The sequence below is a fragment of the Roseobacter sp. genome (genome assembly GCF_024639605.1).
Lineage (GTDB): Bacteria > Pseudomonadota > Alphaproteobacteria > Rhodobacterales > Rhodobacteraceae > Roseobacter.
This window is the reverse complement of the sequence record NZ_JAHEHZ010000006.1, coordinates 1-48,206: the sequence shown is the minus strand read 5'-3', so window position 1 is coordinate 48,206 and position 48,206 is coordinate 1. Positions and strand designations below refer to the sequence as shown.

At 59.7% G+C, this 48,206-nt stretch carries 55 protein-coding genes; 32 read left to right on the top strand and 23 right to left on the bottom strand.

Annotation, left to right across the window (positions count from 1 at the left end; all coding sequences use genetic code 11):
- The first annotated feature begins 248 nt into the window (after positions 1-248).
- The 5 genes from Q0M35_RS01855 (at position 249) to Q0M35_RS01835 (ending at position 5,087) form a co-directional block, all read left to right on the top strand.
- On the top strand, positions 249-1,877 hold the full coding sequence (locus Q0M35_RS01855; protein WP_295311622.1) for a substrate-binding domain-containing protein: 1,629 nt from the start codon (positions 249-251) through the stop codon (positions 1,875-1,877).
- Between the two features lie 413 nt (positions 1,878-2,290).
- The gene (locus tag Q0M35_RS01850; RefSeq protein ID WP_295311620.1) at positions 2,291-2,515 is read left to right on the top strand and encodes a hypothetical protein; all 225 of its coding nucleotides are present in this window, start codon (positions 2,291-2,293) and stop codon (positions 2,513-2,515) included.
- Between the two features lie 56 nt (positions 2,516-2,571).
- A complete protein-coding gene (locus Q0M35_RS01845; RefSeq protein ID WP_295311618.1) occupies positions 2,572-3,678 on the top strand; it encodes a sugar ABC transporter permease in 1,107 nt (368 codons plus the stop codon).
- Positions 3,675-4,589, top strand: a complete 915-nt coding sequence (locus tag Q0M35_RS01840) for a carbohydrate ABC transporter permease (protein ID WP_295311617.1) — start codon at positions 3,675-3,677, stop codon at positions 4,587-4,589. The genes Q0M35_RS01845 and Q0M35_RS01840 overlap by 4 nt, the downstream gene beginning before the upstream one ends.
- Before the next feature lie 90 nt (positions 4,590-4,679).
- Positions 4,680-5,087 carry a DUF2177 family protein gene (locus Q0M35_RS01835; RefSeq protein WP_295311615.1) on the top strand — a complete coding sequence of 136 codons (408 nt, stop codon included), beginning with the start codon at positions 4,680-4,682 and terminating at the stop codon, positions 5,085-5,087.
- Between the two features lie 6 nt (positions 5,088-5,093).
- Here the strand turns inward: Q0M35_RS01835 and Q0M35_RS01830 are convergent, their stop codons facing one another.
- The 3 genes from Q0M35_RS01830 to Q0M35_RS01820 are packed head-to-tail and all read right to left on the bottom strand — an operon-like array spanning position 5,094 to position 8,484.
- On the bottom strand, positions 5,094-6,593 hold the full coding sequence (locus Q0M35_RS01830; protein ID WP_295311614.1) for an FGGY family carbohydrate kinase: 1,500 nt from the start codon (positions 6,591-6,593) through the stop codon (positions 5,094-5,096).
- Positions 6,593-7,687: a M42 family metallopeptidase gene (locus tag Q0M35_RS01825; protein ID WP_295311612.1), complete on the bottom strand. Its 1,095-nt coding sequence runs from the start codon at positions 7,685-7,687 to the stop codon at positions 6,593-6,595. Before Q0M35_RS01825 ends, Q0M35_RS01830 begins: the two co-directional genes overlap by 1 nt.
- Positions 7,684-8,484: a BtpA/SgcQ family protein gene (locus Q0M35_RS01820; RefSeq protein ID WP_295311610.1), complete on the bottom strand. Its 801-nt coding sequence runs from the start codon at positions 8,482-8,484 to the stop codon at positions 7,684-7,686. The genes Q0M35_RS01825 and Q0M35_RS01820 overlap by 4 nt, the downstream gene beginning before the upstream one ends.
- Positions 8,485-8,578: 94 nt before the next feature.
- Between Q0M35_RS01820 and Q0M35_RS01815 the strand changes: the two genes are divergently transcribed.
- Positions 8,579-9,607, top strand: a complete 1,029-nt coding sequence (locus Q0M35_RS01815) for an aldo/keto reductase (RefSeq protein ID WP_295311609.1) — start codon at positions 8,579-8,581, stop codon at positions 9,605-9,607.
- Positions 9,604-10,455 (top strand): amidohydrolase family protein, encoded by an 852-nt coding sequence (locus Q0M35_RS01810; protein WP_366519630.1) that lies wholly within the window; start codon positions 9,604-9,606, stop codon positions 10,453-10,455. The genes Q0M35_RS01815 and Q0M35_RS01810 overlap by 4 nt, the downstream gene beginning before the upstream one ends.
- On the opposite strand, the gene Q0M35_RS01805 is transcribed toward Q0M35_RS01810, so the two are convergent.
- From Q0M35_RS01805 to Q0M35_RS01775, 7 genes are all read right to left on the bottom strand, one after another.
- Positions 10,440-11,285 (bottom strand): PfkB family carbohydrate kinase, encoded by an 846-nt coding sequence (locus Q0M35_RS01805; protein ID WP_295311607.1) that lies wholly within the window; start codon positions 11,283-11,285, stop codon positions 10,440-10,442. The genes Q0M35_RS01810 and Q0M35_RS01805 overlap by 16 nt on opposite strands.
- Complete coding sequence (locus Q0M35_RS01800; RefSeq protein ID WP_295311605.1) at positions 11,282-12,268, bottom strand: TIM barrel protein; 987 nt, start codon at positions 12,266-12,268, stop codon at positions 11,282-11,284. The genes Q0M35_RS01805 and Q0M35_RS01800 overlap by 4 nt, the downstream gene beginning before the upstream one ends.
- 199 nt (positions 12,269-12,467) lie before the next feature.
- Positions 12,468-12,767 carry a DUF4387 family protein gene (locus tag Q0M35_RS01795; RefSeq protein ID WP_295311603.1) on the bottom strand — a complete coding sequence of 100 codons (300 nt, stop codon included), beginning with the start codon at positions 12,765-12,767 and terminating at the stop codon, positions 12,468-12,470.
- Positions 12,760-14,115, bottom strand: coding sequence for an acyclic terpene utilization AtuA family protein (locus Q0M35_RS01790; protein ID WP_295311601.1), 1,356 nt, complete (start codon positions 14,113-14,115; stop codon positions 12,760-12,762). Before Q0M35_RS01790 ends, Q0M35_RS01795 begins: the two co-directional genes overlap by 8 nt.
- The gene (locus Q0M35_RS01785) at positions 14,115-15,620 is read right to left on the bottom strand and encodes a tripartite tricarboxylate transporter permease (protein WP_295311599.1); all 1,506 of its coding nucleotides are present in this window, start codon (positions 15,618-15,620) and stop codon (positions 14,115-14,117) included. The genes Q0M35_RS01790 and Q0M35_RS01785 overlap by 1 nt, the downstream gene beginning before the upstream one ends.
- A 1-nt stretch (position 15,621) precedes the next feature.
- Positions 15,622-16,059 (bottom strand): tripartite tricarboxylate transporter TctB family protein, encoded by a 438-nt coding sequence (locus Q0M35_RS01780; RefSeq protein ID WP_295311597.1) that lies wholly within the window; start codon positions 16,057-16,059, stop codon positions 15,622-15,624.
- Positions 16,059-17,027 carry a tripartite tricarboxylate transporter substrate-binding protein gene (locus Q0M35_RS01775; RefSeq protein ID WP_295311595.1) on the bottom strand — a complete coding sequence of 323 codons (969 nt, stop codon included), beginning with the start codon at positions 17,025-17,027 and terminating at the stop codon, positions 16,059-16,061. Before Q0M35_RS01775 ends, Q0M35_RS01780 begins: the two co-directional genes overlap by 1 nt.
- A 100-nt stretch (positions 17,028-17,127) precedes the next feature.
- Between Q0M35_RS01775 and Q0M35_RS01770 the strand changes: the two genes are divergently transcribed.
- Genes Q0M35_RS01770 through Q0M35_RS01760 form a run of 3 tightly spaced genes read left to right on the top strand, consistent with a single transcriptional unit; the run spans position 17,128 to position 20,164 of the window.
- Positions 17,128-17,796, top strand: a complete 669-nt coding sequence (locus tag Q0M35_RS01770; RefSeq protein ID WP_295311593.1) for a response regulator transcription factor — start codon at positions 17,128-17,130, stop codon at positions 17,794-17,796.
- Positions 17,793-19,169, top strand: coding sequence for a sensor histidine kinase (locus Q0M35_RS01765; protein WP_295311591.1), 1,377 nt, complete (start codon positions 17,793-17,795; stop codon positions 19,167-19,169). The genes Q0M35_RS01770 and Q0M35_RS01765 overlap by 4 nt, the downstream gene beginning before the upstream one ends.
- Positions 19,139-20,164, top strand: coding sequence for a substrate-binding domain-containing protein (locus Q0M35_RS01760; RefSeq protein ID WP_295311590.1), 1,026 nt, complete (start codon positions 19,139-19,141; stop codon positions 20,162-20,164). Before Q0M35_RS01765 ends, Q0M35_RS01760 begins: the two co-directional genes overlap by 31 nt.
- A gap of 89 nt (positions 20,165-20,253) precedes the next feature.
- Here Q0M35_RS01760 and rnhA read toward each other — a convergent pair whose 3' ends face one another.
- From rnhA to Q0M35_RS01730, 6 genes are all read right to left on the bottom strand, one after another.
- Entirely contained in the window at positions 20,254-20,706 is a 453-nt protein-coding gene (gene rnhA, locus Q0M35_RS01755) for a ribonuclease HI (RefSeq protein WP_295311588.1), read from the bottom strand.
- Positions 20,699-21,292: a class I SAM-dependent methyltransferase gene (locus Q0M35_RS01750; protein WP_295311586.1), complete on the bottom strand. Its 594-nt coding sequence runs from the start codon at positions 21,290-21,292 to the stop codon at positions 20,699-20,701. The genes rnhA and Q0M35_RS01750 overlap by 8 nt, the downstream gene beginning before the upstream one ends.
- A complete protein-coding gene (locus Q0M35_RS01745; protein ID WP_295311584.1) occupies positions 21,289-21,741 on the bottom strand; it encodes a DUF3429 domain-containing protein in 453 nt (150 codons plus the stop codon). The genes Q0M35_RS01750 and Q0M35_RS01745 overlap by 4 nt, the downstream gene beginning before the upstream one ends.
- Entirely contained in the window at positions 21,738-21,989 is a 252-nt protein-coding gene (locus Q0M35_RS01740; RefSeq protein WP_295311582.1) for a hypothetical protein, read from the bottom strand. The genes Q0M35_RS01745 and Q0M35_RS01740 overlap by 4 nt, the downstream gene beginning before the upstream one ends.
- On the bottom strand, positions 21,986-22,936 hold the full coding sequence (gene ispH / locus Q0M35_RS01735) for a 4-hydroxy-3-methylbut-2-enyl diphosphate reductase (RefSeq protein WP_295311580.1): 951 nt from the start codon (positions 22,934-22,936) through the stop codon (positions 21,986-21,988). Before ispH ends, Q0M35_RS01740 begins: the two co-directional genes overlap by 4 nt.
- Positions 22,937-23,013: 77 nt before the next feature.
- Positions 23,014-23,568 carry an NYN domain-containing protein gene (locus Q0M35_RS01730; protein ID WP_295311578.1) on the bottom strand — a complete coding sequence of 185 codons (555 nt, stop codon included), beginning with the start codon at positions 23,566-23,568 and terminating at the stop codon, positions 23,014-23,016.
- A 96-nt stretch (positions 23,569-23,664) separates the two neighbouring features.
- On the opposite strand from Q0M35_RS01730, the gene folK reads away from it, so the two are divergent.
- The 12 genes from folK to recO all read left to right on the top strand — a co-directional run bounded on the left by folK (position 23,665) and on the right by recO (position 33,259).
- Positions 23,665-24,306 (top strand): 2-amino-4-hydroxy-6-hydroxymethyldihydropteridine diphosphokinase, encoded by a 642-nt coding sequence (folK, locus tag Q0M35_RS01725; RefSeq protein ID WP_295311576.1) that lies wholly within the window; start codon positions 23,665-23,667, stop codon positions 24,304-24,306.
- 42 nt (positions 24,307-24,348) lie between these two features.
- A complete protein-coding gene (gene rpoZ, locus Q0M35_RS01720; RefSeq protein WP_169639358.1) occupies positions 24,349-24,702 on the top strand; it encodes a DNA-directed RNA polymerase subunit omega in 354 nt (117 codons plus the stop codon).
- Positions 24,703-24,736: 34 nt separating this feature from the next.
- Complete coding sequence (locus Q0M35_RS01715) at positions 24,737-26,899, top strand: bifunctional (p)ppGpp synthetase/guanosine-3',5'-bis(diphosphate) 3'-pyrophosphohydrolase (protein ID WP_295311574.1); 2,163 nt, start codon at positions 24,737-24,739, stop codon at positions 26,897-26,899.
- An 81-nt stretch (positions 26,900-26,980) separates the two neighbouring features.
- Entirely contained in the window at positions 26,981-27,655 is a 675-nt protein-coding gene (locus Q0M35_RS01710) for a DUF2062 domain-containing protein (RefSeq protein WP_295311572.1), read from the top strand.
- Positions 27,656-27,667: 12 nt separating this feature from the next.
- Entirely contained in the window at positions 27,668-28,417 is a 750-nt protein-coding gene (locus Q0M35_RS01705) for a pyridoxine 5'-phosphate synthase (RefSeq protein WP_295311570.1), read from the top strand.
- A gap of 128 nt (positions 28,418-28,545) precedes the next feature.
- Positions 28,546-28,968, top strand: a complete 423-nt coding sequence (locus Q0M35_RS01700) for an ABZJ_00895 family protein (RefSeq protein ID WP_295311568.1) — start codon at positions 28,546-28,548, stop codon at positions 28,966-28,968.
- 167 nt (positions 28,969-29,135) lie between these two features.
- Complete coding sequence (acpS, locus tag Q0M35_RS01695) at positions 29,136-29,540, top strand: holo-ACP synthase (protein ID WP_295311566.1); 405 nt, start codon at positions 29,136-29,138, stop codon at positions 29,538-29,540.
- Between the two features lie 170 nt (positions 29,541-29,710).
- Positions 29,711-30,550: a signal peptidase I gene (gene lepB, locus Q0M35_RS01690; RefSeq protein WP_295311564.1), complete on the top strand. Its 840-nt coding sequence runs from the start codon at positions 29,711-29,713 to the stop codon at positions 30,548-30,550.
- Positions 30,547-31,233 carry a ribonuclease III gene (gene rnc, locus Q0M35_RS01685; RefSeq protein ID WP_295311563.1) on the top strand — a complete coding sequence of 229 codons (687 nt, stop codon included), beginning with the start codon at positions 30,547-30,549 and terminating at the stop codon, positions 31,231-31,233. The genes lepB and rnc overlap by 4 nt, the downstream gene beginning before the upstream one ends.
- Positions 31,230-32,138 (top strand): GTPase Era, encoded by a 909-nt coding sequence (gene era, locus Q0M35_RS01680; RefSeq protein ID WP_295311561.1) that lies wholly within the window; start codon positions 31,230-31,232, stop codon positions 32,136-32,138. The genes rnc and era overlap by 4 nt, the downstream gene beginning before the upstream one ends.
- Before the next feature lie 66 nt (positions 32,139-32,204).
- Complete coding sequence (locus tag Q0M35_RS01675) at positions 32,205-32,534, top strand: DUF1491 family protein (protein WP_295311559.1); 330 nt, start codon at positions 32,205-32,207, stop codon at positions 32,532-32,534.
- Positions 32,534-33,259 (top strand): DNA repair protein RecO, encoded by a 726-nt coding sequence (recO, locus tag Q0M35_RS01670; protein ID WP_295311624.1) that lies wholly within the window; start codon positions 32,534-32,536, stop codon positions 33,257-33,259. The genes Q0M35_RS01675 and recO overlap by 1 nt, the downstream gene beginning before the upstream one ends.
- Here recO and Q0M35_RS01665 read toward each other — a convergent pair.
- The 4 genes from Q0M35_RS01665 to Q0M35_RS01650 form a co-directional block, all read right to left on the bottom strand.
- The gene (locus Q0M35_RS01665) at positions 33,243-33,650 is read right to left on the bottom strand and encodes an META domain-containing protein (RefSeq protein ID WP_295311557.1); all 408 of its coding nucleotides are present in this window, start codon (positions 33,648-33,650) and stop codon (positions 33,243-33,245) included. The genes recO and Q0M35_RS01665 overlap by 17 nt on opposite strands.
- Positions 33,647-34,168, bottom strand: a complete 522-nt coding sequence (locus tag Q0M35_RS01660) for a TetR/AcrR family transcriptional regulator (protein WP_295311556.1) — start codon at positions 34,166-34,168, stop codon at positions 33,647-33,649. Before Q0M35_RS01660 ends, Q0M35_RS01665 begins: the two co-directional genes overlap by 4 nt.
- A gap of 165 nt (positions 34,169-34,333) precedes the next feature.
- Positions 34,334-36,019: an acyl-CoA dehydrogenase family protein gene (locus Q0M35_RS01655; protein ID WP_295311554.1), complete on the bottom strand. Its 1,686-nt coding sequence runs from the start codon at positions 36,017-36,019 to the stop codon at positions 34,334-34,336.
- 266 nt (positions 36,020-36,285) lie between these two features.
- On the bottom strand, positions 36,286-36,645 hold the full coding sequence (locus tag Q0M35_RS01650; RefSeq protein ID WP_295311552.1) for a helix-turn-helix transcriptional regulator: 360 nt from the start codon (positions 36,643-36,645) through the stop codon (positions 36,286-36,288).
- A gap of 153 nt (positions 36,646-36,798) precedes the next feature.
- On the opposite strand from Q0M35_RS01650, the gene Q0M35_RS01645 reads away from it, so the two are divergent.
- Together Q0M35_RS01645 and Q0M35_RS01640 are read left to right on the top strand one after the other, a co-directional pair.
- On the top strand, positions 36,799-37,743 hold the full coding sequence (locus Q0M35_RS01645) for a LysR family transcriptional regulator (protein WP_295311550.1): 945 nt from the start codon (positions 36,799-36,801) through the stop codon (positions 37,741-37,743).
- 38 nt (positions 37,744-37,781) lie between these two features.
- Complete coding sequence (locus Q0M35_RS01640) at positions 37,782-38,498, top strand: hypothetical protein (RefSeq protein ID WP_295311548.1); 717 nt, start codon at positions 37,782-37,784, stop codon at positions 38,496-38,498.
- A 57-nt stretch (positions 38,499-38,555) separates the two neighbouring features.
- On the opposite strand, the gene Q0M35_RS01635 is transcribed toward Q0M35_RS01640, so the two are convergent.
- A complete protein-coding gene (locus tag Q0M35_RS01635; RefSeq protein ID WP_295311546.1) occupies positions 38,556-40,154 on the bottom strand; it encodes a phosphoenolpyruvate carboxykinase in 1,599 nt (532 codons plus the stop codon).
- 354 nt (positions 40,155-40,508) lie between these two features.
- On the opposite strand from Q0M35_RS01635, the gene Q0M35_RS01630 reads away from it, so the two are divergent.
- The 7 genes from Q0M35_RS01630 to Q0M35_RS01600 are packed head-to-tail and all read left to right on the top strand — an operon-like array spanning position 40,509 to position 45,885.
- Positions 40,509-41,210: a response regulator transcription factor gene (locus Q0M35_RS01630; RefSeq protein WP_169639374.1), complete on the top strand. Its 702-nt coding sequence runs from the start codon at positions 40,509-40,511 to the stop codon at positions 41,208-41,210.
- A 9-nt stretch (positions 41,211-41,219) separates the two neighbouring features.
- Positions 41,220-42,941, top strand: a complete 1,722-nt coding sequence (locus Q0M35_RS01625) for a sensor histidine kinase (RefSeq protein WP_295311544.1) — start codon at positions 41,220-41,222, stop codon at positions 42,939-42,941.
- 3 nt (positions 42,942-42,944) lie between these two features.
- Positions 42,945-43,400, top strand: coding sequence for an HPr kinase/phosphatase C-terminal domain-containing protein (locus Q0M35_RS01620; protein WP_295311542.1), 456 nt, complete (start codon positions 42,945-42,947; stop codon positions 43,398-43,400).
- Positions 43,397-44,287: an RNase adapter RapZ gene (gene rapZ / locus Q0M35_RS01615; RefSeq protein WP_295311540.1), complete on the top strand. Its 891-nt coding sequence runs from the start codon at positions 43,397-43,399 to the stop codon at positions 44,285-44,287. The genes Q0M35_RS01620 and rapZ overlap by 4 nt, the downstream gene beginning before the upstream one ends.
- Before the next feature lie 4 nt (positions 44,288-44,291).
- Positions 44,292-44,684 carry a PTS fructose transporter subunit IIA gene (locus Q0M35_RS01610; RefSeq protein WP_169639377.1) on the top strand — a complete coding sequence of 131 codons (393 nt, stop codon included), beginning with the start codon at positions 44,292-44,294 and terminating at the stop codon, positions 44,682-44,684.
- Positions 44,685-44,699: 15 nt separating this feature from the next.
- Positions 44,700-44,969, top strand: a complete 270-nt coding sequence (locus Q0M35_RS01605; RefSeq protein WP_295311537.1) for an HPr family phosphocarrier protein — start codon at positions 44,700-44,702, stop codon at positions 44,967-44,969.
- Positions 44,970-45,006: 37 nt separating this feature from the next.
- On the top strand, positions 45,007-45,885 hold the full coding sequence (locus tag Q0M35_RS01600) for a lysophospholipid acyltransferase family protein (protein WP_295311535.1): 879 nt from the start codon (positions 45,007-45,009) through the stop codon (positions 45,883-45,885).
- A gap of 5 nt (positions 45,886-45,890) precedes the next feature.
- Here Q0M35_RS01600 and Q0M35_RS01595 read toward each other — a convergent pair whose 3' ends face one another.
- Positions 45,891-46,766 carry a 3-hydroxybutyryl-CoA dehydrogenase gene (locus Q0M35_RS01595; RefSeq protein ID WP_295311533.1) on the bottom strand — a complete coding sequence of 292 codons (876 nt, stop codon included), beginning with the start codon at positions 46,764-46,766 and terminating at the stop codon, positions 45,891-45,893.
- Positions 46,767-46,922: 156 nt separating this feature from the next.
- Here Q0M35_RS01595 and Q0M35_RS01590 point away from each other — a divergent pair, with 156 nt between their 5' ends.
- Positions 46,923-47,768: a DUF6473 family protein gene (locus Q0M35_RS01590; RefSeq protein WP_295311529.1), complete on the top strand. Its 846-nt coding sequence runs from the start codon at positions 46,923-46,925 to the stop codon at positions 47,766-47,768.
- Positions 47,769-47,823: 55 nt separating this feature from the next.
- On the opposite strand, the gene Q0M35_RS01585 is transcribed toward Q0M35_RS01590, so the two are convergent.
- A partial coding sequence (locus tag Q0M35_RS01585; RefSeq protein ID WP_295311523.1) for an FAD-binding protein occupies positions 47,824-48,206 on the bottom strand: 383 nt, incomplete at its 5' end.

Here is a 48,206-nt window from a genome sequence, read left to right as displayed (position 1 = left end):
GATTTCCGGATATCTGTAATTCTGACGTCTGACATGAGCCCCCCGCTCCCGATCTCATCGCGATGCTAGAGAAGGGAAATCTGGCTGTCCACGGCTCATGCGGCTTTTGTTGACACAATTCGAATCTCGACCATACTCGGGGCTCTGCGGGAGGAATAACCGGCTCTGGCTGTCGCCAAAGATAACAATCTGCGATGTCTGCTGTCCGCCTGCTTTTTAAAGATCTGATTTTTCCCGGGAGGACACACATGAAGGTCGAACTCTACAACTACATTCGTGCCGCGCAGAAAATGAACCGCCGCCAGATGCTCAAAGGATCTGCTGCAGTGGGCGCCATGGCGATGATGCCAAAAGGCGCGGCGATGGCCGATGCGCATGGCAATGTCCGTGCCGAGATTCTGAAGATCCCCGGCGTGGGTGCAGGGTCTCCGACCGACAGCGACTGGCAGAAGGTCGGTGAGCTGTGCCTCGGAGCGACCAAAGAGAACGTGGCCGAAGGCGAGTTTGAAGGGGTCGAGCTGACCTTCATGGGTCTGAACAACCAGAACCTGCATAACTTTCTCTTCCGCGGGTTCCTGAAGCCCTGGGAGGCCTATACCGGTGCCACGATCAACTGGATCGATCTGGCGCAGGCCGATTACAACGCGCGTTTGCAGCAGTCTATCGCGACAGGCACGGTTGATTTCGACATCGTCGAGATGGGTGCACCCTTTGAAGGCGACGTGCTGGGCAAGGGTCTGGCCTCAGAGATGCCCGACTGGGTAAAAGAGCAGATCGACATGGACGACTATGTCGATTACCTCAAAGAGCCGGTTGGTACATGGGACGGAAAAACCTACCGTGTCTCCATCGACGGCGACTGCCATTCGTTTGCTTATCGTACCGATTATTTCGGCGAGGGTTCTCTGACCGGCCGCGAGGTGCCCACTACCTGGCAGGAGATTAACGAGGTCTCCAAAGAGCTGATCGGCAAGGAAGATCCGCTGACCGGTCTGCCGGCGCATGGCTATCTTGATCCGCTCAAGGGCTGGGGCGGTTTCGGGTTTTATTTCCTTGAAAACCGCGCATCGGCCTATGCAAAGCACCCCAACAGCCCGGCCTGGCTCTTTGAGCCTGACACGATGAAGCCAATGGTGAATAACCCCGCCTGGGTTCAGGCTATTCAGGATGTGATGGACCTCATTGAGGCCGGCGCTTATCCGGCAGACCAGATCAACGCCGATCCGGGCACGACCGCGTTCCAGCAGTTCCTTGCGGGCACAGGCTCGATGCTGATGTGGTGGGGCGATGTCGGCTCATCCGCGCGCACGTCCGACACCTCTGTCGTTGGCGATGTCGTGGGATTTGGCATCAACCCGGCATCTGATCGCGTTTACAACGCGCAGGCCGGCGAATGGGAGGAGACCCGCAACGAAGCGCCCAATATGGCCTATATCGGCTGGGGCGTTTACGTGATGGCCACGGTTGAGGGCGACGAAAAGAAGAAGAAAGCTGCGTGGTCAGCCGCGGCGCATCTGGGCGGCAAAGATCTGTCGCTCTGGGCTTCGGCCTATCCGTCGGGTTTCCAGCCTTACCGCCAGTCGCACTTTCAGTATGAGGAGTGGGAAGAAGCCGGCTACGACCGCGCATTTGTAGAGGATTATCTCGGCTCGAACGCGGACAGCTACAACCACCCGAATGCCGCGATCGAACCGCGTATTCCGGGCATCTTCCAGTATTATTCCGTAGCTGAGGATGAACTGGCCAAGGGCTATGCCGGCCAGTACGGATCGGCGCAGGAAACTGCGGATGCCATCGCGGCGGCCTGGGAAAAGATCACCGACCAGATCGGACGCGAGAGCCAGATCGCACTTTATAAGGCGTCGCTCGGTCTCTGAGACTGCGGCACAGCTGGCTTAATCAGGATAAATGGCGCACGGGGTTTCGTGCGCCATTTTTCATCGTCCGGCCTTTGCCTTCGGATACATGCCGGGTCCCGGCTCCGGGCAGTGGAGCCACGATGTGTGGGTTGCGCAGGGATTATGCCATTGTTTTTTCACATCAATATGCACGCGTCCGGGTCCTGGTCTGCAGGCGCGGAATCCGTATCTGCGCCACATTCGCGCCACTTTACGATGTTAGCGCTGTGCCGCACTGACTGAAACAAACAAACCTCGGAGTACTCTGATGCCTGACGCCAGCATTTTTCTTATCATCGGGATGGTCCTTATCCTCGCCCTCGTCGTTCGTATGGCCCGCCGCAACCGTGAAGGTAGTGCAGGCCAGGACGTAAACGACTGACGCGATTGACATGCAGACCGACGCTATGAACGAAGGTCTTTTCAGCCCCGGTTTGCGTGCCTTTCCGGACAACCCGATGAACGGCGTTTTTATTGCGCTGTTCATCCTCGCTGTTGTCTGGCTCATCCGTCAGCTTACCGATCATCCGCGACGCAACGAGGATGATGGCAGCGGATCGATTGCCGGCGGCTGCAGTAGTTTCAGCGATGGCTGCAGCGGCGGTGACGGTGATTAACGCACTGTTTCATTTACAGGGTTAACAGTCGCCAAAGACGCGGCTAACCTCGGGACATGAGTACCGAGGGCGACCTGCTGCATACCGTCACGGCGGACAATATTTCTGAAGCGCGGCAGCGGACAGGGCGCTGGATGGTGCGTGCCTCGGCGGCGCTTGTCGTTCTTCTGGCGGTGTTTCAGTTCGCCCATGAAACCGGTCGTACCGACATCGGTTTCGCAACCTGGCGACCGGTGCTTTATGCCTATATGCTCTGGGCCACGGCGCTTTGTGCCGCTCAGGTGATCATCAACGGCGAAAAGGGCAAGCGTACGCTCTTTGTCCTGCCGGCTGCACTCTTTGTGATCAGCCTCGTTATCTTCCCGCTGCTCTTTGCCGGCTATATATCCTTTACCGACTGGAACCTTGCCTCACCTGATGGCCCGCAGCCCAATGGCTGGGACAATATGCGTGAGATGTGGAACGACGGGTTTTACTGGAACGCGCTGAAAAATATGGTGTATTATGTGCTGGCTGTCAGCGTGGAATATGTCATCGCGTTCGGTCTGGCGCTTTTGCTCAACGCGCAGATCAGGGCGCGGAAGTTCTTTCGCGTGGTGTTTCTGCTGCCGCTGATGCTCAGCCCGGTAGCCGTTTCATGGATGATCGGCAAATCGATGATGGAGATCCGCTTCGGGCCGATCTCGAGGCTTGCACGCGAGCTTGGCTGGGACAATCCGAGCTTTTTCGGCTCTCCCGAGATCGCGCGCTTCATGATCATGGCGATGGATGCCTGGACGTTTATCCCCTTCATGATGATCATGTTGCTGGCTGGTTTGCAGGCGCTGCCGCGCGAAGTCATCGAAGCCTCAAAAGTCGATGGCGCAAGCGGATGGCAAAGCTTCAAAGAGGTGATTTTCCCGCTGATGCTGCCGGTTTCCGTGACCGCCGTGGTGATCCGGATTATTTTCAAACTCAAGCTGGCGGATGTGATCATCAACGTCACATCCGGCGGGCCGGGCGGGGCCACTGACAGCGTCACAAGTTTCATTTTCCGCGAATACCGCGACCGGTCCAACGTCGGCTACGGGACGCTGCTGGCGATGGTATATCTGGTGCTGATCATCATATTCGTGACCCTGCTCCTGAAGCTGGTCAGCCGCTGGATGGAGCGACCTGCATGAGCGCTGTTTTTAAAAATCACCCGTCCGACCGGCGCATGAAAACCCGCTGGTGGGCCAGCCGCGTGGCGATCTATGCCGCGCTGATGACCTGGGCCGTAATTTGTCTGTTCCCGATCTTCTGGACGATCACCACCTCCTTCAAGCTTGCGCCTGACGTGATGAAGGGCAACCTCATTCCCTGGTGGGATTTCACGCCGCGCTGGAAAGGGTGGGAATCCTTAGGTCTCTCGCCGCGCCTTATCGGTGAGGTGTCCACCGTGCGCGAAGAATTCCTGAAGCGTTTCTGGAACAGCACAGTGGTCGCACTTTCGGCCTCGGCCCTTGCGGTCGTGCTGGGTTCGCTGGCGGCCTACGGTTTGTCGCGGTTCAGCTTTAAGTTCGGCTTCATGCGCAATTCCGATATCTCGTTTTTCTTCCTCAGCCAGATGATCCTGCCACCGGTGGTCCTGGCACTGCCATTCCTCGTGCTTTACCGTTCGCTTGATTTGCTCGACAGCCGCGTGGGGCTCATCCTGCTCTACACGCTGATGGTGCTGCCCATCGTCATCTGGATCATGCGCGATCAGTTTGAGGGCATCCCTGTTGAGCTTGAAGAAGCGGCCCTTGTCGATGGTCTCGGCATCTGGGGCGCATTTATCCAGATCGTTCTGCCCATCGCGCTGCCTGGCATGGTCGCGGCCTTCATCCTGAGCCTTGTTCTTTGCTGGAACGAGTATTTCTTCGCCGCACTGCTCACCTCGACGGATGCCAAAACCCTGCCTGTAATGGTGGCGTCCCAGACGGGGTCTCAGGGGATCAACTGGTGGTCGATGGCGGCGCTTTCTTCAGCCGCGATCCTGCCGCTGGTGGTGGTCGCTATCTTTCTGGAAAAATATATCATCAAGGGCATGGCCGCGGGGGCCGTGAAGTAGGCCACAGGCCCGTTTGCACCAGGCGATGGCCCGTTCGGAACCTTTTGACACTGTCGCGTGTTCGCTCAGAGTGCAACGACAGGAGCCGGTATGACGCTTGCCATTCTCTACATCGTGACCTTCGCGGTGTTTCTGGGCCTGGATTTTATGGGCCTTCGCTACATCGTGAAACCTGTGTTTGAGCGCGATATTGCCTCTCTTCTGCTCGACAGTCCGCGCCTGGGCCCGGCTGTGATCTTCTATGCCTTTTATATCGGAGTTCTGCTCTGGTTTGTCAGCTGGCCTGCGATGCAGGACGGGCGCGCGCTGCTTGCGGTGTTTGGTTCCGCGGCACTGATCGGTGCGATGGGTTACGGAACATACGAGTTCACCAATCTCGCCACGCTGAAGGACTGGACATGGCGCATGGTGGCCACTGATCTGATCTGGGGCACGTTGTTGACGGGGGTCTCGGCCACCGTGGGTGTGGCCGTTGCGCGCTGGTCCAGCGCCGTCTGAAGCTGGCTATGCCTGGGGCTGTCCAAGCGCCTCTGCGATGTCCTTTGTCTGCGAATAGAGCCGGCGAAAAAGCCCGTGCGCTTTTTCGTAAACCGGGTCGTGGCGGGCTGTGACTGTCCGGGAAACCGGGTTCCATTTCGTGATGTCACTGCGGTCGACCAAACCCACGGCGAGAGCCGCCATGAAAGCATCGCCAAAGCTCGCGCCGATGGTTTTTTCACAGACGATCTGGTCGATGCCGGTGATATCGGAGGTGGCCTGCAGCCAGAGTGCGTTCTGCGTGCCGCCCCCTACGGCGAGCAGTCTGGCAGGGGACTGGCCGAGGTCTGCGAAGGTGTCGGTAACGTGGCGGGTACCATGTGCGATCCCCTCAATCAGCGCGCGGTACATATCGCCGCGCGTGTGGGTAAGGTTGAGACCAAAGAGCACCCCTTTTGCGTTTGTATCGTGGACCGGTGTCCGCTCACCGGAGAAATAGGGCAGCATTAACAGCCCGTTTGCACCGGGCGGGCTTGCGGCAGCCTCGGCCGCCAGTGCGGGAAAGGCATCGTCCGCGTCGAGATCGCGCGCAACCTGATCCCGGAACCAGTGGGTCAGTGTGCCGGAGGTCGCCAGCCCCGCCATCGAGGCGTGTTCGCCCCTGAACAGCCAGGGCGCGTACCAGATGCGTGGATCGGCCGTGAGAGACCGGGTTCGCAGGATGATAAAGATCGTGGACCCGTACATCATCATCATGTCGCCGGGCCGGTCGACACCCACCGAGAGCGCCTCGGCGGCGGCATCAATGGTGCCTGCGGTCACGGGCGTTCCCTGCGCAAGCCCTGTTGCCCCGGCCGCAGCTGCTGTAATCTCCCCGGCGATCTCGTCCGACCACAACAGGCGGGGAAGTTTTTCCAACGGGATGATGTCATCGGCCAGGTCATCGACCCAGTCCTGCCTTTGGACATCATAGAGTGGCGAGAAATTCGCCGCGGTATAGTGGTCGATCACGACCTCACCGGTCAGACGCTGCACCAGAAAGCTGGTCGAGGTCAGGATATGCGCCGTCTTTTTGTACAGATCCGGATGGTTGCGTTTCAGCCAGAGGATTTTTGGCCCGACGGATTGTGATGTCAGCGCGTTGCCGCACCGTGCGATGGTCTGCTCTTCGCCGATGCGGTCCGTGAGCTCCTGCACTTCGGCAGCAGCACGGCCATCGACACCATAGAGCACGCCATTCATGAGCGGATCTCCCGCTGCATTCACCGGCAACATGCAGGGGCCGATGGCGCTGCAGGAAACGGCGCGGATGGCACCGGGGGCAATACCGCTTTCTTTCAGCAGCTTTCGGCAGACAAAAACGAAATCGCCCCACCAGTCTTCTTCCGGGCGGTGCTCTGCCCAGCCCGGACGCGGCACAAGCATTTTGTGGCCACGGGCCGCTTGTGCGACCACTGATCCGGTCATATCGACCAGAACGCCCTTGGTCTCATAGGTGCCGATGTCGATGCCGAGCGTATAATCCATCAGGTGTAGTCATCCCTGTCGAGCGAGAAGTCCGGGCCGATCCGGGCGAGCGCGGCCGCGAGCAGTCGCGTCAGCGCGCAGAGGTCTTCCAGATCGCAGACCTCACGGGCGGAATGTGAATAGCGCATCGGAAAGCCCAGATCGACGGATGCCACGCCTTCGCCGACCAGCTGAACATAGGACAGATCGGTCAGCACCCCGGTCTGCGCACTGCGCTGCAGCGGGATGTTCTGCGCCTGCGCCGTTGTCTCAAAAAGCTGCACCATGGCGGGGTGCGGGATCACACCATTGAGCGTGCCGCGTCCGTGAAATGAATAAAGGCTCATACCCGGCCCGCCGCCCAGCACCATATCGCCCCTGTCCGCCATATCGGGCGTATCCGTGGCCAGCATCAGATCAATCTGGATGGCGATGTCGGGTTGCAGTTTCTGCGCCAGGGGCAGGGCGCCGCGCAGGTTGAATTCCTCCAGCACGGTAAATGCGAGGTGCACCGGGGGGCCGCCCTCGCGGTCCTTCAGCAGCCGCGCGACTTCCAGCAACACGGCACATCCGGCGCGGTCATCCACGCTTGTCCCCGTGATCCGGTCACCGGCCAGATCGGTGGCCTGCGGCGCATAAACAACCGGCGCACCGATGCGGATGCCCGCTTCTTCAACGGCTTTTGCCGAGCCGAACCCGGTATCCACATAAAGTCCGGCGCAGGGCGTCACCGTATATTTTTCATCCGGCCGGGTCGCATGGTGGCTTTTGTTTGTGATAACGCCTGGCACATCGCGGCCTTCGCCGACACAGACCAGTACCTCCTGAGCAGCCAGCGCGCGCTCAGGCACGCCGCCAAGCCGTTCAAGACGCAACAGACCGTTTGTCTCAACCCGGCGCACGATAAAGCCGAGCTGATCCATATGGGTAAAAAGCATCACCGCCGGTCCTTCGCCGGGGAAATGCGCCACGAGATTGCCCAGCCTGTCGGAGCGGCTTTCCACGCCTGTTGCACTCAGCCGCTCACGCAGGGCCCGGCGCACACGGTCCTCATGGCCCGACAGGCCGGGGATGCGCATCAGGTCTTTCAGGTCGCGGCCTATGCGGTCTTTCATGCGCGGGCCTTCCGGACACGGTCCATGAAATCCTGCGCGCGGTCGGGATCGACGGCTTTCCAGGTATCACCGTCGGTTTTCAGAGAGGAGCCGACGATGCAGCCGTCGGCGATGGCCAGCACGTCGGCCACGGTGTCGTGTTTCACGCCGGTATTGGCCATCACGGGCGTGTCGGGCAAAACGGCCTTTACCGCTTCGAGATCAGACAGGGCAGCCGCCTCGCCGGTGATCTGACCAGAAACCAGCACGGCGTCGGGGATCGATGAAAAGACGGCACTGCGCGCCCGGTCGGGCAGCGGGCGCTGATCCAGCGAATGGGCAAATTCAGCCGAGACATTATAGAGCATCGCCATATCCGACCGCCCAAGCCGGTCGCGATACCGCATGGCGCGTCCCGCATCCGGGGTCCAGGGGCCCATGTCGGAGGCATAGCTGCCGGTGAATATCTCGCGCACAAACCCCGCGCCGGTGGCAGCCCCCAGCGCAATCGTGGACATCGGATCCCAGAGCACGTTCACGCCGAAAGGCACGGTAATCTCGGACCGCAACTGTCCGATCAGCATCGCCATCGCAGCAGTCGATGCCCGGTCCACCTCGAACTCATAGGGGCGGTCATTTTCATTGCCGAACATCACCGCGTCAAAGCCAGCGGCCTGCAGGGCCAGAAGATCGGCGCGGGCGGCAGCCAGCAGATCAGCCTCCGGATCATAGAGCGGGCTGCCAGGCAGCGCACCGATATGCACCATGCCTATGACGGGCTTTGGCTCGCCGAAAACCGCTTTGAACCTTGATGTCATTTCTGGCCCTCCCCAGGGCCTCAGCTTACTGCTCTGATCTGGCCTTGCAACGGTATTCCGGTGTAAGCTCGCAGGAGCAAAAATGGAGAGCAGTATGGTTTTGAAAACGCGGCACCTGGACCGCCTCGGCAACGGCGGTGTCACCTTCACGGAGCTTGGTTTCGGGGGGGCACCGATTGCCAATCTTTACAGCGCGATCAGCGACGAAGACGCGCGGGCGACGCTGGATGCCGGCTGGGAAGGCGGTGTGCGCTATTTCGATACGGCGCCGCTTTACGGGATGGGCCTGTCCGAGACCCGGCTCAATGCGTTTCTGCGTGACAAACCGCGCGATGACTACGTGCTTTCAACGAAAGTGGGCCGGCTCATTCAGGCCTGCGCGCCAGAGCACCGGTCAGGGGTGGGCAAATGGTTCGACGTACCGGTGCGCCGCGAGCATTTCGATTACACCTATGACGGCGTGATGCGATCGTTTGAGCATTCGTTCTCGCGGCTCGGTGTGGAGCGTATCGATATCCTTTACGTGCATGATCTGTGCATTTTCACGCATGGCTCCAAAGAAGTCTCAGATATGCGGATCGAGGAATTCTTTGCCGGACGGGGCTATGACGCGATGGTATCTCTGCGGGATCAGGGGCTGATCCGGGCCATCGGTGGCGGCGTAAATGAGTGGGAGGTTTGCCAGACCCTTGCCGAACGGGGCGATTTCGATCTTTTCCTTCTGGCCGGGCGCTACACGCTGCTCGAACAGAAGGCGCTCGACAGCTTCCTGCCGCTTTGTGAAAGCCGCGGTATCGGGATCGTCACAGGCGGGCCCTATAACTCAGGAATTCTCGCCACAGGCGCGCGGCAGGGTGCTATGTATAATTATGACCCCGCGCCACAGGATGTGATGGACCGGGTGAGTGCCATCGAAGCGGTCTGCAAAGAACATAACGTGCGTCTCGTCGATGCTGCCTTCCGGTTCCCGCTGCTGCATCCGGCGCATGTGTCGGTCATTCCGGGTGGCAAGAGTGTTGCTGAAATGCAGGGCAATCTGAAGGCGGCACAGGCCGACATCCCGGACGCTCTCTGGACGGAGCTCAAATCAAGGGGTCTGCTGCGCGAGGACGCGCCCACGTGACGCTGCCCCGGATCGACGCGCACCAGCACTTCTGGCAGCCGGCGCGCGGCGATTACGACTGGATGCCCCGGGACGTGCCGGAGCTGAACCGTGCTTATGCGCCGGATGATCTCGCGCCGGCGCTTGCCGCGCACCAGATCGGCGGGACGGTTCTGGTTCAGGCGGCGGCAACAGTGCATGAAACTGAATATATGCTGGGTCTTGCCGATGCCTCACCGATGATCCGCGGCGTGGTAGGGTGGATCGATTTTGAGGATCCCGCGCACCTCAGCCATCTTGAGCGTTTCGCGAGGCACCCGAAATTTCTTGGCGTGCGCCCGATGATCCAGGATATTTCCGATGACAACTGGATGCTGCGCGAGGATGTTCAATGGGCCTATGGCGCATTAACTGATCTGGATCTGACTTTTGATGCGCTCGGATTTCCGCAACATATCCCGAATTTTCGCCGCCTGATAAGCAAGTGGCCGGACCTGCGGGTGGTTTTTGATCACTGCCTCAAGCCACAGATTTCGGAGGCGCAACAGGGTCGGAACAGCTTTTCTGACTGGGCTGAGGGTATCACGGCGCTGGCTCAGGAGACCGGTGGGTACTGCAAACTTTCCGGGCTGGTGACTGAGGCCTCAGAAGACGTCAGCATCGAAGATCTGCGTCCATTTGCCCGCCATGTCCTCGACAGTTTCGGACCAGGGCGTGTGATGTGGGGGTCTGACTGGCCGGTGTGCCGGTTGCGCTGCGAATACGGTGACTGGTTAGATATGGCGCGGGAGCTGACTGCGCATCTCCCGGCGGGCGAGCAGGCGCAGATATTCGGCGGAACAGCGGCGCGGTTTTACCGGCTCGGCTGAGCATTGAGAAATGCCGTGACCTGATCGCGGGTCATTGCGGCGCGGGCTGCGAGGTCCGAGGCCACATGCAGTGCTGCGGCGGCCTGGGCGAATCCGATGGCCTCTTGCGGTGTCTGGCCGCTGGCAACGCTCGCGGCCAGCGCACCGGCAAACATATCTCCCGCGCCGTGGCTGGAAACGGGGCGGACCTCAGGTGCGGGATATGTGCGCCCCCTGAAGCGCACCCCGCCAGCGCCAAGTGTTTTCAGCACCTCCGGTCCACCACTCAAATCTTTGTAGAAGGCAGCCTCCACACGGTTGACGAGCAGAAGGTCGCAACTCGCCACAAGCGATGACGACAGCGTCCGCGCCGGAGCGGCGTTGAGCCAGACGGGAACGCCCGAAGCGCGGGCCTTGCGGGCCACCGCGGCATTTACCGCATCCGGTATTTCGTTCTGCAGCAGAACCAGCTTTGTGCCATTCGGAATTCGGATTGCGTCAGCATCGATGTTCAGGTTGGCAGCCGATACGATCACTGCACCATAATCACCATCAGCGTTCACGATCGCCACGCTCATGCCGCTGGGTCCCGGATCCGGTTGCAGCTGTTGCGTGTTTACGCCCGCGGCCGCCAGTGTGTGCCGCAACGAGTGACCGAATGTGTCGCTGCCGGCGCGGCCTGCGAAATGTACCTGCCCGCCCATGCGCGCGGCGGCGATGGCCTGGTTGCCGCCCTTGCCGCCAAAGACATAATCGACGCCGCTCCCGGTAACAGTTTCATCGATGCCGGGAAGATGCGGCGCCCGGGTCACCACGTCCAGATGAAGCGATCCGACAACCAGCAGCGTCACTTTAACATCGCCGCCTGAACCAGCCGCATCGCCAGAGGCGCGTCCTGGGCCGCAATGGCAGCACGCAGATCAGCATCGCCGACAAGCCCTGATGCAATTGCGCGCAGTCGGTTAACGACCTCAATATTGGTGCGTGCCTCCTCGACCGGATCGAGGCCCGAGTGATCGGGAAACGTGTCAAAATAGATCGCGCCGTCATAGCCCGCGCGTTCCAGTTCGACCAGCAGTTCAACCGTCTGCACAGGATGCACCGCCCCGACCATCAACCCGTTGTCCCACTTGCCGTAGCCGTCGTTCAGATGCACCCCGAGAATTTTGGAGTGACGTGCGACGAGGGCTGCGGCAAAGGCCGGCATTTCATCTGCATAAAGCACATGGGCAAAATCGAGCGTCACGCCGGTGTTCGCTCGTCCGATGTCGCGCAGGGCCAGCAAGGTTGTCGCCGCATCCGGCATCAGCGCAAAGGCGCGGGGCTCGTTGGGTTTGTACTCCAGCGCGATATCGATCTGCGGGTTGTGATCGGCCACTTCGGCCATCGCCGCGATCGTGTCGTCCCAGGCGCGGGCATAGTCCATCTGAAACGAATAATCGAACCCGTCCTGACCCATCCAGAGCGTCATCAGCCGCCCCCCCATCTCCGCCAGAGCATCCAGCCCGCGTTTTGTTTCGTCGATGGCTGCGCGGCGCACTGTGGCATCGGGATGCGTGAATGCGCCCAGTTTATAGCCGGGATCGGTGTAGTACCGCATGGCGAGACCGTTGAGCACCATGCCGTTGTCGTTCAGCGTACGGGTCAGATCCGCCGGGGTGTCAGAGACAAAATGATCCGGATAATTCAGATCCGCCGCCGTCAGACCGGCCGTGGCTGCCCGCGCGAGCAGATCACTGGTGGTCACGATATTCCTGCCCGGCCAGTAGTCGGCAGCACCGATTTTAAAGGCGTTGAGACGGGCAGCGAAACGGGGGGTGGCATTGTCCTGCATGTCGCGACCTTATCCGGGCCCGCCAGTGGTGGCAATTTGCATATCCGGCTGGTCATGAATGCGGGTCTGAATCTCCGCGCGGTTCGCACTGGCCTTTCGTTCCGACGGTATGCAGGCGGTTATTTCAGGAAAGCTCAGAACTCACATGGCGTCGGACAATCGTTCGCCGGCGGGCTTCAGGCTCTCACCGGGTCGCTGCTCAGATAACAGTTTCGCCCAGCAGAGCAGCCCAGGAGGCACCGTGCATGTCCCGGTCGTGCAGCGATCCCTGCACTGCAGGCCGGGGCAGGCTGAACTTCACGACCTGCAGATCCGGTATATCGAACCTTTTTATTGTCTGGCGCCGGGTGCCGAACACCTCCGCTACCCGGGATGTAGCCAGACCGTCCCGCACACGCTCATAGGCCGCCTGCGATCCACAGAAGATATCGATGGTCAGCCAGAAGGGCCCGGCGTTTTTGCTGCGGACCTTGGTCACGAGAGAGCGAAGTTCAGGCAAGATCGATTACCTCCAGGCGAAAGGCGTCCATCGGGTTCTTCAGGTGCAGAACGTGGTTGAGCACAAACTCGAACACCTCACCGTGATGCATCTCGGGCGGGGAGAACATAAAGGCAAATGTCGGCTGTTCCTCTTCCCGGGTCAGCGGGTGGTGCAGCAGATAGGGGTTCAGCATTTTGCCGATCTCCGAGGCTCGGGCGGCATCGGGGGCGGTAATGATCGCAATGACACCGATCTCAAATGGATCGCCGGTGCGGGTCTCGAGCGTGCCGAAGCTGGCGGAATGCCCCACAAGGCGCAGATCGAGCGTATAATCTTCCGCTGCGAGACCCATGCGCGCTTCGATCTTTGCGCTGCACTTTGCGATAATGTCATCAGCCCAGGCAGCGGCATTGGCGACGTAAAGCGGATCGCGCAGCAGCGCGATGGTCACGGTCCGGAAACCCACGGCACGCGTGCCTTCGAGTTTCACGGTATAGTCATCTGCCGGCACCCATTCGGAGCCTTCGACCCTCACCGAAGTGTCATCTGCTGCTTTATAAACGGCGCCGGTCACATCAAGGTGTCCGCCGGGTTCAAACAGGATGAAGGGGTCCGCATTCTCATAGAGCATATGAGCGGACACAGTGTGCGGGCTGGCATGCGCGCCATCTGCCAGCGGTGTCACAGTAAAGCCCGTGGCGTCGAAATCGATCATGATGACACCCGATTGCGGATTGGTGGCACAGAGCGCGCCGCATTCGCCGATCTTGGCTCCGTGCCAGGCGCCGCCGGCGTGGCAGTCGCGCATCAGCGGCAGTGCTGCGATTATCGCGGTGTCGGTTGTGCGCCCGGCGATGATGATGTCCGCACCGGTTTCCAGTGCCGCGGTGATCTGCTCTGCCCCGGCAAGGGCTACGATGTTTGTACAGTCCGCGATGGCATCCGCGTCGATATCCGGGGCATTGCCCAGGGGGGTGATGCGCCCGTCCTTCCATGCCTGTGCGGTCGCGGCGGGATCCTGACCGCTGCGCAGTACGGCGATTTTCAGCGGGGTGCCCTGTTCTGCGGCGATCTCGCGCGTGATATCGAGCATCCAGTCAACCGCGCTGTCCGCGCCGCAGGTGCCGGCGGTGCCGATCACCAGCGGCACACCGGCCTGTGCCCGGGCCGCCATCAGCCCGGCCCATTCCGATTTCACCGACGCGCGCGCGTATTTCGACACACCCCGCCCGAGATAAGCCGGGCCGCTGTCGGTTGAGCCGCCGTCAATGGCGATGATATCCGGCCCTGCCGCGATGCCGCGCTGCAGGGCCGTTTCGTCATAGTTCAGCCCGAGCGCGCCGGAGGGAACCAGCACACGGACCATCAGTCTGTGATCGCCGGCGGCTTTTTCAGGACACCGCGCAGGAACATTGGTGCCACGAAGCCCGCGATGGCAGCGATCCAGAGCCCGACGGCGATGGGTGTCGAGAAGAGGAACATGGCGTCTCCGTCTGAGAGCACCATGGCGCGGCGCAGCGCGTCTTCCATATTGCCGCCGAGCAGGATGCCGAGGATGACCGGCACCGTCGGGATATCGAGCTTGCGCAGGATGTATCCCAGAACACCAAATCCGACCATCAGCAGCAGGTCAAAGTAGCTGCCCGAGAGCGAGTAGATGCCCACAAATGAGATCATCGTGACCCCGGGCAGCAGCACCCACGCCGGCACCATCAGAACCTTCACAAAGATTTTGACCATCGGCACGTTCATCAGAAGCAGCACTACATTCGCGATCAGCAGCGAGGCAATGAGGCCCCAGACCACTTCGGGCCGCTCGGTAAAGAGCGTGGGCCCGGGTGTGATGTTGAGCGTCATCAGCAGGGCGAGCAGCACCGCGGTGGTGCCGGAGCCCGGCACCCCGAGCGTCAGCATCGGCACCAGGGCGCCGCCGGCTGCTGAGTTGTTTCCGGCTTCAGGCGCGGCGACCCCTTTGGCCACACCTGTGCCAAAGCCACCCTTTTCCCCGGCGATGGATTTTTCCGACATATAAGCCAGAAAAGAGCCCAGCGACGCCCCCGCGCCAGGCAGGATGCCGGCAATAAAGCCCACACCGGAAGCGCGCAGCATGGTCCATTTGGTGTCCATGATGTCTTTCCAGGGAATGCGGACCTTGTCGAGTTTGACGCCGATGGAGGAGCCTTTTCCGTGGCTTTCGATGAAGAAGAAGACTTCGGCAATGGCAAACAGGCCAACGATAGCCACAAGAAAATCGATGCCGTCATAGAGGTGCAGGTTGCCCCCCGTGAGGCGGGGCAGGCCGGAGGAGCTGTCCACGCCGATCATGGCAATGCCCAGACCGATACAGGAGGCAAGCGCTGCCTTGGCCTGGTTGTTGGAGGCCATGCCGCCAAGCGTGCAGAAGGCCAGCAGGTAGAGCGCGAAATACTCAGCAGGACCAAAGAGGTAGGCCACGCGCGCCAGCATCGGCGCCAGCAGCATCAGACCGACCGTTGCAAGGAACGCCCCGACAAAGGACGCCACACCGGAGAGCACCAGCGCATCACCCGCGCGGCCCTGTCTGGCCATCGGATAACCGTCGAGCGTTGTCATCAGGGCAGGCTCATCGCCGGGGATGTTAAGCAGGATCGAGGAGATCCGCCCGCCATACATCGCGCCGTAGTAGACCGATGTCATCAGCACCAGCGCGGAGGTGGCATCAAGCCCCATGGTAAAGGTAAGTGGGATCAGAATGGCGACCCCGTTGGAAGGCCCGAGCCCCGGCAATGCGCCGATGATTGTGCCCAGAAAACAGCCCGCAACAGCCAGGGCCAGCGTGAAAGGGGAGAGCGCGATGCCAAATCCCAGAGCGAGGTTTGCAAAGATTTCCATCTCAGAACCAGCCTTTCGGGAACCCTGCAAGGCTCAGCCCCAGCGCATATTTAAAGAGAACATAGAGGCCGATCGAGAGCCCGAGACCCGAGAGAGCGGCAGCCACAGGGCGGGGCGAGATCTGGTAGCTCAGAATGCCAGCAGCGGCGATTGTCGGGATCACGAAACCGAATGGTTTCAGCGTAAAAGCATAGATGATCAGAACCACGACCGCGACAGCAAGCGCACCCCAGGTGCGCGCGGCCGGCCAGTCGGGATCAGGATCAGGTTTTATGATCATGACCAGCGAGCACAGAGCCGCCACAGCACCGATCAGCATCGGAAAGGCTTTGGGGCCAACGGGGTCGGTGAGAAAGCTGGTCTGGATCTGCGTGGCGCTCGCGATGTATGCGAGCGCCACAAAGAGCGTGACCAGACCGAAAATCCGGTCACTTGCCATTACTGGATAACTCCCAGCTCTTTGGACATGGCGTTGATCTCAAGCACCAGATTGTCCACGTAGGACTGGAAATCGCCACCGACTTTGGTGAAGGGCGCCAGACCGTTCGCTTCCATCGCCGCTGCCCACTCATCGCTGTCGGCGACCTGCTGCAGTTTGCCGGCCCACTCTTCGAACTTCTCGTCAGAGATGCCTTTGGGCACGTAGAGGCCGCGCCAGTTTACCGCGACCACGTCATAGCCCTGTTCTTTGGCTGTAGGGATATCCTCAAATCCCGGTACCCGCTCGTCGGTCAGAACCGCAATGACACGAACCTCACCGGCTTTCAGAAAGCCCACGATCTCGGACATATCGCCGGTCATCGCCTGGGTGAAACCTCCGACCGTCTGGGTGATCGCATCCGCGCCACCGTCAACACCGATGTATTTTACCTTTTTGATGTCGTCAAAACCTGCGCGCTGCAGGATCATCAGCGGTTTGATGTGGTCAAAGCCACCCACTGCGGAGCCACCGGCGAAGGCCACGGAACCGGGATCGGCTTTGATCGCTTCAACCAGATCATTCAGCGACTGATAGGGGCTGTCGGCTGCAACAACGATCACACCCGGGTCGGCGCCGATAGCACCGACAAAACGTACCTGATCCGCGGTCATTCCGGCATAGGCGTTCTGTGCCAGACGCGTGGAGGTGGCGGTAGAGGCCGCGATGATCAGATCCTCGTCGGTGTTGCGTTCTGCAACAACGTGGTTATAGGCAAGGCCGCCACCGGCACCGGCCATGTTGGTGACCTGCACGGGCTGGTCGACAGCGCCGATGTCATACATGATTTTGCCGATCTGGCGGCAGGTGAAATCCCAGCCACCGCCGGGGTTCGCAGGGGCGATGCACTCTGCGGCTGTCGCAGCCGTGCCGGCACCCAAAGTAAGTACGGCACTCGCTACGAGCGCCTTGAAAAGACGTTTTGTCATTGGTTCCTCCCATTTGACACGCGGGTCTCCACCCGCTTGTGTGGTCATCAGACTGTAAGAACCTGACACCAACCTGTCACGTCGGAAGAACATCGCGCCAATGAGATACCTGCTGGTAGAAGACAACGCCGATCTGGCCGCAGCGCTTACGGGCCGGTTTGCGCTGGCCGGTCATGTGGTTGATCACGCGGATTGTCTGAATGACGCGGAGCTGGCCACCAGAACTACAGATTACGATCTGATTTTGCTTGATATTATGCTGCCTGACGGTGACGGACGCAGCTTTCTTAAACGTCACCGGGCGGCTGATAACCCCACGCCTGTCATCGTGCTCACGGCGCGGTCCGAGGTGTCGGACAGGGTGGGGCTGCTGGATCTGGGCGCGGATGACTACATCACCAAACCCTTTGATTACACCGAACTTGAGGCCCGCGTGAGGGCTGTTTTGCGCCGTCTGGGCGGGGCTGCGGCCAATACACGTGAGTTCGCCGGGTTGTCATTTGATTCGACGACCGGGATGATTTCTGCCGCCGGAAGCTCGGAACAGCTGCGCAACCGCGAAACCCGTTTGCTGGAGGTGTTCTTTGCAGCCCCGGGCCAGGTCTTTTCAAAATCGCATCTGATGGACAGGTTGTTTTCTTTCTCTGACGAGGTCTCGGAAAATGCTATTGAGGTCTATGTCGGCAGGCTGCGCCGCAAGCTTGCGTCCTCAGAGGCGACCATCGAGACCGTGCGGGGGCTGGGGTACCGGATGGTGCGCCGCGAATGAACGCACAGCTTCCGTCGATCCGGCGGCGCCTTGTGGTGCAGCTGGCGCTGGTTGCGGCTCTGCTGTCGGTCGCGTTCTTTTTGACCGTGCGGGGGGTAGCCGGCAATGCAACCGAACAGACCCAGGACAGTATCCTTGCGGCATCGGCGGCATCGATCGCCGATGCGGTCTATTCCGATGACGGGGCGGTGCGGGTTGAGTTACCCTATTCCGCTCTGTCGATGCTGGGCACGGTTTCAGAGGACCGGGTGTTTTACCGGGTCATTGTCGATGGCGAAACGCTCACCGGATATGATGATCTGCCGGTACCTTCCGGGCGTGCCGGCCCGCGTGCACCGCTCTTTGATACCTATACCTATCGGGGTGACAGCCTGCGTTCGGTGGTGATCAGCCGGGCATTGTCGGGCGCGAGCCGGCCGCGCCGGGTCGAGGTTGTCGTGGCGCAGACCCGGCTTGGACTGGAAGTGATCTCAGCGCGGATTACCGGCACGGCCACCGCCATCGCCGTGGCGTTTTTCCTCGTGGCGACAGCCCTCAGTGCCCTTGCCGCGCGGAACGCTTTGCAACCGCTTAACCGGCTGGCGGAAACGATGGCGCGGCGCGGCCCGAAAGACCTGCGCCCGGTGACCGACGAGACTCCCGAAGAACTGGCGCCTCTGGTCGCCGGGCTGAACAGTTTCATGCAGCGGCTCGGAGCCGCCCTGACCCGGTCAGAGGATCTGATCGTTGAGGCCGCGCACCGGGTGCGCACGCCGCTGGCCACTGTGCGCACGCAGGCAGAGGTCATGCACCTGCAGGTGGAGAAGCCTGCAAACCGTTCCGCACTGCGCCAGATGATCCGGGCGGTGGATGAAAGTTCGCGCTCGGCCGGGCAGCTTCTGGATCATGCAATGGTGACGCTGCGATCTGATCAGCTGGAGACAGAAGAGACCGATCCCGGCGAGCTTTTGCACGACGTCGTCGGGCGGCTGGGTCCGACCGCGGAGCTGAAAGACATCACCATCCGTCTGGAACTGCCACCGGAGCAGACCCGGGTCATGGGCGATCCGATCCTGTTGCAGAATGCGGTTCGCAATATCCTCGACAATGCGATCAAGTACTCTGCGGCAGAAACTGATATCACCGTTCGGCTGGAACCCGGAAACCCCTGTCGTCTGGTCTTTTGCGATCAGGGTCGCGGGTTTGCTGCTGCAGACATCACACGGCTGCCGGACCGTTTTTCACGCGGATCCAACGTGAGTGATGTGGTCGGCTCCGGCCTGGGACTGACCATTGTGGCCGATGTGGCGCGCGCCCACGGCGGCTCACTTGAGATTGCTGATAACCCGGAAGGAGCCGGCGCATGCGTCACGCTTGTCTTGCCTTCCTGCTGATTGTCCGGATAACGGCTGCCGGCGCTTTTGAGATTGAGGAGAGCCACCTTTATCCCGGTGGCGACACTGAGCTGCGCATTCTCTCGACAGCCGACAGCGAGGTGTTTGACCCGATCATCCGCGCCTTTCAGAGCGAAAATCCGGGTCTCAGCATCACGTATGATGTGGCTTCTTCGGCCCAGGTGATGACCGCGCTTTACCGCGAGGGCGCCGCCTATGATCTGGCGATCTCCTCGGCAATGGATCTGCAGACCAAACTGGCGAATGACGGGCTGGCGCTCGCGTACCGGTCCGAGGCCACCGCGCGGCTGCCGGGGTGGGCGCGCTGGCGTGACCGCGTATTTGCATTCACCCAGGAGCCGGCAGTGCTGGTGATCAACGAAGCCGCTCTCGCCGGGCTGGAACTGCCGCATAACCGCGAGGGTCTGATTGCCCTGCTGCGCGGTAATCCCGGTATCTTTGACGGGCGCATCGGCACCTATGACGTGCGCATCTCCGGACTGGGCTATCTTTTTGCCACGCAGGACTCGCGCAATACCGAAAGTTACTGGCAGCTCACCGAGATTATGGGGCGCCTGAACACGCGGCTTTATTGCTGTTCGGGCGATATGATTGCCGCTGTCGCGCGGGGTGAGCTTGCGCTGGCCTATAACGTTCTGGGCTCTTATGCGCGTGCGCGCCTTGCTGAGACACCGGGTATCCGGATCATCGAAATGGAGGATTTTGTTTCCGTGATGCTGCGCACCGCACTGATCCCGCAAACCGCAGTCGCCACTGAAGAGGCCGGCCGCATGATTGATTTCCTCGCGGGGATGCGGTCCCGGCCTGAGCTCGCAGCACAGTCCGGCCTGCCGCCTGTCGATCTTGACGAAAGCGATGCGAATGCAGCGGTTGTGCGACCGATCCGGCTCGGTCCGGGACTGCTTGTGTTTCTGGACCGGATGCGGCGCGATACGTTCCTGCGCAGCTGGGTCAGCTCTGTCGAACAGGACTGACCCGCGTTCCCGGCGTATCCACGGCCCATTGTCCTACGGGTCAACTGCCATGCTGCCCGGAGACGCGATGTCACGCCAAAGCGCGAACGTCACTTTTTGAACGGTGCCATCCCGGCACGAGCCAGTTCGTCGGCGCGTTCGTTTTCAGGGTGGCCAGCATGCCCCTTTACCCATTCCCAGGTCACGCGGTGCCGGCTGTTGGCTTCATCGAGCCGCTGCCAGAGCTCAGCATTTGCGACCGGCTTTTTCGCCGCATTTTTCCAGCCGTTCTTTTTCCAGCCGTGGATCCAGGACGTGATGCCGTTTTTCACGTAATTGCTGTCCGTGATGATAGTGATCTCGCTGTCGCGGCTGAGCGATTCAAGTGCGTTAATGGCCGCGAGCAATTCCATACGGTTATTGGTGGTCTGCGCTTCGCCCCCCTTAAGCTCGCGTTCTTTGACAACCGTGTCACCCTCCATCGCGCGCAGCAGCGCACCCCAGCCGCCCGGTCCCGGATTACCTGAACAGGCACCGTCAGTATAAGCGTAAAGCTCAGGCACGGGCGATGATCCTGACCCAGGGCGCGATCACACCATCAAGGCCGGCATCTTCTCCGGTCGTGACCTCTGAAACAGTGAAGCCCGCCGTTTCAAGAAGCCCGCTCAGCTCGTTCGTGGTGTAATAGGTGTAGAGCCTTCCGATTTTGTCGCGTTTGCTGCCGGTGCCGGTTTTCATGCCGATGTGAAACACCCCGCCCGGTCTGAGCGCGCGGGCGATAGCAGCCAGATACCGCGGAAAATCCTCGCGCGGGGCGTGCAACAACGAGAAACTTGCCCAGATGCCGTCATAGCAGGCGGTGCATGTCAGATCGTCAAAGCTTTTCTGCTCAGCATTAACGCCCTCGTTGCGGGCGGCGAGCGTGACCATTTCGGGTACCGGATCCCAGGCCGTCGCCCGCAGACCCGCGCGCGCCATGGCCGCCGCGGCGGCCCCGGGGCCGCTGCCCAGGTCGAGCACCTCTGCCTCTTCTGGCAGGGCGCGGGTAAATGCGGCAAGTGCCGGATTGCTTTGCCTATCGGCAGCTGCAAGTGCTGCATACTCATCAGCCCGGGCCGCATAGACCGACAGTGTTTCTTTGTCGCTCACAGGAAGACCCCCGTGCAGAGCGACGCCACGACAACCACTGTCAGAAGAACCCGCAGCGACATCCACCAGGGCGGCGTCAGACCCCACCTCCAGAAGGCGAAATCAAGGATGAGCAGCCCGGTAAATCCGAAAATCAGGTTCGTGCCCGCGGCGACAGGCCCGCCACCGGTCATGAAAAAAGCCCAGAGCGCCGGGATGACAGAGAGCGTGTATCCGGTCGCGGCCTGCGCACCTTCGGCGCGGGTCGCAAAACCCCAGAGCACGCCGGACATGAAAGAGAGTATCACCGAGCCGTAAAAGAGCTGCACGTAAGGCCCGATAAAGCGCGGGCCGAGATAGGTGGCACCCCATTGCGCCAGCGGGTCATTCAGATAAGTGGCAGCCCCCCAGACAAAGGGAATAAGCCCCGCAAGGCCCAGGATCAGCGGTGCCGGTGGAATACGGCTCACAGGGCGGCCGCCAGGTTTCTGGCGCGGATCCGGCAGATTTCAGGGCGTCCGGCTCTGTGCGCGCAGTCGGGCGATGTGTGCCCGCGCTCCGGTGCCATGGCGTCGACGCGCGACGTGCGGCCCGCTGTTCGTAGTGCCAGGGCCACATCGGCGGGTAGTCCTGACCTGATCTGCGCTGCATGATGTCGCTGCATCGCTTTGACAGTGCCGGTTATGTCGCCGGCCCGGGCAATTACCTTGTCGCTCATGCCGGCTCCCGCAGCACGCGGGGGACTTTGAACTCGACGTTTTCCACGGCCGTTTCGACCAGTTCGCGCGTGACGTCATAGCGGTTCTCAAACGCTGCAATGACCTCGTTGATCAGCACTTCGGGGGCAGAGGCCCCGGCAGTGATGCCGATACTTCTGATCCCGTCCAGAGCGCGCCAGTCGATATCATCCGCGCGCTGTACGAGTTGCGCATAGCCGCAGCCTGCGCGCGCGCCGACCTCGACGAGGCGTTTCGAGTTGGAAGAATTCGGGGCACCGACCACAAGCATGGCATCGCATTTGGGTGCCATCGCCTTCACCGCTTCCTGGCGGTTGGTCGTGGCATAGCAGATGTCTTCTTTATGCGGACCGACGATTGCCGGGAACCGCGCCTGCAGCGCCGCGACCACATCGGCCGTGTCATCCACACTCAGCGTCGTTTGTGTGACATAAGCCAGGCGGTCAGGATCGCGCACATTGACCGTTGCAACATCCGCCGGGGTTTCGACAAGCAGCACATCGCCCTCGGGCAGCTGGCCCATGGTCCCGACGGTTTCGGGGTGGCCCGCATGGCCGATCATGATCATCTGCAAACCGTTATCGGCATGACGCTGTGCTTCGATATGCACCTTGCTGACCAGAGGACAGGTGGCATCGACATAGACCATCTCGCGCTTCTCAGCGGCCTGCGGCACAGATTTCGGCACCCCGTGGGCGGAAAAGATCACCGGCCGGTCGTCGGGACAGTCGGCAAGCTCTTCGACGAAAACGGCGCCTTTGTCCCGCAGCCCGTCCACCACGTATTTGTTGTGCACGATTTCATGGCGCACAAAGACCGGTGCGCCCCATTTCTCCAGCGCCATCTCAACAATACGGATTGCACGATCCACGCCCGCGCAAAATCCGCGGGGCGCTGCCAGATAAAGGGTGAGGGGCGGTCTGATCATAGCGTTCTCCGGTTCGTTGAGCCAGAGGTAAGGCTTTGACCGCTCAGCGTCCAGTCATCAGCGCCCGGTCAGGCGCCTCAGGCCTCGTTTGCGTCGGCAAATTCGCGTGGCGGGCGGCCGATTACGTCTTTGAGCTCATCGAGCTCAATGAAGTTGTCGGCCTGGCGGCGCAGATCGTCCGAAATCATCGGCGGCTGGCTGCGGATGGTGGAGACCACCGAAACCCGGACACCCGAGCGTTGCAGGCTTTCCACAAGGGGGCGGAAATCGCCGTCGCCGGAGAACAGAACGATGTGATCGACGCGCGGGGCAAGTTCCATGGCATCGACGGTGAGTTCGATGTCCATGTTTCCCTTCACTTTGCGGCGGCCCATGCTGTCGGTGTATTCTTTGGCCGGTTTGGTGACCATCGAAAAGCCGTTATAGTTGAGCCAGTCCACCAGCGGGCGGATCGGAGAATATTCGTCATTCTCAAGCAGAGCGGTGTAATAAAAAGCCCGGAGAAGTTTGCCGCGGCGCATAAATTCCTGCCGCAGAAGCTTGTAATCGATGTCAAAGCCAAGCGCTTTTGCGGCCGCGTAGAGATTCGAGCCGTCTATGAACAGAGCGAGCCGCTCGTCCTTATAAAACATTGTCAGTCCTTCCGTGGGGAGGATGCTGGTACTTTGATTTTCGTTATGCGTAATAGTTGAGCATCCGTCGGACGCGCAAAATAAGGTTTTTTCCAGGTGTCGCAAGAGAGCAAGCCCTCAAACATAAGCGAAAACCTGCCTCAAATCCGGTCAGTTGTCCTGATTGCCCTTGGGGCGAACCTGCCCTCGGCCTGGGGTGACCCTACGGAAACGTTACAAAAGGCCGTGTCGCGGGTCAACAACCGGATCGGAGTGATTCGCGCGCTGAGCGGTCTTTACCGCACTCCGGCCTTTCCGTCGGGCAGTGGTCCCGATTTTGTGAATGCGGCACTTGCGGCTGAAACGTCTCTCAGCCCGGTAGAGGTTCTTTCCGCGTTGCATACGATTGAGGCCGGTGCCGGACGCGAGCGCACTGTAAGGTGGAGTGCGCGCGGACTTGATCTTGATCTGATCGCGGCCGGCGATCTGGTACACCCGGACAGCTCGACCCACAAAGAATGGTATAACCTGACGCTCGACGACCAGATGAAACGGGCGCCTGAGACGCTGATCCTGCCGCACCCGAGGATGCAGGAGCGTGCCTTTGTGCTGGTCCCGCTTTGCGATGTGGCGCCGGACTGGGTGCATCCGGTCTGCGGCCGCAGCATATCTGAGATGTGCGCGGCCCTGCCGCAAGGCGCTGTTGACCAGGTTCAAAAGCTGCATTCTGCGCTTGTAAAACCGCATAAAGGCGCCTAGATAACGCACTTCTGATACACCTTACATCCGCTGGAGAGCTCCATGGCCCGCGTCACCGTTGAAGATTGCGTCGATAAAGTCCCGAACCGTTTCGAACTGGTTATGCTGGCTGCGCATCGTGCACGTGAGATTTCCTCCGGCGCTGCGATCACCGTGAACCGTGACAACGACAAGAACCCTGTCGTGTCCCTGCGTGAAATCGCCGATGAGACGCAGAGCGCCGAAGAGCTGCGCGAGCGCCTGATCGAGAGCAATCAGAACCAGATCGAGGTTGATGAGCCGGAAGAAGACGCAATGGCGCTTCTGATGGGGGCCGAACAGGACAAGCCGGAAGAAGACAGCATGTCCGAAGAGATGCTGCTGCGCCAGCTTATGGCCGCACAGGGGCAGGGCTGATATCAGCTCCTCCCCGGCCTGAAGGGCGGACGGGATGACGATCACAGCAGATGAAGATCTCGGCATTTCAGCGGATGGTCTCATCGCTCTGGTCAGAAACTACAACCCGAAGACAAATGCAAAGCAGATCCGTGCCGCCTATGACTACGGGCGCGATATGCATGAAGGGCAGCTGCGGCATTCGGGCGAGCCTTATTTCAGTCATCCCGTCGCGGTTGCTGCGATTCTGACAGAACAGCAGCTGGATGATGCGACAATCATTACTGCCCTGCTGCATGACACGATCGAGGACACCAAAGCCTCTTATTCCGAGGTCGAAAAGCTCTTCGGCCCGGAAGTGGCAGGGCTCGTGGACGGTGTCACCAAGCTGACGAACCTGCAGCTCAATTCCACCGAGACAAAACAGGCCGAAAATTTCCGCAAACTCTTCATGGCGATGTCCAAGGATCTGCGGGTCATTCTGGTCAAGCTCGCCGACCGTCTGCACAATATGCGCACCATCAAGGCCATGCGTCAGGACAAACAGGCGCAAAAAGCACGGGAGACCATGGATATTTTTGCCCCGCTCGCCGGGCGCATGGGTATGCAATGGATGCGCGAAGAACTCGAGGATCTTGCGTTTCGTGTGCTCAACCCGGACGGACGTGCCTCGATTATCCGGCGATTTATCAACCTGCAGCGTGAATCGGGCGATGTGATCCAGCGGATCACCGGCGATATGCGGCTGGAACTGGACAAGGCGGGCGTGGAAGCAGAAGTTCTGGGCCGTGCGAAAAAACCCTATTCGATCTGGCGCAAAATGCAGGAGAAAGACCAGAGCTTCAGCCGCCTGTCGGATATTTACGGCTTCCGGATCATAACGAGCAGCGAGGAAGACTGCTACCGCGCCCTCGGGGCCATTCACCAGCGCTGGCGCGCGGTGCCGGGCCGCTTCAAGGATTACATCAGCCAGCCAAAAACAAACGGATACCGGTCGATCCATACCACCGTTTCCGGACGGGACGGCAAACGCGTTGAAGTCCAGATCCGCACCATCCAGATGCACGACGTGGCCGAAACCGGTGTGGCCGCCCACTGGTCTTATCGCGACGGTGTGCGCTCACAGAACCCCTTTGCGGTGGATCCGGCGCGCTGGATTACCACGCTGACCGAACAGTTTGACGCCGAAGAGGATCACGAAGACTTTCTCGAAGCGGTCAAGCTTGAGATGTATTCCGATCAGGTCTTTTGCTTCACACCAAAGGGCGAGGTGGTGAAACTGCCGCGCGGGGCAACGCCGATCGATTTTGCTTTTGCCATTCACACCCGGATCGGCATGGCCTGTGTCGGGGCCAAGGTCGACCACATGCGCGTGCCGCTCTGGACGCGGCTGAAAAACGGACAGTCTGTTGAGATCATCACCGCCGAGGGGCAGAGCCCGCAGGCCACGTGGCTCGACATTGCAACGACCGGCAAAGCGCGTTCAGCCATCCGTAAATCGCTGCGTGAAGAAGACCGTGCGCGGTTTGTGAAACTCGGGCGCGAACTGGCTCGTTCGGCGTTTGAGCATGTGGGCCGCAAAGCCACCGACAAGGCGCTGTCGACGGCGGCGCGCAATATGCGCCTGAAAGACCGCGATGATCTGATGGCGCGTCTCGGCAGTGCCGAGATCACCGGGCGTGAAGTGGTGCAGTCGGTCTACCCGGATCTTGTCCCGAAACCGGGAGAGAAGGTCGACGTGCGCCGCGCGGTGATCGGCCTGTCGCCGGGGCAGTCGTTTGAGCGCGCATTCTGTTGCCAGCCGCTGCCCGGAGAGCGGATCGTGGGTATTACTTTCCGCGGGCGCGGTGTGGTTGTTCATGCCATCGATTGTGACCGTCTCGGCGCTTACGAAGATCAGCCAGAGCGCTGGCTCGATCTGCACTGGCACGACGGCAGCCACCCGGCGGTTTATGGTGCGACGCTTGAGGTCACGCTGAATAATGACGCAGGCACCCTGGGGCGCATCTGTACGCTGATCGGCGAAACCCGTGCAAATATTTCTGACCTGCAATTTATCGACAGGAAACCTGACTTTTACCGTCTTCTGATCTATGTGGAACTCAGGGATGTCGCGCATCTGCACTCTTTGATGCTGACGCTTGAGGCTGAGAGCGATGTTGCGGCGGTGTCCCGCGCGCGCAACATGTCGCGGCCTTCAGTCGAATCTCCTGCCTGATGTCCCATCCGGGCCATCGGGTTGTCATAATCTAACGGTGAAATGATCCGGACCCCGGACCGCTCAAACAAGGACAACTTCTTGGTCTTCAAACGCAGAGTTCCCAAAAGCTGGCCCCGTGCTGTGCTTGAATTTCTGTGGCCGCGCGGCGGTTGGGCACGGGCCTTTCACTATGTCAAACACCGTATGCGGCGTCTGCCGGACAGCCCGGAGCGGATCGCCCGGGGCATCTGGGCGGGGGTATTTGCGTCTTTCACGCCTTTTTACGGATTTCACTTCTTTATCGCGGCCGGACTGGCGACCGTTATGCGCGGCAATGTGATCGCCTCTCTGATGGCCACGTTTTTTGGTAATCCGCTGACCTATGTGCCAATCGGTGTCGCAGCCCTCTCCACCGGGCACTGGCTTCTCGGCGGCAAGATGGACGAAAGCGTTCAGCGGTCTTTTGGCGGGAAGTTCGTGGATGCCGGCGCGGATCTGAAAGACAACTTTATGGCGATTTTCACCGATGCCACCGCTGACTGGTCGCGGCTCGGTGTTTTTTACGACGAGATCTTTTTTCCATATATGGTGGGCGGTGTTCTGCCGGGTATTTTCTTTGCGACGCTTTGTTACTATCTCTCGGTGCCTGTCATCCGCGTGTATCAGAAACGCCGCAAAGGGATGATCAAACAAAAGCTGATCGAGATAAAGGCAAAAGCCGCAGCTAAAGCGGAAGCCAAACGCAAGGCCGAACAACATTCTGCCGGGGAATAGACGGAGGACACCATGTCTGACACGAAAAAACTGCGCCTTGGCGTAAACATAGATCATGTGGCCACAGTGCGGAATGCGCGTGGCGGTGATTATCCCGACCCTCTGCGTGCCGCGCGGATTGCACAGGAGGCCGGTGCGGACGGCATTACCGCGCACCTGCGCGAAGACCGGCGGCATATATCTGACGCCGACATCGAGGGGCTTATGGACGTTCTGACGGTTCCGCTGAATTTTGAGATGGCCGCAACCTCCGAGATGCAGCAGATTGCCCTGCGGCACCAGCCTCATGCGGTCTGTATTGTGCCGGAGAAACGTGAGGAGCGTACAACCGAGGGTGGTCTTGAAGTGGCCCGTGAGGAGAACCGTCTGGCGCATTTCATCGCGCCGTTGCGCGATGCCGGATGCCGCGTTTCCATTTTTATCGCAGCCGATAAACGACAGATCGAAGCCGCGCACCGGATCGGCGCGCAGGTCATAGAACTGCACACCGGTGCCTATTGCGACGCCCATGCAGAGGGTGATGCTGAGACCGTGAAAAAGGAACTCGCCGATCTTGGCGAAATGGCGAAATTTGCATACGGGCTTGGGCTCGAAGTACATGCAGGACACGGTCTGAACTATGAAACCGTGTCGCCTGTGGCGGCTTTTCCGGAGGTGATGGAGCTCAATATCGGGCACTTTCTGATCGGGGAATCTATCTTTCGCGGGCTGCAACCTGCCATCGCGGAAATGCGACGCCTGATGGATGAAGCACGGGCCTGAAGGGTGCCTGCTCCTTCCAAAATATCAAGGCAGGGCAACCGGATCTGACTCAAACTGTGTCAGGACACAGTGTTGCCACATTTCAGCTTTAAGTTGCGTTTATTATGTTTCTCCAGGGTATTGGTTTTATGTTCCGACCATTTTGGTTCATCAGCACAGCCATGGCGATGCTTCTCTCGGCATCCGTCGTGGTTCAGGGCATTGCAAGCCTGACGGGCAGCCACATCAGTATGCTGCCGGTCGCGGGTGCTGCTGTTGTTATGGCCGCTTTGCTGGAGGGACAGAATTATGCCCGCACCAGAAAGGCCTGGCCGGAACGCCAGCTGATCTGGCTTGCAGCACTCAGCATGACGGCGATCACGGCGCTGGTTGTTGACGCGTTTTACGCGATTTCACTTCTGCTGGACACCGGGCATGCCGATGGCCTGCGCGAGATTGAACCGCTGACGTTCGGCCTTTCGATTGTTATTCTTGCCGGGGCGAGTTGTATTGTGGTGAGGTTCAGCTACGAGGCCGGGTTAAAACTGGTGCTTGACCGGCCCGCCGGCTGATTGAGAATCCCGCGCCGCCTGTATCAGCGTGGCAGACACGACGCCGCGAGGGCCGGATCAACCCGCCGCGCGCCGATTGTCGCCGCGCTTTCAATAGGCTACCACAGTCGCAGCCAGGGCAGATGTCGCATAAACGCGGAACCCGGCAGCGGCAGAGGAGCGGCGCAATGATCCTCGGGATCGGTACAGACCTTGCAAATATCGACCGGATTCAGGGCACGCTGGACCGGTTCGGAGACCGGTTCCGCAACCGGGTGTTCACAGAAACGGAGCAGCGCAAAGCTGAACGGCGCAAAGACGTGGCAGGCACTTATGCCAAGCGGTGGGCCGCGAAAGAGGCATGTTCCAAGGCGCTGGGGACCGGCCTTGCGATGGGCATTTCCTGGAAAGACATGGCGGTTACCAATCTGCGCACGGGCCAGCCTGTGATGCACGTGACCGGCTGGGCGCGTGACCGGCTCGACGCAATGACACCGCCGGGATTTGAGGCCGTGATCCACGTAACACTCACCGATGATCACCCCTGGGCGCAGGCCTTTGTCGTTATCGAAGCGCTGCCCGCCAAAGAGTGACGCGCAGTTTACGGGTGCTGAAAATCCCTGTGGGCAATGCCTGCAGTGCCTGACAGCAAAGGCAATTGTCCCCGCAGGGACACCCCGCGCACGCAAGCTTGCGCCGGCGCACCTTGACTTCCCCTCCGCGCCTTCGCATTACCGCCCAAACCAAACGGGATATCCGCCACATGGCCGAAAAAGACGCAAAATCGCCGAATGCTTTCGTCGAGACGGTGAAGACAGTAGTTTATGCGCTGCTGATCGCAGGTGTCTTCCGGACGCTGTTCTTTCAGCCGTTCTGGATTCCGTCAGGCTCGATGAAAGAGACGCTGCTGGTCGGTGATTTCCTTTTTGTAAACAAGATGGCCTATGGCTACTCATATGCGTCCTGTCCCAGCCTTTATATGCCGCGCTTTGGTATCGACGTGGATGCCCAGGATATCTGCGGCTTTCTCGATGGTGAAAACACCCGCATCTGGGGGGGCGAGCCGGAACGCGGAGACGTCGTGGTATTTCGCCATCCGGTTTCGGGCAGGGATTATATTAAACGCCTGATTGGTAAGCCCGGCGACACGATTCAGATGCGTGCCGGGGTTCTGTGGCTGAACGGTGCAGAGGTGCCGCAGGAGCCCGATGGCACTTTTGTCGAAGAAATGGCGCCTCAGGGGCCCGAGGGCCGGCGCCCGCGCTGCATGAACGGGCCGGTGGGTGATGGCGGAGAATGCCGCAAAGCGCGTGCGATCGAGACGCTGCCCGGCGGCAGGCAATATGCAGTGCTTGATATCGCCTCGCAGGGGTCTGACCGCACCAGCATTTATACGGTGCCTGAAGGGCATTATTTCTTTATCGGTGACAACCGCGATAACTCCGCAGACAGCCGTTTGTCACAGCGCGTACAGGGGGTCGGTTTCGTGCCCTATGAAAACCTGATCGGGCGGGCGGATCGTATCATGTTCTCCTCGGCAGGGCGGTCGATGCTTTTTATCTGGACCTGGCGTGGCGACCGGTTCTTTAAGGCTGTTGAGTGAAACTCGCGGGCGAGCTGAAGTCCTTTCAGGACCGGCTGGGTTATGAGTTCGTGCGCCCGGAACTGCTTGTTGAAGCGGTTACCCATTCGTCTGTTTCAACGGCAAACCGGGACGATAACCAGCGGCTGGAATTTCTGGGTGACCGGGTGCTGGGTCTGGTGATGGCCGAGGCGCTGCTTGTATCCGACGACAAGGCCAGCGAAGGACAGCTTGCGCCCCGGTTCAACGCGCTGGTGCGCAAGGAGACCTGTGCGGATGTTGCGCGCGAGATCAATCTGGGGGCTGTGCTGCGGCTGGGACGGTCGGAAATGCTCTCCGGCGGGCGGCGCAAGCAGGCGCTTCTGGGGGATGCGATTGAGGCCGTGATAGCGGCCGTGTACCTTGATGCGGGGTTTGAACCGGCCCGGGAGATGATCCTGCGGCTCTGGGGCAAACGGGTGCATGAGGTTGAAGAGGACGCCCGCGATGCAAAGACCGCTTTGCAGGAATGGGCGCAGGCGCGTAAACAACAACCACCCGAATACGTTGAGACCGCCCGGAGCGGACCGGATCATGCGCCTGTCTTCACGATTACCGTCCGGCTCGACACCGGAGAGAGCGAAGCGGCGAGCGCCGGATCAAAACGGCAGGCTGAACAGGCTGCTGCGGCTGCATTACTGGCAAAACTGGAGAGCAGATCATGACGACGCGCGCGGGATTTGTTGCCCTGATCGGGGAGCCCAATGCAGGTAAATCAACGCTGCTGAACCGGATGGTCGGCGCCAAGGTGTCGATCGTCACCCATAAGGTACAGACAACACGGGCGCGGATCCGTGGAGTTGCGATGGAAGGCGACGCCCAGATCGTGTTCGTTGATACGCCGGGTCTTTTTCAGCCGCGGCGCCGGCTGGACCGGGCGATGGTGGCCGCGGCCTGGAGCGGTGCCGCGGATGCAGACGTCGTGGTGCTCATGGTGGAGGCGCACCGCGGGCTGACCGAGGGTGTGGGCCGCATTCTGGAACGTCTGTCAGAGATCGGAGAGGGGCGCTCCGTGGCGCTTGCCATCAACAAGATCGACCGGGTTCAGGCGGAAGTTCTGCTGGGGCTCTCAAAGGAACTCAACGCGCGGTATGAATTTGCACAGACATTCATGATCTCGGCGGAGCGCGGTCATGGTGTGGAGGCTTTGCGCCAGTGGCTTGCAGAGCAGGTGCCGGAAGGGCCGTGGCTTTACCCCGAAGACCAGATTGCCGACCTGCCGATGCGTATGATCGCGGCTGAAATGACGCGTGAGAAGCTGACGCTGCGCCTGCATCAGGAGCTGCCCTATCAGCTCACCGTGGAGACCGAGAACTGGGAAGAGCGCAAGGACGGCTCCGCAAAGATCGACCAGCTGATCTATGTGGTGCGCGATGGTCATAAGGGGATCGTGCTTGGCCATAAGGGCGAAACGATCAAAGCGGTGTCAAAAGCCTCCCGCGAGGAACTAGAAGCGTTTCTGGGCCGCCGCGTGCATCTCTTTCTTCAGGTTAAAGTGCGGCCGGACTGGCTTGATGAGGCGGAACGCTATTCCGAAATGGGGCTGGATTTCCGGGATGGCAACACCTGAACAGCCTGCAGCCGCCGGATGGGCAGGACAGGTGCCTTTTGTTTCGCGCCGGAGCGGGGTGCTGAGATGGCCCGGCTGACCGCGCGTTTCTGGGTGGATGCCTATCTGATGCGCCTGCGCGGTGCCGATGTGCCGGCCTTTGTGGTTGCTCACGGTGATGACACAGGCGGTGCTGTGCTGGTGAAGCTGAATACGCTCGACGGGCAGGCGCGGCTCTTCCAGCGGAGTTTCGATCTGATGAGCGGTGACCGGGTCTGGGCGGTTCTGTCCGAGGGACCTGAGGCAGATGTCGATGAGGCGGTCACGCGGCAGCGCGGCTTTGATCCTGATCTGTGGGTGATCGAAGTTGAGGACCGTCAGGGGCGGCATATGCTGGATGAGCCTGGACTGGCATGATTGAATGGCGCGATCAGGGTATTCTTCTGAGCGTCCGCCGGCATGGTGAAACCTCTGCGATTATCGAAGTCTTTACACCCGCGCATGGCCGGCATGCCGGGGTCGTGCGAGGCGGCGCCAGCCGCAAGGTGGCGCCGGTGCTGCAACCCGGTGCGCAGCTTGATCTGACATGGCAGGCGCGTCTGGAAGACCACATCGGCAGTTTCCACGCAGAGCCTGTGCGCAGCCGGGCGGCTGCGGCGATGGGAGACCGGATGGCGCTGGCCGGTCTGAATGCAGTGACGTCTCTGTTGTCTTTCAGCCTGCCGGAGCGTGAACCGCACCCCGCACTTTATCAGCAGACTGAACAATTGCTGGACCTGCTGGGGCAGGGAGATATCTGGCCGCTTGCCTATCTGCGCTGGGAGGTCCGGTTGCTGCTTGAAACCGGCTATGCGCTGCAGCTTGATCGTTGTGCGGTCACCGGCCAGCAAGAAGATCTGTGCTATGTGTCTCCGAAATCCGGGCGGGCTGTGTCGCGCGAGGCCGCCGGAGAGTGGGCGGACCGGATGCTGCCCCTGCCGGATGTGCTGAGGGGCGAAGGTGACGCGCCGGACGCGGAGATCGCCGAAGCATTCCGGACTACGGGGTATTTTCTTGAGCAGCATCTGGCACGGGATCTGGGGGGCAAACCGCTGCCCGAGGCACGTGCGCGTTTCGTCGAGGCGTTCAGTCGCCGGCTTTGAAAATCATCGCCGCGTCGTCATCGTTAGTCAGGATCAGAGTGTCGCCCAGGACCTCAATCAGACTCATGGTCTGCAGGGTTGCCAGATAAGCGCGTTCTGATGCCGTGGCATCCTCTGGACATGCCTTGCGGGTCGTGGCAACCGGGCCTGCTTCGAACCACGGATAGGGCACGGTCATCGACGCGCTGTACCTGTTGCAGGCAGTTTCGCCTGCAATTGTGCCTGGCTCGGGAAAAAGCAGTGTCGTGCGGCCGGTTGCGGCTGTGCCGCCGATCTCCTCAAGAACCCAGGTTTTGTCCGCAGCACCGTAAGCTGTGGCCGTTTCATCGCCATAACAGCCTGCAAGAAGCAGCACAGCCGTCACGAAGCCTGTTGTCCGCCCGCGTATCATTGCAGCGCGATCACGAGGTCAACCAGCGTATCAAACGCCGCGGCGGGTTTGGACTTGCCGACGAGTTGCGGCAGGCCAATCATTGCGGAAAGGGTACTTTGCGCAAACTCCGGGTTTTTGATCCCCAGTTGTTTCAGCAGGTTAGCAAGATATGTCAGTCGCTCCGCGTCAACCTGGGCCAGTGCTCTGGCGACTGATTTATCCGTTCTGGCCCAGGCCCGGAGTGCGGGATCCTGCTTGTCGGCCAGCATCAGCCGGCCAAAGCGGCGCAGGCGCATCTCGGTGCTGCCGTCTTCTGCCAGCGCCGTTACCACGGTTGCAAAGGCGCGCGTCTGCCAGTCTTTTACAACCGCCGCCTGGAAATCAGGTACGTCGCGGAAATGCCAGTAAAACGATCCCTTAGTGGTATTCAGCCTGCGTGCCAGCGGTTCTGCTGCCAGAGCTGTCGGGCCATCGGCCACCAGCGCTTTGAGGCCGGCTTCTATCCATGCGTTTCGGTTTAATCGCGTGCGTTTCATGCCATTTCCATACGCAGAGGTATGTGATGCATCAAGCTGTGTTTTGCGTCAGGTGCCCGACAGGGGGGTAACTGGCATCCCGAAGAGGCAATTCTTTGCTCAATTGCCCTGGAAACGGGCAGCGGTCGTCTCGTAACGCCGGGGTTTATGCGCGCCTCTCAGGCTTCAGCCGAGCAGGCGTCGCGCGATAACCTGTGCCTGTATTTCTGCCGCCCCCTCAAAGATATTCAGGATCCGGGCGTCGCAGAGCACACGGCTGATCTTGTATTCCAGCGCAAAACCGTTGCCGCCGTGGATCTGCAACCCGTTGTCGGCTGCCGCCCAAGCCACACGTGCGCCCAGAAGCTTCGCCATACCAGCTTCGACATCACAGCGGCGCCCGTCGTCCTTTTCAAATGCGGAGAAATAGGTCAGCTGGCGCGCGATCATGGTCTCAACGGCCATCATGGCAAGCTTGCCGGACACGCGCGGAAATTCGATCAGCGATTTGCCGAACTGTTTGCGGTCCTGCGCATACTGCATCGCGATATCCAGCGCTGACTGGGCCACGCCGACGGCGCGGGCAGCTGTCTGGATCCGCGCGGATTCGAAGGTTTCCATAAGTTGCTTGAACCCTTTGCCTTCCTCACCTCCGAGCAGGTTCTCACCTTTGACATGGAAATCATCGAAGGCGAGCTCGTATTCTTTCATGCCGCGATAGCCAAGCACCTCGATCTCACCGCCTGTCATCCCGTCCGTGGGGAAGGGATCAGCCTCGTCACCCGGTGTTTTCTCAGCAAGGAACATGGACAGGCCACGGTAATCCGTGGTGTCAGGGTCGGTCCGTGCCAGCAGTGTCATCATCTGGGTCCGGGTGGCATGAGTGATCCACGTTTTATTGCCGGTGATGCGGTAATCCTCACCGTCCTTAACTGCTCTCGTGCGCAGGCTGCCAAGGTCGGAGCCGGTGTTTGGCTCGGTAAATACGGCAGTGGGCAGCGTTTCTGCCGAGGCCAGTCTGGGCAGCCATTTCGCCTTTTGTTCGTCGGTGCCGCCCGCAAGAATAAGCTCTGCTGCGATCTCGGAGCGTGTGCCCAGCGAGCCCACACCGATGTAGCCGCGCGAGAGCTCTTCGGATACGACGCACATGGAAGCCTTTGACAGGCCAAAGCCGCCGTACTGTTCCGGGATTGTCAGGCCGAACACGCCCATTTCGGCGAGCTCATTGATGACTTCGACGGGGATTAGTTCGTCTTTGAGATGCCAGTCATGGGCAAATGGTTCTACTTTCTCCACCGCATACCGGCGGAACTGGTCGCGGATCATTTCAAGCTCTTCATCCAGCCCTGATGCGCCGACAGTTACATCGGCGGAATGTTCCTGCATGAGCTCAACAAGCCGGGTGCGGGCGGCCTGGCTGTTACCGCTTTGCATCAGCGTGGTAATGGCCGGGGCGCGAAGCGCGTGGCTGTCCTCATCGCTGAGGCCCAGGTCGCGCAGACGGAGGATTTCGCCCTGGTTCATCTGAATGCCGCCGGTGATCTGCGACAGATACTCTCCGAAGGCGATGGAAAGAATAAGTTGTTCGGTTTCCCGGAAACGGCCGGACGACTGCAAACCCAGCGCCCAGGCGTGCATCTGCTGCAGCGCGCGGGCGTATGTGGCAAGCCAGGCAAGACCATGCGCCGCTGTCTGATGCTTCTCGACAAGCCCGCCCGATACGCGCCCGTCTTCGGTCACCAGATCGCGCACCCGCGACACAGCTGCATCAAGAAGAGACTGGACGGGACCGAGAGCCGCCCCGGTCTGTGTCAGCAGGTTTTCAGGTAAAACGGCGGCGTGCAGCGTCGGGTCCTGTCCGTCATGGGGCATCAATGTCATCCTTTTCGCGTCAGCCCGGTATCTAATCCTTTCGCAGGTGCAGCGCAACAAAAATACAAGGCGGTTCAAAATTTTGCATGAAAATTACGCAGTGTTCCGGGCGGACTTTCGGCAAGACGCCGAATCCTTTGCCGGGGGACCATGATGGCGCGCATAAAAAAAGCCGACATGCCGGCCGTTCTGGCCTGACATACCGGTTTATCACAACGGTACTGGTTGAAAGACCGCGACCTTTCAGGTCAGCGGTTGGGTCCGCGTCAGTTCTGGCGCGCGACCGTGACGCCGGAGACGTCTTCGATAAAGGTAACGATCCGTGATTTGATCGTGTCGTCGCGGATCGATGCGAGTGCGCTGACGATTTCAAGGCTGGGATCGCGTGTTTTTACTGCATCCGCAGATGCTTCGATGCCTTCAAAGAAATACGAGGTCGGGACGTCGAGGATGCGCGACAATTCGTAAAGACGGCTTGCAGCGATCCGGTTGGACCCGATTTCATACTTCTGGATCTGCTGGAAAGACAGATTAAGCTCTCGCGCAACATCTGTCTGAGACAGGCGGCGGATGGTCCGGATTTGTTTAAGCTTGCGACCTACGTGAACGTCTACTGGATGGCTCATACTATTTAACACCTCTGGTTGTGATCCTCTTAGTTGTCCTCAGAACCGCCCTTCCGTTCAACTGGATACCTATTTCATTTTTCGGTTGAAATTTATACGGGTAATGGGTGATAAATGTTGCATTACTGAGTGATTTATTTACCATCAGGTGCGATGAACAAAGTTATTCCCACGGATCCTCCCGGTAAAACGCCGGTGAAAGGTACCGAATCACATGCGCTTCTGCATGAGATGATCCGGTCGTTTACCACGCTTGCAAGAACCCTGAATCTGAGCCACGCGGTCCGCGAACTGGGCAGCACACGGCAGACATTGCGCCGGCACATTTCTTTGCTGGAGGAGCTGAAGGGCGTTGAGCTCTTTGTCGTGAAGGACCGCCAGTATCACCTGACCGAAGAGGGAAGCCGGGCGTTGCCCGAGGCGCTTGAAATCCTCGCCCGCGGCAGTTCCTGGCTGATGGGGCACATCAGTCATTATAACGGCATGCAACGTGTGCACGCAGTGCTGCCGGGTGATGTGCATTTCTGGCTGCAGCAGCAACCTATGGGGGAACTGTGGGGGAGCAAACGCTCCCTGTTGCGGGAATGCTTCCGTGCATGGGCGCTGGCCGGGGGTGACCTGGAAAGCGAAAAAATGAAGCACGTCCGGCCATATTTCATGGTGTACCGGAACTCACCAAATGGTTGGATTTGCGTGGAAATCGGAGATCTTGCCTCCTATGTTTCATGGTACGGATGGGCAACAGCCAGATCCAGTATCGGACGGGCGCTTTACGGGATGCCGGGTGGCGACGAGTTTGCACACCTTATGGTTGAGCCATTTGAAGACGCCGCGAACCATCATAATGCGCGTCTCGACCACATCCACACCCAGCTGCAGCGCGAACAGGACGGGCCGAAAGTTCCGTTGAATTACAGGCGTCTTCTGCTGGCGGGCCGGTTTCCCGACGGTAGTTTTGCGCTCATTTCAGTGCTCGACCGGTGTTATGACATCAACATAGACGGTCTCGGGCCCGATGAAATTCACGCCATGCCAGAAGATCTGGCGATGCCTGCGCATCCGGTAGAAGCATTATTCGAGCAACCAACGCGGGAATAGACTAGTATAGGCGTTATCCTGAACTGTGGAGACGCACTATGACTATTCAATTTAAATCGCGGGACGACTACCTGTTTGCGACCAGTCTTGATCAGATTCGCAGCAATGGCGTCACGATTGTGACCGGTTCCGACTTTGAGGAATACCGCGAACTTCTTTCTGCAGCCCGGCCGGACCACAAACTGGGCGTTCCATTTGACCCGAAACGACAGCCACTCAATTCCGGGAATTCTTACTGGATGGCAGGGTACGATGCCTCGGGCAACGTGGTGCACACGCAGGCTCTGAAGCGGCTCAACCTGTCAAAATCCAGCCTTGGCGACTATATGCGCGACAACCTGTGCGAGTTCGAGCCGCCCATGGGGGGCATTGATTACGAGAGATCGGTTTACCGGCCAGGTCCGGGCGCGAAACGCATGCAGGGTGTCGTCACGTACCACGGAGAATTCTGGCTTGGCGGAGAGCCGGGACAGTTCCGGGGTACAGGCATGTCTTCACTGCTTGCGCGCCATGCCTTTCTGACTGCTATGTTGCGTTGGGATCCGGATTATTTCTTTGGACTGATGTCAAAGCCTCTCGTTTTCAAAGGCTTCTCCGCGCGGTTCGGATACATGCACACGGATCCGGATGCGATCCGCTTTGCGCTCAGGGATGAGGAGGATCTGTTCGAGGTTGTGATGGGCTACAACTCCAACGAAGATCTTCGGTTTTTGCTCGATATGCAGCGTCCGGAAGCGATTGAAAAAGCGGCGTAAAAGCACAAACGCCACGGGCTGATTACCCGTGGCGTGGCTCTTACGGGTACCCGGCGATCAGCTGATCGCGGCAGCGCGTACGTCGTCGTCGATGAACGGGAGATACTGTTCAAAGTTATCCGAGAACATTTTTACCAGCTTTGCCGCCTGCCGGTCGTAGGCTTCAGGATTGTCCCACGTACGGCGCGGATCGAGCAGAATGTTCGGCACGCCTTTCACGTCAACCGGCACGGAAAATCCGAAGTTCGGATCCTTGCGGAATTCCGCATCCGCAAGCGAGCCGTCGAGGGCCGCTGCCAGCAGCCCGCGCGTCGCCTTGATCGGCATCCGGCTGCCGGTGCCATAGGCGCCGCCGGTCCAGCCAGTGTTCACCAGCCAGCAGGTCGCACCATGGGTGGCGATCTTCTCACGCAGCAGGTTGCCATATACTTCCGGGCGGCGCGGCATGAAGGGCGCGCCAAAGCAGGTAGAAAACGTCGGTTCCGGCTCGGTCACGCCGCGTTCGGTGCCGGCAACTTTGGAGGTGAAGCCGGACAGAAAGTGGTACATTGCCTGTGCCGGTGACAGCTTCGAGATCGGCGGCAGCACCCCGAAGGCATCGCAGGTCAGCATGATGATATTTTTCGGGTGCCCGCCGCGCGCCGCCTCGGAGGCGTTCGAGATGTAATGCAAAGGGTAGGCGCAGCGCATATTGGCGGTCAGGCTGTCGTCGTCAAAATCCAGCTCTTTGGTCAGCGGATCGTAAATCATGTTTTCGATTACCGTGCCGAACTTTTCGGTCGTGGCATAAATTTCCGGCTCGGCATCAGGGTTCAGATTAATGGTCTTTGCATAGCAGCCACCTTCGAAGTTGAAGGTGCCGGTGTCGGACCAGCCGTGCTCGTCGTCACCGATCAGTGTGCGGCTCGGATCAGCCGAGAGTGTGGTTTTTCCGGTGCCGGAAAGACCAAAAAACACGGCCGCGTCAACAGGATTCCCATTGGCGTGGTTGGCCGAGCAGTGCATCGGCATGACGCCTTTTTCGGGCAGCAGATAGTTCAGCAGCGTAAAGACAGATTTTTTGTTTTCGCCAGCGTACTCGGTCCCGCCGATCAGGATCAGCTTTTTGTCAAAGTTCATCGCGATCACCGTCTCAGAGCGGCAGTTGTGCCGCTTCGGGTCGGCTTTGAAGCTCGGGCAGTTAATCACCGTGAAATCTGCTGTGAAATCGTTGATGTCTTCTGCGTCCGGCCTGCGCAGCATGTGACGGATAAACAGACCGTGCCAGGCGAGTTCTGTCACCATCCGCACATTGATGGCGTGTTTGGGATCGGCGCCGCCCACAAGGTCCTGCACGAAGTAATCGCCGCCTTGCATGTGGGTGAGCATGTCTTCGTAGAGGGCATCAAAGCCCTCGGGGGACATGGCCGCGTTGTTTTCCCACCAGATCGTGTCTGCGACACTGTCGGTTTTGACCACATGTTTGTCGTTGGGCGAGCGTCCGGTGAACTTACCGGTGGTCACCAGAAAGGTGCCGCCCTTACCAAGTTCGCCTTCGCCGCGCGACAGGGCAGCACTGATCAGGTCCGGTTCGATCAGGTTATACCAGACAGTGCCAAGGCCTTTGATCCCCTGATCTTCCAGTGTGAAGTCGGGGTTTACGCGCCCATGTGTCATCTTGTTGATCTCCTGATTGACCGCACCTGCGGTTAAACACACACCATACCACCGGCCGTGACAGCCGGGTCTCAGTCCTAACATGATGATTTAGCACGTGAACAGATTGCTTCGACACAGTTAGCGCCACCATCAGGATGTTTATGCACATGGCCCGCCCGCGCCGGCGGATGCTGGCGCTATCACTGCCGGGCCGGGTCAACAATGTGCGGCAATTTAGCCATTCGTAATCAAATTATGGCCCAAATGGGCGGAAGTGCTGTGCTGATTCGCACTTAAAGATTGATTCGCGGGGGTAAACAGTGGTCAATACCCCAAAAAATCAAAGAAACGAGCAGTACAAGGATACAGGTAATGTCTAAAATCGCACTGGTGGACGACGACAGGAATATCCTGACGTCCGTTTCCATGACTCTCGAAGCTGAAGGGTTCGAAGTGGAAACGTATAATGACGGGCAGGCTGCCCTCGACGCATTCAATAAGAAGCTGCCTGATATGGCGGTCCTGGATATTAAGATGCCCCGGATGGATGGCATGGATCTGCTGCAGCGTCTGCGGCAGAAAACGGCTATGCCGGTGATCTTTCTGACTTCGAAGGATGATGAGATCGACGAGGTGCTGGGGCTGCGCATGGGCGCTGACGATTACGTTAAAAAACCCTTCTCCCAGAGGCTGTTGGTCGAGCGGATCCGCGCGCTGTTGCGCCGTCAGGATGCGGTCGCGGGTGATGTTGTTGCTGACAGCGAAGAGACCAAAGTGATGGAGCGCGGCGATCTGCGCATGGATCCCCTGCGGCATGCCGTGGCGTGGAAGGGCCGTGATGTGTCGCTGACCGTGACAGAATTTCTGCTTCTGCAGGCGCTGGCGCAGCGTCCTGGTTTCGTAAAGTCGCGTGACCAGCTGATGGATGTCGCCTATGACGATCAGGTTTACGTGGATGACCGGACAATCGACAGCCACATTAAACGCCTGCGGAAAAAGATGCGGACGGCGGACGATGAGTTCTCGGCGATTGAGACGCTCTACGGTATCGGATACAGATACAACGAAGAATAACGATCACCGATGGCGCTGGCCGAGAGGAATTTTGTGCGGGACTTGACCCCACCCCAGCCCCGGGACGGCGATCTCGTCCTGGGTGATGACTGGGTTGCACCCGACAGTGCGGCCGGCAATGAGATGCGTGCGAGCCGTGAAGGCCGCGGGCTCATGTCGCTGCGCAGTTCCCACATCGCGCGCAAGATCATCATCTTCAATCTCATTGCGATGTGCATTCTGGTAGCCGGCATTCTGCTGCTGAATTCTTCGCGTGACAGTCTTGCCGTGCAGCGGGCAGCGTCTCTCGTCTCCGAAGCTGAGCTGATCGCCGATGTTATCGAAGCGCAGGTTCCGCGCGATGCGCCGGTGAACCTTGCGACCCGGGACGGTATCGACATCGAGGCCACGCTGGGCGGTCTTGATCTGCGCAGCGGGATTGAGGTTTTCGTCTATGATCCGTCTGAGACGCTGGTGGCTAACACCGAAGGACGGCTTGCGGCGGGCGAGATCGCCGGCGCGCTCGGGGGTAAGACGCCTCTGATCGACGGGCTGAGCTGGGTCTGGTCCGCGACATCCGGCGCATTCAGTGAGCCGGAGGACGCCGATCAGACGCCGCTGCGCGATAAAATCCGCCCGCTGATCAGCAGTACACTGACTGACGGCACACAGATCCGCCGCGAGCTCGACACCGCGGGCGGTGCACTTTTCACGGTGGTGACGCCGATCACACAGAACGAGACGCCGATCGGTGTGGTCGCGGTGGCCACGGCCGCCGGTGAGATTGATAACTTCGTGCGCAGCGAGCGTGAGCGCGTGCTGCAGATGTTTGTCATCGGTATTCTGGTCTCCATTGGCCTGAGCCTGGTTCTCGCCTCGACAATAGCAAATCCGCTGGCAGATCTTGCGGCGGCGGCCGAGCTTGGGCGCGTTAAAAATGCCCGCAAAATGAACCCGGGGCGCATTCGTATCCCGGATCTGACGGCACGGCCTGATGAGATCGGACGGCTGAGTGGCGCTCTGCGCGGTATGATTTCGGCCCTTTATAACCGCATTGACGGCAACGAGCAGTTTGCAGCGGATGTTGCGCATGAGATCAAAAATCCGCTTGCATCACTGCGGTCTGCCGTTGGCACATTGCGGATGGTGAAAAGGGAGGATCAGCGCGAGAAACTGCTGGATGTAATTGATCACGATGTCCGCCGGCTCGACCGGCTTGTCAGTGATATATCCAACGCGTCGCGTCTGGACAGCGAACTGGTGAAAGAAGAGGAAGAGCCCTTCGACGTTCTGACCACCCTGTCAAACCTTGGCCAGTATCTCGGAGAAGACGCGCGCGCAAAGGGCATCGATTTCATCACCGATCTGCCGGATAATCCGATTATCGTCTATGGGCTTGAAGCCCGCCTTGCACAGGTCTTCGTGAATCTTATCACAAACGCTATATCGTTTTGCGAAGACGGTGATGCAATCCGGATCTGGGCGCGCAAAAAAGAAAACCGCGTGCTGATCGTGGTCGAAGACACAGGTCCCGGCATCCCGGACCAGGCGCTGTCGAAAATTTTCAAACGGTTCTACTCACAGCGCCCTGATGAGCATTTCGGAAACAACTCCGGTCTCGGCCTTGCGATTTCCAAACAGATCATCGAAGCGCATGGTGGTGTCATCTGGGCCGAAAACATCCGCCCCACTGAAGCAGATATCACCTCCGATCCGCTCGGCGCGCGCTTTGTCGTCGGCCTTCCGACCTGAGCGATGACGCCGGCGGGCCCTCTGCCTGAGGCACCCGATACTCTTATTCTGCATGCCAGCGCGGTGGCGGTTGACGGCGCGGGTATTCTGATCACCGGGGTGTCGGGGGCGGGCAAATCTGAGCTGGCGCTGCAGCTTTTGTCGCTGGGCGCGCGTCTGATCGCCGATGACCGGACTGTCGTGCACGTCAGGGCGTCTGGCCTGCGCGCCGCTTGCCCTGAGGCAATCAGAGGTATGATCGAAGCCCGCGGGGTCGGTATTCTGAACGCAGAACCGGCAGGCGAGGTGCCGGTCCGGCTTGTGGTGGATCTCGATCAGACGGAAACGCGGCGCCTGCCGGAGCGTCACGACGCAGAAATCGCCGGTCATAAAGTGCGGTGTTTTCACAAATCTGCCAGCCGGGCTTTTCCAGCGGCGATTATGCAATATCTCAGATCAGGACTGAGAGAGCCGGAATGACGCAGACATTATCTTCAGACGCGCGGCGGATCATTTTCGTCACCGGACCTTCGGGCGCCGGTCGCTCCAGTGCGCTCAATGTGTTGGAAGACGCGGGCTATGAGACCATAGATAACCTGCCGTTGCGGCTGCTGAACGATCTTCTGGATGGGCCGGGGCAAGACAGACCACTTGCGCTCGGGATCGACCCGCGCAACCGTGATTTTTCCACCAACGCAATCATCGATACGCTCGGTGGTCTGACGGCGGTGCCGGGACTTGCACCGGAGCTTTTGTTTCTGGACTGCCAGTCAGAGGTGCTGTTGCGCCGGTTTTCCGAAACACGCCGCAGGCATCCGCTTGCGCCCGACGACCGACCGTCCGATGGCATCATGCGTGAACTTGAAATGCTTCAGCCGCTGCGCGCGAGGGCTGACGTACTGATCGACACCAGCGAACTGAACGTACATCAGCTGCGCGAAGAGGTTGAGCACTGGTTTGCGCCCGGTGGCCAGCGTCATCTCAGTGTTTCCGTGCAGTCATTCTCCTATAAACGCGGGCTGCCGCGCAGTGTGGATATGGTTTTCGACTGCCGTTTTCTGCGTAACCCCTACTGGGATCCGGCGCTGCGCGGATCGGACGGCCGCGACGCCGCCGTTGCCGAATACATCAGAAGCGACCCGCGTTCGGGGCCCTTTGCTGAAAAGGTCACGGACCTGTGCCTGTGGCTGTTGCCGGCAAATCGCGATGAGGGAAAATCTTATCTGTCGATCGCCTTTGGGTGCACCGGAGGACAGCACCGTTCGGTGGCCATGGCCGAAAGCCTCGCTTTGCGGCTTGCGGAGGAGGGCTGGCAGGTGTCAATTAGACACCGCGAACTCGACCTGCGTAAGAAAGAAGAGGCCTGATCCCTTGATCGGTATTGTGATTGTCGCGCACGGCGGACTGGCACAGGAGTATCTGGCGGCAATCGAGCACGTTGTGGGCCGGCAGAGCGGAATGCGGGCCATCGGTATTCTGGCAGATCACGACCGCGCCCTGAAAGAACGTGAAATCTGTGTCGCAGCGGATGAGGTGGATCAGGGGGACGGTGTCGTTGTCGTCACGGATCTTTACGGTGGATCACCGTCAAATCTCAGTCTTCTGGCCTGCAAGCCCGGCAACCGTCGCATTCTTTACGGCGCCAACCTGCCGATGCTGATCAAGCTTGCCAAGAGCCGCCGTAAATCTGTGCCGGATGCTGTGCGCGCCGCACTCGAAGCCGGCAAAAAATACATCGACAGCCAGAACATAAGCCCCGAATAATAAGGCAGCCGATCCATGACCGCAAAGACACTGGAAATCGTAAACGAGAAGGGCCTTCACGCCCGGGCATCAGCCAAACTGGTGGAACTGGTGGAAGGGTTCGACGCATCGGCCGAAATCTCCAGGGACGGTATATCGGCCTCCGGAGACAGCATCATGGGGCTTTTAATGTTGGCAGCCTCACTTGGAACCTTTATTGAGGTTGAAACATCCGGGCCGGATGCTGAGGCTCTCGCTGACGCGCTGACAGCGCTTGTGGCGGATAAATTTGGCGAAGGGGCCTGACCAGGGAACCATGTCAACGCACGGGGGGAGCGCTGAATTGACTGACAGTTCGCAGGATATCAGCGAAAGCAAGCCGGGCGACAAGGTGGACTTTTCCAAATACGACCGCCGCAGCCTGTCCTATGCCTCGACCTTTGACGACCCGTGGAAATCTTCGATGATCCGGGTAATGGAAGCGCTGACCGGCAAGCTGACCATTCTGCGCCGCGTAAAAGAGTTCGAACGTCGCGGCGCACCGCAGGGCCAGGCATTCTGGCGCGCGGCACTCGATGTCATGGGGATTGAGCTTCAGACGCCGCAGCACCAGCTTGACCGGATCCCGCGCGAAGGTCCGGTGATTGTCGTGTCCAATCATCCGCACGGATTGATTGACGGGATGATGTTTGCGGATCTGATCGGGCGGGTTCGGCCCGATTACCGCATTCTGACGCGGTCTCTTCTGACGATTATCGACGAGGCCGCGAGCTCTTTTATGATCCCGGTGCCGTTCCCCCATGAAGAAGGGGCGCAGCGCAAAGGCGTCGAGATGCGCACACGCGCGATGGAGCACCTGCAGGGCGGCGGGGTCGTGGCGCTTTTCCCGTCAGGTGGCGTGGCTGCGTCAAAGACGTTTTTCGGTCCGGCTGTCGAGGGTGAGTGGAATGTCTTTACGGCAAAGATGATCCGCCGCTCAGGTGCCACAGTTCTGCCGATCAAATTTCCGGGCCAGAACTCGCGCGCTTATCAGATTGCCAACAAATTGTCTCCGATGCTGCGTCAGGGTCTGTTGCTGCACGAGGTGGTGCACGCCTTTGACAAGCCCCAGGCGCCGATCGTGGGGGAGCCGCTTGCGCCAGAGACAATTGAGAAATGGGCGGATGATCCGCGCGGGTTCATGGCCTGGTTGCGCGACCACACACTGGCGCTGAAAGACTGACGCGCTCAGCGGGTCGGCACCGGCGTTTCGCCGCGATAATCGTAAAATCCGCGATCGGTTTTCCGGCCCAGCCAGCCGGCTTCAACGTATTTGGTCAGAAGCGGGCAGGGGCGGTATTTGGTATCAGCCAGCCCGTCGTGCAGGACGTTCATGATCGCAAGACAGGTATCGAGACCGATGAAATCGGCGAGTTCAAGCGGCCCCATCGGGTGGTTCGCGCCGAGCTTCAGGGAACTGTCGATCGATTGCACGCTGCCGACGCCTTCATAGAGTGTGTAGACCGCCTCATTGATCATCGGCATCAGGATGCGGTTCACGATAAAGGCAGGGAAATCTTCGGCTGAAGCTGCTGTTTTATCGAGCTTTTCGACGACCTCTTTGCAGGCGCTGAACGTCGGTTCATCTGTTGCAATCCCGCGGATCAGCTCAACCAGCTGCATCACCGGCACCGGATTCATGAAGTGAAATCCCATGAATTTTTCCGGACGGTCTGTCCTGCTGGCCAGCCGGGTGATGGAGATAGAGGAGGTATTGGAGGTCAGGATCGTGTGCGGCTGCAGATGCGGCACGAGGTCCTCAAAAATTGCCTGTTTAACGGTTTCCCGCTCGGTGGCGGCTTCGATGATCAGATCGGTCTGGCCGAGTTCGCTGAGTGTGGTGGTGCAGGTTATCCGCGAGAGCGCGTCCGAGAGCTGATCTGCGGTGATCTTACCGCGGCTGACCTGGCGCTCCATGTTGTTTTTCATCAGTTCCATTGCGTTGCTCAGGGCGTCATCGCTGATATCGTTGAGCATCACGTCATAGCCTGCCAGCGACATCACATGGGCGATGCCGTTGCCCATCTGTCCGGCGCCTACAATGCCGATTTTCCTGATTTCCATGCCGCTGATCCCTTATCGTGTAACGCCAGTTTACGGTGCCACGCCACGGGGCCGCAAGTACGCGCAGGCGCAATAATCTGCCTGATGACCGGAGTTTAAGGGAATCTAAGGATTGCCAGGCGATAAAGGATCCGGGTGAACGAAAAAGGTGGGCTTATGACCTATGATGCTATGAGCGCGGGTGCGCTCGATTATGCGCCGTGCCGGTACGGAAATTCCCGGCTTCTGTTTCGCGGACCGCGACGGCGTCTTGACGCGCCCTATGTGGCGTTCCTTGGTGGCACTGAGACCTATGGCAAGTTTATCAAGGCACCGTTTCCGGCGCTGGTGGAGAGCGACCTGGGTCTGAACTGCGTCAACTTCGGTATTCCGAACGCTGGTATTGACGTGTTCGTCAATGACCCGACAGTCATGGAGGCAGCACAGCGCGCGCGCGTCGCGGTGCTGCAGGTGGTTGGTGCACAGAACCTGTCGAACCGGTTTTATACGGTGCATCCGAGGCGCAACGACCGGTTTCTCACCGCGTCTCCGCTGTTACGGGTGATTTATCCGGAAGTCGATTTTGCGGAGTTTCACTTCAACCGCCATATGCTCAGCCATCTGCATAAGGTTTCATCAGAGCGGTTTTCCATTGTTCGTGCCGAGCTTCAGAAAGCGTGGTCGGCCCGGATGGATCTGCTGACGCGTCAGATCGGGAGCCGGGTTCTGCTTGTCTGGTTTGCCGATCACGCGCCATTGCGGGATGAACCGGTCGGTCCCGATCCGGCGCGGTCGGGTGATCCGCTTTTTGTCACACGCGAAATGCTCGACAGTCTCGCGGGCGATCAGGTTACTCTGGCGCAGGTCGTGGCGACGCCTGAGGCGATCAATGCCGGCACTTCAGGCATGGTTTTCAGTGAAATGGAGGCAATGGCCGCAAAGAAAATGCTCGGTCCCAGAGCCCATGGAGAACTCGCCCGCCACATCGGGCCGCTGCTGCACGACATGGTCCGCCCGCAATGAAAAGGCCGCCCCTTTATATGGGGCGACCTTTGGTCTTGCATGACGTTGTTCGGGATCAGATTTTTTCGATCAGCTCGGGAACGGCTGTGAAGAGGTCGGCAACAAGGCCATAATCGGCAACCTGAAAAATCGGCGCTTCCTCGTCTTTGTTGATTGCGACGATGATTTTACTGTCCTTCATGCCGGCCAGGTGCTGAATTGCACCCGAAATGCCCACTGCGACGTAGAGGTCGGGGGCTACGACCTTACCGGTCTGCCCCACCTGCCAGTCGTTGGGGGCGTAGCCGGAATCGACCGCGGCGCGCGAGGCGCCGACTGCGGCCCCCAGTTTGTCCGCCAGTTTTTCGATCAGCGCAAAGTCTTCTTCAGAGCCGACGCCGCGTCCACCGGAGACCACCACACCGGCTGATGTGAGCTCGGGACGGTCGGATTCCGCGA

Bases quoted from the DNA above. Each gene is read 5' to 3' on its own strand.
- Q0M35_RS01855 (WP_295311622.1), top strand. From the start codon at position 249: ATGAAGGTCGAACTCTACAACTACATTCGTGCCGCGCAGAAAATGAAC.
- Q0M35_RS01850 (WP_295311620.1), top strand. From the start codon at position 2,291: ATGCAGACCGACGCTATGAACGAAGGTCTTTTCAGCCCCGGTTTGCGT.
- Q0M35_RS01845 (WP_295311618.1), top strand. From the start codon at position 2,572: ATGAGTACCGAGGGCGACCTGCTGCATACCGTCACGGCGGACAATATT.
- Q0M35_RS01840 (WP_295311617.1), top strand. From the start codon at position 3,675: ATGAGCGCTGTTTTTAAAAATCACCCGTCCGACCGGCGCATGAAAACC.
- Q0M35_RS01835 (WP_295311615.1), top strand. From the start codon at position 4,680: ATGACGCTTGCCATTCTCTACATCGTGACCTTCGCGGTGTTTCTGGGC.
- Q0M35_RS01830 (WP_295311614.1), bottom strand. From the start codon at position 6,593: ATGGATTATACGCTCGGCATCGACATCGGCACCTATGAGACCAAGGGC.
- Q0M35_RS01825 (WP_295311612.1), bottom strand. From the start codon at position 7,687: ATGAAAGACCGCATAGGCCGCGACCTGAAAGACCTGATGCGCATCCCC.
- Q0M35_RS01820 (WP_295311610.1), bottom strand. From the start codon at position 8,484: ATGACATCAAGGTTCAAAGCGGTTTTCGGCGAGCCAAAGCCCGTCATA.
- Q0M35_RS01815 (WP_295311609.1), top strand. From the start codon at position 8,579: ATGGTTTTGAAAACGCGGCACCTGGACCGCCTCGGCAACGGCGGTGTC.
- Q0M35_RS01800 (WP_295311605.1), bottom strand. From the start codon at position 12,268: ATGCAGGACAATGCCACCCCCCGTTTCGCTGCCCGTCTCAACGCCTTT.
- Q0M35_RS01790 (WP_295311601.1), bottom strand. From the start codon at position 14,115: ATGGTCCGTGTGCTGGTTCCCTCCGGCGCGCTCGGGCTGAACTATGAC.
- Q0M35_RS01785 (WP_295311599.1), bottom strand. From the start codon at position 15,620: ATGGAAATCTTTGCAAACCTCGCTCTGGGATTTGGCATCGCGCTCTCC.
- Q0M35_RS01780 (WP_295311597.1), bottom strand. From the start codon at position 16,059: ATGGCAAGTGACCGGATTTTCGGTCTGGTCACGCTCTTTGTGGCGCTC.
- Q0M35_RS01775 (WP_295311595.1), bottom strand. From the start codon at position 17,027: ATGACAAAACGTCTTTTCAAGGCGCTCGTAGCGAGTGCCGTACTTACT.
- Q0M35_RS01770 (WP_295311593.1), top strand. From the start codon at position 17,128: ATGAGATACCTGCTGGTAGAAGACAACGCCGATCTGGCCGCAGCGCTT.
- Q0M35_RS01765 (WP_295311591.1), top strand. From the start codon at position 17,793: ATGAACGCACAGCTTCCGTCGATCCGGCGGCGCCTTGTGGTGCAGCTG.
- Q0M35_RS01760 (WP_295311590.1), top strand. From the start codon at position 19,139: ATGCGTCACGCTTGTCTTGCCTTCCTGCTGATTGTCCGGATAACGGCT.
- Q0M35_RS01740 (WP_295311582.1), bottom strand. From the start codon at position 21,989: ATGAGCGACAAGGTAATTGCCCGGGCCGGCGACATAACCGGCACTGTC.
- ispH (WP_295311580.1), bottom strand. From the start codon at position 22,936: ATGATCAGACCGCCCCTCACCCTTTATCTGGCAGCGCCCCGCGGATTT.
- Q0M35_RS01730 (WP_295311578.1), bottom strand. From the start codon at position 23,568: ATGTTTTATAAGGACGAGCGGCTCGCTCTGTTCATAGACGGCTCGAAT.
- rpoZ (WP_169639358.1), top strand. From the start codon at position 24,349: ATGGCCCGCGTCACCGTTGAAGATTGCGTCGATAAAGTCCCGAACCGT.
- Q0M35_RS01715 (WP_295311574.1), top strand. From the start codon at position 24,737: ATGACGATCACAGCAGATGAAGATCTCGGCATTTCAGCGGATGGTCTC.
- Q0M35_RS01705 (WP_295311570.1), top strand. From the start codon at position 27,668: ATGTCTGACACGAAAAAACTGCGCCTTGGCGTAAACATAGATCATGTG.
- Q0M35_RS01700 (WP_295311568.1), top strand. From the start codon at position 28,546: ATGTTCCGACCATTTTGGTTCATCAGCACAGCCATGGCGATGCTTCTC.
- acpS (WP_295311566.1), top strand. From the start codon at position 29,136: ATGATCCTCGGGATCGGTACAGACCTTGCAAATATCGACCGGATTCAG.
- lepB (WP_295311564.1), top strand. From the start codon at position 29,711: ATGGCCGAAAAAGACGCAAAATCGCCGAATGCTTTCGTCGAGACGGTG.
- era (WP_295311561.1), top strand. From the start codon at position 31,230: ATGACGACGCGCGCGGGATTTGTTGCCCTGATCGGGGAGCCCAATGCA.
- Q0M35_RS01675 (WP_295311559.1), top strand. From the start codon at position 32,205: ATGGCCCGGCTGACCGCGCGTTTCTGGGTGGATGCCTATCTGATGCGC.
- Q0M35_RS01665 (WP_295311557.1), bottom strand. From the start codon at position 33,650: ATGATACGCGGGCGGACAACAGGCTTCGTGACGGCTGTGCTGCTTCTT.
- Q0M35_RS01660 (WP_295311556.1), bottom strand. From the start codon at position 34,168: ATGAAACGCACGCGATTAAACCGAAACGCATGGATAGAAGCCGGCCTC.
- Q0M35_RS01655 (WP_295311554.1), bottom strand. From the start codon at position 36,019: ATGCCCCATGACGGACAGGACCCGACGCTGCACGCCGCCGTTTTACCT.
- Q0M35_RS01650 (WP_295311552.1), bottom strand. From the start codon at position 36,645: ATGAGCCATCCAGTAGACGTTCACGTAGGTCGCAAGCTTAAACAAATC.
- Q0M35_RS01645 (WP_295311550.1), top strand. From the start codon at position 36,799: ATGAACAAAGTTATTCCCACGGATCCTCCCGGTAAAACGCCGGTGAAA.
- Q0M35_RS01640 (WP_295311548.1), top strand. From the start codon at position 37,782: ATGACTATTCAATTTAAATCGCGGGACGACTACCTGTTTGCGACCAGT.
- Q0M35_RS01635 (WP_295311546.1), bottom strand. From the start codon at position 40,154: ATGACACATGGGCGCGTAAACCCCGACTTCACACTGGAAGATCAGGGG.
- Q0M35_RS01630 (WP_169639374.1), top strand. From the start codon at position 40,509: ATGTCTAAAATCGCACTGGTGGACGACGACAGGAATATCCTGACGTCC.
- Q0M35_RS01625 (WP_295311544.1), top strand. From the start codon at position 41,220: ATGGCGCTGGCCGAGAGGAATTTTGTGCGGGACTTGACCCCACCCCAG.
- Q0M35_RS01620 (WP_295311542.1), top strand. From the start codon at position 42,945: ATGACGCCGGCGGGCCCTCTGCCTGAGGCACCCGATACTCTTATTCTG.
- rapZ (WP_295311540.1), top strand. From the start codon at position 43,397: ATGACGCAGACATTATCTTCAGACGCGCGGCGGATCATTTTCGTCACC.
- Q0M35_RS01605 (WP_295311537.1), top strand. From the start codon at position 44,700: ATGACCGCAAAGACACTGGAAATCGTAAACGAGAAGGGCCTTCACGCC.
- Q0M35_RS01595 (WP_295311533.1), bottom strand. From the start codon at position 46,766: ATGGAAATCAGGAAAATCGGCATTGTAGGCGCCGGACAGATGGGCAAC.
- Q0M35_RS01590 (WP_295311529.1), top strand. From the start codon at position 46,923: ATGACCTATGATGCTATGAGCGCGGGTGCGCTCGATTATGCGCCGTGC.